Origin of the sequence: Pseudomonas sp. KK4 (genome assembly GCF_001984065.1) — a bacterium.
Taxonomy (GTDB): domain Bacteria; phylum Pseudomonadota; class Gammaproteobacteria; order Pseudomonadales; family Pseudomonadaceae; genus Aquipseudomonas.
This window is the reverse complement of the sequence record NZ_LYVP01000041.1, coordinates 1-45,766: the sequence shown is the minus strand read 5'-3', so window position 1 is coordinate 45,766 and position 45,766 is coordinate 1. Positions and strand designations below refer to the sequence as shown.

At 61.9% G+C, this 45,766-nt stretch carries 42 protein-coding genes; 18 read left to right on the top strand and 24 right to left on the bottom strand.

All coding sequences use genetic code 11. The annotated features are described in order from the left end of the window. The 7 genes from B0W55_RS15670 to B0W55_RS15640 all read right to left on the bottom strand — a co-directional run. Positions 1-350: DUF2946 domain-containing protein (locus B0W55_RS15670; protein WP_077046847.1), on the bottom strand; the 350-nt coding region annotated here is incomplete at its 3' end. Between the two features lie 20 nt (positions 351-370). Continuing rightward, entirely contained in the window at positions 371-850 is a 480-nt protein-coding gene (locus B0W55_RS15665; RefSeq protein WP_077046845.1) for a copper chaperone PCu(A)C, read from the bottom strand. 48 nt (positions 851-898) lie between these two features. Beyond that, positions 899-1,297, bottom strand: a complete 399-nt coding sequence (locus tag B0W55_RS15660) for a DUF2946 domain-containing protein (protein WP_077046844.1) — start codon at positions 1,295-1,297, stop codon at positions 899-901. Between the two features lie 167 nt (positions 1,298-1,464). Then, the gene (locus B0W55_RS15655; protein WP_077046846.1) at positions 1,465-1,776 is read right to left on the bottom strand and encodes a hypothetical protein; all 312 of its coding nucleotides are present in this window, start codon (positions 1,774-1,776) and stop codon (positions 1,465-1,467) included. Between the two features lie 168 nt (positions 1,777-1,944). After that, complete coding sequence (locus tag B0W55_RS15650) at positions 1,945-2,673, bottom strand: cobalt-precorrin-6A reductase (protein ID WP_077046843.1); 729 nt, start codon at positions 2,671-2,673, stop codon at positions 1,945-1,947. Positions 2,674-2,697: 24 nt separating this feature from the next. Then, a complete protein-coding gene (gene cbiE / locus B0W55_RS15645) occupies positions 2,698-3,909 on the bottom strand; it encodes a precorrin-6y C5,15-methyltransferase (decarboxylating) subunit CbiE (protein ID WP_077046842.1) in 1,212 nt (403 codons plus the stop codon). Between the two features lie 81 nt (positions 3,910-3,990). Further along, complete coding sequence (locus tag B0W55_RS15640; protein ID WP_371807272.1) at positions 3,991-4,803, bottom strand: hypothetical protein; 813 nt, start codon at positions 4,801-4,803, stop codon at positions 3,991-3,993. A 32-nt stretch (positions 4,804-4,835) separates the two neighbouring features. On the opposite strand from B0W55_RS15640, the gene cobG reads away from it, so the two are divergent. The 5 genes from cobG to B0W55_RS15615 all read left to right on the top strand — a co-directional run bounded on the left by cobG (position 4,836) and on the right by B0W55_RS15615 (position 10,208). Next, the gene (cobG, locus tag B0W55_RS15635; RefSeq protein WP_077046840.1) at positions 4,836-6,158 is read left to right on the top strand and encodes a precorrin-3B synthase; all 1,323 of its coding nucleotides are present in this window, start codon (positions 4,836-4,838) and stop codon (positions 6,156-6,158) included. Next, positions 6,151-6,777 carry a precorrin-8X methylmutase gene (locus B0W55_RS15630; protein ID WP_007937188.1) on the top strand — a complete coding sequence of 209 codons (627 nt, stop codon included), beginning with the start codon at positions 6,151-6,153 and terminating at the stop codon, positions 6,775-6,777. Before cobG ends, B0W55_RS15630 begins: the two co-directional genes overlap by 8 nt. Then, positions 6,777-7,508, top strand: coding sequence for a precorrin-2 C(20)-methyltransferase (locus B0W55_RS15625; RefSeq protein ID WP_077046839.1), 732 nt, complete (start codon positions 6,777-6,779; stop codon positions 7,506-7,508). Before B0W55_RS15630 ends, B0W55_RS15625 begins: the two co-directional genes overlap by 1 nt. Beyond that, positions 7,508-9,217 carry a precorrin-3B C(17)-methyltransferase gene (gene cobJ, locus B0W55_RS15620; protein ID WP_077046838.1) on the top strand — a complete coding sequence of 570 codons (1,710 nt, stop codon included), beginning with the start codon at positions 7,508-7,510 and terminating at the stop codon, positions 9,215-9,217. The genes B0W55_RS15625 and cobJ overlap by 1 nt, the downstream gene beginning before the upstream one ends. A 175-nt stretch (positions 9,218-9,392) precedes the next feature. Further along, positions 9,393-10,208, top strand: coding sequence for a hypothetical protein (locus B0W55_RS15615; protein WP_077046837.1), 816 nt, complete (start codon positions 9,393-9,395; stop codon positions 10,206-10,208). A 6-nt stretch (positions 10,209-10,214) separates the two neighbouring features. On the opposite strand, the gene B0W55_RS15610 is transcribed toward B0W55_RS15615, so the two are convergent. The 13 genes from B0W55_RS15610 to B0W55_RS15550 form a co-directional block, all read right to left on the bottom strand. After that, positions 10,215-10,811 (bottom strand): MarC family protein, encoded by a 597-nt coding sequence (locus B0W55_RS15610; RefSeq protein ID WP_077046836.1) that lies wholly within the window; start codon positions 10,809-10,811, stop codon positions 10,215-10,217. A gap of 64 nt (positions 10,812-10,875) precedes the next feature. After that, complete coding sequence (locus B0W55_RS15605; RefSeq protein WP_077046835.1) at positions 10,876-13,653, bottom strand: hybrid sensor histidine kinase/response regulator; 2,778 nt, start codon at positions 13,651-13,653, stop codon at positions 10,876-10,878. Positions 13,654-13,752: 99 nt separating this feature from the next. After that, complete coding sequence (gene purD / locus B0W55_RS15600; RefSeq protein ID WP_077046834.1) at positions 13,753-15,048, bottom strand: phosphoribosylamine--glycine ligase; 1,296 nt, start codon at positions 15,046-15,048, stop codon at positions 13,753-13,755. A gap of 156 nt (positions 15,049-15,204) precedes the next feature. Then, the gene (gene purH, locus B0W55_RS15595) at positions 15,205-16,812 is read right to left on the bottom strand and encodes a bifunctional phosphoribosylaminoimidazolecarboxamide formyltransferase/IMP cyclohydrolase (protein WP_077046833.1); all 1,608 of its coding nucleotides are present in this window, start codon (positions 16,810-16,812) and stop codon (positions 15,205-15,207) included. A gap of 82 nt (positions 16,813-16,894) precedes the next feature. Next, positions 16,895-17,215 (bottom strand): DNA-binding transcriptional regulator Fis, encoded by a 321-nt coding sequence (gene fis / locus B0W55_RS15590; protein WP_077046832.1) that lies wholly within the window; start codon positions 17,213-17,215, stop codon positions 16,895-16,897. After that, entirely contained in the window at positions 17,212-18,222 is a 1,011-nt protein-coding gene (gene dusB, locus B0W55_RS15585) for a tRNA dihydrouridine synthase DusB (protein ID WP_077046831.1), read from the bottom strand. Before dusB ends, fis begins: the two co-directional genes overlap by 4 nt. A gap of 185 nt (positions 18,223-18,407) precedes the next feature. Continuing rightward, the gene (locus B0W55_RS15580; protein ID WP_077046830.1) at positions 18,408-19,685 is read right to left on the bottom strand and encodes a DUF3426 domain-containing protein; all 1,278 of its coding nucleotides are present in this window, start codon (positions 19,683-19,685) and stop codon (positions 18,408-18,410) included. 30 nt (positions 19,686-19,715) lie between these two features. After that, positions 19,716-20,594 carry a 50S ribosomal protein L11 methyltransferase gene (prmA, locus tag B0W55_RS15575; RefSeq protein ID WP_077046829.1) on the bottom strand — a complete coding sequence of 293 codons (879 nt, stop codon included), beginning with the start codon at positions 20,592-20,594 and terminating at the stop codon, positions 19,716-19,718. A gap of 245 nt (positions 20,595-20,839) precedes the next feature. Then, a complete protein-coding gene (gene accC / locus B0W55_RS15570) occupies positions 20,840-22,198 on the bottom strand; it encodes an acetyl-CoA carboxylase biotin carboxylase subunit (RefSeq protein WP_056852463.1) in 1,359 nt (452 codons plus the stop codon). A gap of 17 nt (positions 22,199-22,215) precedes the next feature. Continuing rightward, positions 22,216-22,680, bottom strand: a complete 465-nt coding sequence (gene accB, locus B0W55_RS15565) for an acetyl-CoA carboxylase biotin carboxyl carrier protein (protein ID WP_077046828.1) — start codon at positions 22,678-22,680, stop codon at positions 22,216-22,218. A 48-nt stretch (positions 22,681-22,728) separates the two neighbouring features. After that, a complete protein-coding gene (gene aroQ / locus B0W55_RS15560) occupies positions 22,729-23,181 on the bottom strand; it encodes a type II 3-dehydroquinate dehydratase (RefSeq protein ID WP_077046827.1) in 453 nt (150 codons plus the stop codon). Between the two features lie 299 nt (positions 23,182-23,480). After that, on the bottom strand, positions 23,481-24,524 hold the full coding sequence (locus tag B0W55_RS31590; RefSeq protein ID WP_371807273.1) for a methyl-accepting chemotaxis protein: 1,044 nt from the start codon (positions 24,522-24,524) through the stop codon (positions 23,481-23,483). 955 nt (positions 24,525-25,479) lie between these two features. Then, positions 25,480-27,150, bottom strand: a complete 1,671-nt coding sequence (locus B0W55_RS15550) for a PleD family two-component system response regulator (protein WP_077046825.1) — start codon at positions 27,148-27,150, stop codon at positions 25,480-25,482. Between the two features lie 436 nt (positions 27,151-27,586). Between B0W55_RS15550 and B0W55_RS15545 the strand changes: the two genes are divergently transcribed. The 6 genes from B0W55_RS15545 (at position 27,587) to B0W55_RS15520 (ending at position 34,392) form a co-directional block, all read left to right on the top strand. Next, entirely contained in the window at positions 27,587-28,654 is a 1,068-nt protein-coding gene (locus B0W55_RS15545; protein WP_077046824.1) for a DUF2333 family protein, read from the top strand. Between the two features lie 3 nt (positions 28,655-28,657). After that, positions 28,658-29,215, top strand: coding sequence for an NUDIX hydrolase (locus B0W55_RS15540; RefSeq protein WP_077046823.1), 558 nt, complete (start codon positions 28,658-28,660; stop codon positions 29,213-29,215). 327 nt (positions 29,216-29,542) lie between these two features. Beyond that, positions 29,543-29,914, top strand: coding sequence for a translation initiation factor Sui1 (locus tag B0W55_RS15535; RefSeq protein ID WP_077046822.1), 372 nt, complete (start codon positions 29,543-29,545; stop codon positions 29,912-29,914). A 218-nt stretch (positions 29,915-30,132) separates the two neighbouring features. After that, entirely contained in the window at positions 30,133-32,046 is a 1,914-nt protein-coding gene (gene speA / locus B0W55_RS15530; protein ID WP_077046821.1) for an arginine decarboxylase, read from the top strand. 232 nt (positions 32,047-32,278) lie between these two features. Then, positions 32,279-33,601 (top strand): type VI secretion system Vgr family protein, encoded by a 1,323-nt coding sequence (locus B0W55_RS15525; RefSeq protein WP_077046820.1) that lies wholly within the window; start codon positions 32,279-32,281, stop codon positions 33,599-33,601. Next, complete coding sequence (locus tag B0W55_RS15520; protein ID WP_077046819.1) at positions 33,598-34,392, top strand: DUF4123 domain-containing protein; 795 nt, start codon at positions 33,598-33,600, stop codon at positions 34,390-34,392. Before B0W55_RS15525 ends, B0W55_RS15520 begins: the two co-directional genes overlap by 4 nt. 11 nt (positions 34,393-34,403) lie before the next feature. Here the strand turns inward: B0W55_RS15520 and B0W55_RS15515 are convergent, their stop codons facing one another. Further along, the gene (locus B0W55_RS15515; protein WP_077046818.1) at positions 34,404-35,750 is read right to left on the bottom strand and encodes an MATE family efflux transporter; all 1,347 of its coding nucleotides are present in this window, start codon (positions 35,748-35,750) and stop codon (positions 34,404-34,406) included. 161 nt (positions 35,751-35,911) lie between these two features. Continuing rightward, positions 35,912-36,205: a hypothetical protein gene (locus B0W55_RS15510; RefSeq protein ID WP_077046817.1), complete on the bottom strand. Its 294-nt coding sequence runs from the start codon at positions 36,203-36,205 to the stop codon at positions 35,912-35,914. Between the two features lie 278 nt (positions 36,206-36,483). On the opposite strand from B0W55_RS15510, the gene B0W55_RS15505 reads away from it, so the two are divergent. The 5 genes from B0W55_RS15505 to B0W55_RS15485 all read left to right on the top strand — a co-directional run bounded on the left by B0W55_RS15505 (position 36,484) and on the right by B0W55_RS15485 (position 41,021). Beyond that, positions 36,484-36,786 (top strand): MazG-like family protein, encoded by a 303-nt coding sequence (locus B0W55_RS15505; RefSeq protein ID WP_077046816.1) that lies wholly within the window; start codon positions 36,484-36,486, stop codon positions 36,784-36,786. Continuing rightward, positions 36,786-37,535 (top strand): methyltransferase domain-containing protein, encoded by a 750-nt coding sequence (locus tag B0W55_RS15500; RefSeq protein WP_077046815.1) that lies wholly within the window; start codon positions 36,786-36,788, stop codon positions 37,533-37,535. Before B0W55_RS15505 ends, B0W55_RS15500 begins: the two co-directional genes overlap by 1 nt. Before the next feature lie 12 nt (positions 37,536-37,547). Beyond that, positions 37,548-38,165 (top strand): DUF4136 domain-containing protein, encoded by a 618-nt coding sequence (locus tag B0W55_RS15495; protein WP_077046814.1) that lies wholly within the window; start codon positions 37,548-37,550, stop codon positions 38,163-38,165. Between the two features lie 54 nt (positions 38,166-38,219). Continuing rightward, the gene (locus B0W55_RS15490) at positions 38,220-38,777 is read left to right on the top strand and encodes a DUF4136 domain-containing protein (protein ID WP_077046813.1); all 558 of its coding nucleotides are present in this window, start codon (positions 38,220-38,222) and stop codon (positions 38,775-38,777) included. Positions 38,778-39,029: 252 nt separating this feature from the next. Then, the gene (locus B0W55_RS15485) at positions 39,030-41,021 is read left to right on the top strand and encodes a pilus assembly protein TadG-related protein (protein ID WP_077046812.1); all 1,992 of its coding nucleotides are present in this window, start codon (positions 39,030-39,032) and stop codon (positions 41,019-41,021) included. Here B0W55_RS15485 and B0W55_RS15480 read toward each other — a convergent pair. Beyond that, positions 41,018-43,756, bottom strand: coding sequence for a PAS domain-containing protein (locus B0W55_RS15480; RefSeq protein ID WP_077046811.1), 2,739 nt, complete (start codon positions 43,754-43,756; stop codon positions 41,018-41,020). The two genes, B0W55_RS15485 and B0W55_RS15480, sit on opposite strands and share 4 nt — an antisense overlap. Then, positions 43,753-44,193 carry a TadE/TadG family type IV pilus assembly protein gene (locus B0W55_RS15475; RefSeq protein WP_077046810.1) on the bottom strand — a complete coding sequence of 147 codons (441 nt, stop codon included), beginning with the start codon at positions 44,191-44,193 and terminating at the stop codon, positions 43,753-43,755. The genes B0W55_RS15480 and B0W55_RS15475 overlap by 4 nt, the downstream gene beginning before the upstream one ends. Positions 44,194-44,267: 74 nt before the next feature. On the opposite strand from B0W55_RS15475, the gene B0W55_RS15470 reads away from it, so the two are divergent. Further along, positions 44,268-44,738, top strand: a complete 471-nt coding sequence (locus B0W55_RS15470; RefSeq protein ID WP_077046809.1) for a prepilin peptidase — start codon at positions 44,268-44,270, stop codon at positions 44,736-44,738. Positions 44,739-44,841: 103 nt separating this feature from the next. Beyond that, a complete protein-coding gene (locus B0W55_RS15465; protein ID WP_077046808.1) occupies positions 44,842-45,633 on the top strand; it encodes a response regulator transcription factor in 792 nt (263 codons plus the stop codon). Positions 45,634-45,766 lie beyond the last annotated feature (133 nt).

The following is a 45,766-nucleotide window of genomic DNA, read 5'->3' as shown; positions in this document are numbered from 1 at the left end:
GTGTCGAAGGCGGTGAAGGACGTGCCGCCGGTGAGGGCCGGGCAATTGAACAGCAGGCTGCAGTAGCCGCATTTTTCCCACAGCGCGTGATGCTCCGCTGGCGGCGGGCAGTGTTCGGCGGTCGCTTGGGCATCGTGCTCGGCGTGGTCCATGGTCGGCATGTCCATGTCCATCGACATGCTCATGCTCATGTCCATCGACATGGCTGCGCGCGAATTCATCGGCATCGACTGGGACACCAGTGGGCCGATGAAGATCATCAACATGGCGAACAGGCTGATCCAGCTGCCGCGTGTCAGGCTCGATGGCCGACGGCGGGGGCTGGATGACCTGGCGCTAAGCGGGCGCATGGGCGTTTCGGCTCAGTCGGTTACTGGGCGTGGACGTGCTTTTGCCCGTCTTGCGGCGCCTGCTTCTGCACCGCCACTTCGACCGTCACGTCACCGGCCTTTTCGAAGTGCAAGGTCATGGGGAAGCGCTTGCCGTCGCTGAGCAGGCTGCGATCCTTCAGGTTCAACAGCATCACGTGGTAAGCCATAGGGGCAAAGGTGACTTCGCCACCGGCGGGGATCTCCACGCTCGGTACGTGCTGCATTTTCATCACGTCATTGGTCATCACATGCTCATGCAGTTGCGCCTCGCCGGAAATCGGCGAGTCGACGCTGAGCAGGCGATCGGCGGTTTTGCCTTCGTTATGAATCACGAAATAGGCCGCCACGTTCGGCGCGTTGGGCGGCAGTTCCTGCGACCATGGGTGAGCGATTTCCAGCTCGCCGAGCTTGTACTCGTGGGCATTGGCAAAGCAGGCAGGCAGCAGCAACGCGGCCACGACGATGAGTTTGTTCAACATGACGGTTCTCCAGAACGATTCAATACGCAGATCAATTGCGAGAGGGAATCACACCAGAGGGGACGCGCGGGGGTTCAGGCTCGGCCATTGCTGGCGCGGTGTCGGGGTATTGAGCGAGGCGGGCGGCAGGCTTCGATTGCTTTCGAACTGCGCGAAATACAACTGCGGAACATGACTCGGCAATGCCACCAGTGGCGCTGAACCGGAACAGCACCAGCAATGCTGCATGTTGGAATGATCGTCGCCTTTCGGTGCTTTCTGCTCCAGGTCGCCGATGGAAATCGCCACCATTTTGGTGCCGCTGGACGTACAGAAACTGCCCCACAACAACTGCTCGGCCGGCGATTTCGCCGACTGCGCCATCGCACCACCCATTGGCATGGCGAGCAGGTTGAATAGCACTGCGAAGCAGGCTATCCAGGCTATTGCGAGCCGTTGACGGGACATGGGGCAGTTCCGGTTGAGTGGGTGATCAAGCGCGGCTATTTAGCCTGATCAATGCCGATAAGTAAAAAAGCGGCGTGCGGTGTGGTGTCGCAGCGCGGGGCTTTCATGGGTTTGATGATAGACGGGAATTGCACAGTGCCAGTAGCGTGTGAGCTTTGTTCAGAATTTCAGTGCCTGTAATTAAAAATGCCACGTGCAGCTTGGTGTCGCAGTGCAAGCGTTAAAAGGCGCAGCATCCTGTCGGCCACTTCTGTTTCGCCGTTGTGAAAAAGTGCGGCTATTTCGATTCGCAATGCCATAGCAAATTCCGGATCACTTTGAATACGTTCACATATGGTGTGTTTGACGTCTTTCAGCGCGAGAGGCAAGCAGTGTCCGTCCCCCGAATACTTCCCCTTGCAGGCCTCGAGAGGGTGCTTCATACCGGAAGGCATGTTTAGAAACTCAGCAATATCAAAACGAGTGAATTTGTCAGACATTTGGGCCCCGAGCGCAAATTTGATGTTGCTCGGAACGTAAGGGCGAAGATGAGCGCCCACTAGTCAGCCGTTTTGGAAGAAGTCGTGTGTGAGATCCTACAGTGACGTAGGAGGTTGCGCTTTTTTGTAGCGGCCCGAATCGAACCACGCTTCGCCAGCTGCTACAGGTTATCTGTCGGTATGGGCTGCCAGCGCTGCCAGTAGATCGTTCATCGACTCAAACTCCCGCTCAACCGCCGGCAACGCCGGCCGCTTCAACACCAGCACCGGTACTCCGCGTTCGCGGGCGACTTCCAGTTTTGGCTCGGTAGCGGTGCTGCCGCTGTTCTTGCTGATCAGCACGTCGATTTGCCGACGCTCGAACAATGCGCGTTCGTCGTCGATCAGGAAGGGCCCGCGTGCGCCGATCACTTCGCAGCGTTCGTTGCCCGGGTATACGTCCAGGGCGCGCAGGGTCCAGAACTGGTCGGCGGGGATTTCGTCCAGGTGCTGCAAGGGCTCGCGGCCCAGGGTGAACAGCGGTCGGTGAAAGGGTTTGAGGGCCTGGATCAGCTCGGACCAGTCGCTGACCTCGCGCCAATCGTCGCCGGGCTGTGGCTGCCATGCGGGGCGTCGCAGGGCCCAGCAGGTGATGCCGCTCAGCTGTGCGGCACGTGCGGCGTTGTGGCTGATGGCGGCGGCGTAGGGGTGGGTGGCATCGAGCAGCAGGTCGATGCGTTGGTCCTGGACGAATTGCGCCAGGCCTTCGGCGCCGCCGTAGCCGCCGACCCGCACCTGGCAGGTCAGGTCGGTGGGCACCCGGCCGATGCCGGCCAGGCTGTAGATGTGTTCGGGGCCGAGGGTGCGGGCGATGGCCAGGGCTTCGGTCACACCGCCCAACAACAGAATGCGTTTCATTGAAGAGCTCCGTACGGTCGGCCGTTACGCATCGAGTGGCTTGGTCAAATCCAGCACGGTGATCGGCAGGGCCTGGCGCCAGGTGTCGAAGTCACCCAGCGGTTGCGCCTGGGCGATATGAATACGCGTCAGTTCGCCGCCGTGCTGTTCGCGCCAGACCATCAGGGCCATTTCGCTTTGCAGCGTGACCGCGTTGGCGATCAGCCGGCCACCCGGTTTCAGGGCGGCCCAGCAGGTGTCCAGCACGCCTTCGCGGGTGACGCCGCCGCCGATGAAAATGGCGTCCGGAGGTTCGAGCCCGTCCAGGGCTAGCGGTGCTCGGCCGCGAATCAATTGCAGGCCGGGTACGCCGAGGGCATCGCGGTTGTGTTCGATCAGTTGTTGGCGCCCTTCATCAGACTCGATGGCCAGCGCCCGGCAACTGGGGTGGGCGCGCATCCATTCGATGCCGATCGAGCCGCTGCCGGCACCGACGTCCCACAGCAGTTCGCCGGGCGTCGGGGCCAGGCGGGCGAGGGTGATGGCGCGGACATCGCGCTTGGTCAGTTGACCGTCATGCTTGAAGGCGGTGTCCGGCAGCCCGGCCAGACGCGACAGGCGAGGTGCATTCGGTTCGGCGATGCACTCGATGGCGATCAGGTTCAGGTCGGCAATCGCCCCTTCGGCCCATTCGCTGGCGATGCCGTCGATCCGCCGCTCGGCTGCACCGCCCAGGTGTTCGAGTACGGTGAGGCGGCTGGGGCCGAAGCCTCGTTCGCGCAACAGGGCTGCGATGGCGGCGGGGCTGCGGCCGTCATTGCTCAACACCAGCAAACGCTGGCCGCTGGACAACTGGGCATTGAGCGCGGCGACGGGGCGGGCCACCACCGACAGGGTGACCACGTCCTGCAACGGCCACCCCATGCGGGCGGCGGCCAGTGAGCAGGAGGACGGCGCCGGCAGGATCAGCATGTCATCGCTGGACAGCTGCCGGGCCAGGCTGGCGCCCACCCCGAAAAACATCGGGTCGCCGCTGGCCAGTACGCACACGGATTGACCACGACTGGCCAGCACCGGATCAAGGGAAAAAGGGCTGGGCCACAACTGCCGCTCACCGCGGATGCAGACTGGCAAAAGGTCAAGCTGGCGTTGCGCGCCAATGATCCGCGAGGCCTTGAGCAGCGCGTGTCGCGCATTTCTGCCGAGGCCCTTGAAGCCATCTTCGCCAATGCCTACCACTGTCAGCCAGGGGGTCATGCTGTTCCTCTTCTCTCAATCCAGGCCCGATCATCACCGCGCCGGCGTTTGCCCGGCGGGTGGGTGCGCATCATAGCCTGTTCATCGGGGCCGGACTTTCCTCAAGTCGAATCGCTTCATCACCAGGTCATGGCACTTGTTCTCGAGGAGCGCTCTTTTGCGTTCGAGTATGCGTTTGTCCAGTTTGAGGTAGACGCGCTGCTGAATGATCTTCGCGGACTGGTCCTGCCAACTCCAGAAGAGAAAACTGTTTTTCCGGGCCTGCACCGCCAGTTCAAGGTTGAACACCGCTATTTCGAGAAAACCTTTCGAATCGTACCGTGCCGGTATGACCTGAAAGCGTTCGCCCATCAGGCTCTCTTCATCCAGTGAGCACAGCGCCGGTTGGTCGGGTTTCAGTGCGTCGAGGGTGTCGATCATGGCGTTGGCCTGGCGGCTGTCCTGCATGCCATGGGCACTCTTGATCAGGAACTGCGCGACGCTGCTCGACAGGTCATGGCGAGTGCGGGTCAGGATGGCGTCCTGAAAGACCACCCAACCGAAAAAACTCAGCGTCGAGACGTATTCGTTCAACCATTTTGCGGAGTCGGCGAAACGGCTGGCGAGCATATCGGCGGATGTTGTGGCGATTTGTGTGCAGTGAATGAAGTCGTTGTAATCCTGTGGCGAGAGTTCGCCTATGCAGGAAACAAGATTGGGTCCGGTCAAGAGTCCATTGGGTGTGTGGCTGTCCATGCGTTGCTTCCGAATCAGTGAGTGGGTTTGCCGGCAAAAAACTACAGGCTGCGATTCGGCGTTTAAATGCGAATGGCCAGGCGAATTGATTCCGGCTGTGAGTGGTCTTTTCGTCGCCCCGCGCCCCGGGCTTTTCATCCCGCCGGGCAAAGCAGGCATAATGCTGCCCTTCATTACGTAGCGGTCGACCTGTGAGCTCTCGCCAGACATCCAACCCTTTGCGTCCTACGGGCTGTCCCGGGCTGCTGCGTATCGTCCGGGCGCTGGACGGGGGTATTTGCCGGGTCAAGCTCAGCGGAGGTGCGATCAGCGCCCCCCAGGCCATCGCGGTAGCCGATGCCGCCGAGCGCTACGCCGGTGGTGTGATCGAGGCGACCAACCGCGCCAACTTGCAGATTCGCGGCATTGGCGACCAGCAGACAGCCTTGATCGACAGCCTGCTGGCCGCCGGCCTGGGGCCACGCCATGCGGCCGGTGACGACGTGCGCAATCTGATGCTCAGCCCCGCCGCCGGCATCGACCGGCACAGGCTGCTGGATACCCGACCACTGGCAGAACGGATTCTCGCCACGCTGCAAGGCGACGAACGCTTTCACGACCTCAGCGCCAAGTTCGCCGTGCAGCTTGACGGTGGCGAGGCCCTGGCCATGCTCGAACATCCCCATGACCTGTGGCTCTCGGCCTTTGAGCGAGAGGGCCAGCAGCGGCTGGCATTCGGTCTGGCCGGTTGCCCGACCGACAGTCCCGCAGGGTCTGTGGCGCTCGATGACGGTCATGGCCTGGTGGTGGCGGTGCTCGATCTGTTCCTGGAACTGGCGCGCCCCGAGCAAACGCGGATGCGTCATTTGCTGGCCGAGCACACACTCGAAACGGTGCTCGCGCAATTGGCCGGGCGTGTCGCCATGGAGCACGTCAGCGAATGGCAGCGCACGCCGGACCACAATGCTTTGCACATCGGCGCTCACCCCCAGGCCGAGGCGCGCATGGCCTACGTCGGCGCGGTGCCGTCGTTGGGACGTCTGGACTCGGCAACCCTGCGGGGCGCTGCCCGACTGGCGCTGGATTTCGGTGACGGCAGCTTGCGCTTCACACCGTGGCAGAGCCTGCTGCTGCCCAATGTCCGTGACGAACACTGCGCCGAAGTCATCCGGCGTCTGGAGCAACTGGGCTTGCTGTGCCACGCCGATCAGGCCCTGGCAAGGATGATCGCCTGCAGCGGTTCCAGCGGCTGTGGCAAAAGCCTGGCCGACACCAAAGGCGACGCCGTGCAATTGGCCGCGTTGCTGCAGCGTCACGGGCATGCATTGAGCGTCCACTTGAGCGGCTGTCCGCGTTCCTGTGCCGCCGCGCACGTCGCACCGGCGACCCTGCTGGCCGTCGCCCCCGGTCACTACGATCTATATTTTCGCGATGCAGCCCAGGCCGGTTTCGGCACGCTGCACGCACGCAACCTTACTATTGAAGCGGTCGCGGCCTTGCTCGACGCCCGCTCACGGAGCCCCTTTGATGCTTGATTACATCCGCGACGGTCAGGAGATCTATCGCAACTCCTTCGCGATCATCCGCGCCGAGGCCAACCTGGCGCGAATCCCGGCCGATCTGGAAAAACTCGCGGTGCGGGTGATCCACGCCTGCGGCATGGTCGAGGCCATTGACGGCTTGCAGTTTTCCGAAGGCGCGGGCAAGGCCGGGCGCGATGCACTGGCGGCCGGTGCGCCGATTCTTTGCGACGCGCGGATGGTCTCCGAGGGCGTGACCCGCGCGCGCTTGCCGGCGAACAACCCGGTGATCTGCACCCTGCGCGATGACAGCGTCCCCGAGCTTGCCCGCGAGCTGGGCAACACACGCTCCGCCGCTGCGCTGGAACTGTGGCGTCCGCATCTTGAAGGCAGTGTGGTGGTGATCGGCAATGCGCCGACCGCACTGTTTTATCTGCTGGAAATGCTCGATGCCGGCGCCCCGAAACCGGCGCTGATCCTTGGCTTCCCGGTGGGTTTCGTCGGCGCTGCCGAATCCAAGGCGATGCTCGCCGCGGACAGCCGTGGCGTGCCTTTCGTCATCATGCAGGGTCGCCTGGGCGGTAGCGCCATGGCCGCCGCCGCCGTCAATGCCCTCGCCACGGAGATCGAATGATGCAGCAACCTGGACGTTTGATCGGCCTTGGCGTGGGCCCTGGTGATCCGGAGCTGATTACGGTCAAAGCCTTGCGCCTGTTGCGCGAATCGCCGGTGGTGGCGTACTTCGTCGCCAAGGGTAAAAAAGGCAATGCCTTCGGCATCATCGAGGCGCATCTGCAGAAAGCCCAGAACCTGCTGCCGCTGGTGTACCCGGTGACCACCGAAGCCTTGCCGGCACCGCTTTCGTACGAGCAGGTGATCAGTGATTTTTACGATGGCGCTGCCGAGGATCTGGCGGCGCATCTCGATGCCGGCCGCGACGTCGCGGTGATCTGCGAGGGTGATCCGTTCTTCTACGGCTCCTACATGTACCTGCACGACCGCCTCGCCGAGCGCTATCATGCCGAAGTGGTGCCGGGCGTGTGCTCGATGCTCGGTGGCGCGTCGGTGCTCGGAGCACCGCTGGTGTATCGCAACCAGAGCCTGTCGGTATTGTCCGGCGTGCTGCCCCATGACGAACTCAAGCGTCGCTTGGCCGATGCCGACGCCGCGGTGATCATGAAACTGGGCCGCAACTTTCCCAAGGTTCGCCAGGTGCTGGAAGAGCTCGGCTTGGCTGAGCGTGCGCTGTACGTCGAGCGCGCGACCATGGCCAACCAGAAAATCGTGCCACTGGATCAGGTCGAGCCGATGTCTTCGCCGTATTTCTCGTTGATCATCGTTCCCGGTGAAAGGTGGCAAGGCTGATGACCCGTCCCGTTCCGGCGATTGTCATTCTCGGCAATGGCAGCCTCGCCACCGCACGCAAGATCGCGCAGCTCTACCCCGGCGCCCTGGTCCATGGCCTGGCCGGACGGGTGGAGGGCGCGGACCGTGTCTACCACGAGTTCGGCGCGACCCTGCGTGAGTTTTATCAGCAGGGCACGCCCATCATTGCCCTGTGCGCGGCGGGGATCGTCATCCGCACCCTGGCGCCATTGCTGCTGGAAAAAGGCGCCGAGCCGCCGGTGCTTGCCGTGGCCGAAGACGGCAGTGCGGTGGTGCCGTTGCTCGGTGGTCTGGGCGGCGTGAACCTGATGGCCCGGGAAATCGCCGCTGGCCTGAACGTGGCCCCCGCCATTACCACCAGCGGCGAATTGCGTTTCGGCACTTGCCTGCTCAATCCACCCAGCGGCTATGCCCTGGGTGATCTGGAGCTGGGCAAGCGTTTTGTCTCCGATCTGCTGGCGGGTGAAACGGTGCGCATCGAAGGTTCGGCCCCCTGGCTGGCGCAGGCGCAGTTGCCCGAAGATACCCAGGCACGCCTGGCGGTGCATGTCGGCCCGGGCGAGCGTGTGCCGTCGGCTCATGAACTGCTGATCTATCCGCGCAGCGTGTTGGTGGCGGTCAGTGGCGCGATTGCGGATCTGCCCCGGGCGATTCGCCAGGCGCTGCGCGACGCGGGCATCGCTGTGCAATCGCTGGCCTGTCTGCTGGCGGCCGATACCGAGATGGCCAGTCCATCTTTACGCGAAGCTGCGCTCGAGTTGGGCGTGCCATTGCGCTTCGCCAAGGCTGGAGCGTCTGCGCAGGAGTTGGCCCGCGACGCCATCGCGCAACCCGTTTGCGTTCGTGGCGACAGCAGCATTGCTGTGGCAGTCGCCGAGCAGCCGCTGGACCTGTCGCAGATCGGCCGTTCTCGCGGGCGCTTGGCGGTGGTGGGGTTGGGCCCGGGCGCTGCCGAGCTCATGGTGCCGGCGGTGAAGGCCGAACTGGCGCGTGCCAACGATGTGCTGGGCTATGAAACCTACGTGCGCATGGCCGGCCCTTTCCGTGACGATCAGGTGCTCCATTGCACCGATAACCGTGAAGAAATGCAGCGGGCACGCCATGCTTTCGAACTGGCGGCTCAAGGGCGCTCGGTGGTGGTGGTGTCCTCCGGGGATCCGGGGGTGTTTGCCATGGCGGCCGCCGTGCTGGAAGCGCTGCATGAGTCCAGCGATGCCGCGTGGCACAGCGTCGATCTGCAGATGCTGCCCGGTGTTTCTGCCTCGCTGGCGACGGCTGCACAGGCCGGCGCACCCTTGGGGCATGACTTCTGCGTGCTGTCGCTGTCGGACAACCTCAAGCCGTGGTCGATCATCGAGCAGCGCCTGGACCTGGCCGCTCAAGCGGATCTTGCGCTGGCGTTCTACAACCCGATTTCCCGTTCGCGTCCGTGGCAGCTTGGGCAGGCGCTGGAGATCGTGGCCCGTCACCGTGAACCCGGGACGCCTGTGGTGCTGGGCCGCGACATCGGGCGTCCGGGGCAGACCCTGCGCGTGACCACGTTGGGTGAGTTGAGCGTCGACCAGGTGGACATGCGCACCATGGTGCTCATCGGTTCGTCGACGACGCGGGTGATCCCTCGTGCCGAGGGCAGTCCGTGGGTTTATACGCCGCGAAGTTATGGCGACAAGCTCACGCCTATCCCGTAATCAATATATAAAGCTCAAAATAAAACCAGATCTCCCAACTATTGGGTGATCTGGTTTTTTTATTGCGCGTGTACATATGTTGTATTCGCTTGCCGTTGTTGGCGCTGAACAAGTTGGGTTAGGTTTGTGGTGTTCCAGGAAGGAGCGTTGGTTAATTGATATAAGGATATTAAGTATGAAAGTTTTTGAAAGTTCGATCAGTGTTTCGAAAAGCCTTGAAGTTGTCCGCTCGCGGGTGCAGAAACGCAAGGCGACAGTATCTTCGAGCCCACGAGTGAGATCATTGGTGTCAACGGTGGCGACCAGCCTTACCAAGGAGCTGGACGCGCTGGTGCTGGGCAACACCCTGATTGGCTACGGTGACAGGATCAGCCTGGAGAACATGGCGATCATCGAGAATCTGATCACCATGTCGAAGATGGAGGCCAACTATGAAGTGCCCGGCCATTGCGATCCGAAGGCCTGGTATCACGAATTTACCAAATGCATGGAAGATCTCGGTTGTTTTGTGGCCGATAAAGGGTATTCCAAGTACAGCGCGACTGCACTTGAAGTCAAAATGGATAATGTCATGGTTGATATTGTTCAAGCCGCCGTCGAAGCGGCAAAGACTGCCATTCCCGGTGCGGCGGTATTAAGCGCGGTCACCCACTCGACATTGGATGCGCTGAAAAAAGAACCTGAAGCAATCAACGTGTTGAATCTTGAATCAAAGAGCGCGGAGGGTGTGCGTTTGTCGACGGTTCCCTGTGAGCAGTTGCCCAACGGCATTATCCTGATTGCTATCGCAGCCATCGACCATCAAGGTGGGAGCAATGACGGTGGCGTTCTGTTCGTGGACTGGAAGACCTCCTCGCTGGAGGTTTTTCACGGCAAGTCGTTCATCACCTTCAATCCTGCCCGATACCGGGAAATCAAGCAGGATGTCGAAGAGTACCTGGGCGTGCATCGCAAGGAGGTGCTGGTCAAGCGCTTCAGTCGGCGCAAATGATGGCCGCTAGGGAACCAGGTAACCCCTGACTCCGGTAAAAATGATCTGCGCCGCCAGCGCACACACGAACAACCCCATCAGCCGGCTGACAATCTGCAAGCCCTGGTCGCCCAGAATGCGCTCGATGCGGTTGGACAGGTACAGCACCACGCCGACCGTGAAGCTGGCCAGGGCGATACTGACAATGGCCATGAGCTTGTCGTCCCAATGGGGTTGGCTCACGCCCATGACCAGCAAGGCACCGATGGTGCCGGGGCCGACCGTCAACGGGATGGTGAGCGGGACAATGGTCACGTCTTGCTGCACGTTGTCGGTCTGCACCGCCGACTTGCCCTGGGCCATGCCCAGCGCCGAGATGAACAGCACGCTGCCGGCGCCGATACGGAAGGCGTCCACGGTGATGCCGAAGACGCTGAAGATCACCCGGCCAAACAGATACAACAGGACACTGGAGACCAGTGTGGCGATTGCCACTTTCCAGGCCAGGCGACGTTGTTCCTTGCGCGAGTAGCCGCGGGTCAGGCTGATGAAGCAGGACAACACGAAGAACGGGCTGTAGAGCACCAGCATCTTCAGGTAAACACTGAACAACACGTGCAGCATGGTGCAGGCTCACTGGCGAGGGAAGTCGTGGGGGAGTCTATCAGGCGTCGCGGGGTCTGTCGGCTCAGGACGTGGACGTAGCCGCGCGGGCTTGCAGATCGCGCTGGGCAACCCAGTGTTCGATCAATTCGCGCAATTGCGAAAGCTCGACCGGTTTGGCCATGTGCCCGTCCATGCCGGCCTGACGCGCCCGTTCCTTATGCTCGGCGAGGATGTGCGCGGTCAATGCGACCACCGGGGTCCGGGTCCGCTGGTTGCCCACTTCCCAGGCACGCAATTGCTGTGTCGCCGAGAAGCCGTCGAGGATCGGCATTTCGCAATCCATGAGCACCAGGTCATACCGTTGGGCCTTCATGGCCTGCAGGGCTTCTTCGCCATTGCTGGCGGTGTCGGGCTGCAGGTTGAGCTTGCCCAGCATGCCGCGGATCACCTTGGTGGAGATGCTGTTGTCTTCAGCCACCAGAATGCGGAAATCGCTGGGTACCTTGACCGGCGGCATCGGGCCGGCCGGCGCTTGTTGCATCACGGCGTGGCCTTTGTTGCGCTGGTTCAACTCATCGGCCAGGGTGGTCTTGAGGGTGTAGCCGGCCACCGGTTTGGCAAGGATGCGTTTGATGCCCGAGTTGCGCGCGATGATCTTGCTCGGCGCATTGCTGATACCGGTGAGCATGATCAGCAGGATGTCGTGGTTCAGGCTCGGGTCTTCCTTGATCTTGGCAGCCAGTTGCATGCCGGTCATGCCTGGCATGTTCTGATCCAGCAGCACCGCATCGAAATAATCGCGCAGGTGCGCCTTGGTGCGCAGCAGTGCCAACGCTTCCTTGCCGGAGGCCACGGCGCTGACGTTCAGGCCCCAGGCGCTGCATTGCTGCACCAGCACTTTGCGGCAGGTGTCGTTGTCATCCACCACCAATACCCGTGCACCTTGCAGCGGTCCGTCGAGGTCGGAAGTCGGGTGTTCCAGGCGATCGGGGTCCAGCGGCAGGGTCAGCCACAAGGTGGTGCCCTGGCTGGCGCCGCTCTTGATGCCGAACTCACCGTGCATCAGGCGAATCAGTTGTCGGGCGATGACCAGCCCCAGGTTGCCACCCACACGATTGGCCGAGAGGAAGTGCTTGCTGTGCAACTCGGCATGCATCAGGGCGTCGCGCTCTTCGGCCTCCATGGGCTCGCCGCTGTCCTGCACGGCAATGCGCAGGCGCGGTTTGGGGCTGCGCTCGTCGAGCGCGACGACGATCAGGATTTCGCCTTCGTCGGTCTTCTTCAGCGCATTCTCCACCAGGCTCAACAGGGTCTGGCGCAAGCGTGTCGGGTCACCGCTGATGACCCGCGGCACTTGTGGCTGGATGAAGCTGATCAGTTCGACGTTTTGCTGTTCGGCCTTGGCGCGGAAGATGCTCAGGCAGTCCTCGATCAGCGCGTTGAGATCGAACTGCACATCGTCGAGTTCGATCTGGCCGGATTCGAGTTTGGAAATGTCGAGGATTTCGTTGATCAGGGTGAGCAGTTCATTGCCCGCGCTGTGGATGGTCTGGACGTAATCGCGCTGCTTGACCGAGAGCGGCGTGCCCAGCAACAACTCGGTCATGCCCAGTACGCCATTCATGGGGGTGCGGATTTCGTGACTGATCTTGGCCAGGAATTCCGCCTTGGCGTTGATCTCGGCATTGCTGGCCGCCAGGTCTCGGCTGATGCTGAAGCGATCTTCGGTGATGCGGCGCTGGCGCTCGCTCAGGGCGATGCTCATCAACAGGCCGCTGATGCAGATGAACGCCAGCAGGGTGGTGATCAGACCATGGGGTTCGGTCAGGGTCAGGCCGAGCAGGGCGGGCAGGATGATCAGCGTGCCGAGGTTGAATACCACCATGGCCGCCACGAACAGCCGCGCCGGTCGGTAGCCTTTTTGCCAGTGAAAGGCGCTGACGAACAGCATGGTCAGGCCGGCCAGGGCGACCAGGCCATAGGTGAGCAGGTTAAGCGGCAGGGTGTTGACGAAAAGCAGCAGCAGGCCGCAGATCATGATCAATAGAATCTCGCCCAGCAGCAGTTTGTTCAGCGGGTGCGTGCCCAGTGGTGTGTAGAAGCGATAGGCGAACATCAGGCCGCAAGGGGCCGTGAGCAGCAGGGCGAGATAAGCGCCCGGTGTTTGCAGGGCTTGCCAGTCAGGCAGCCAGGCCCCCGCCAGATTCAGCAACAGCACCACACTGAGCATCAGCAAGGCTTCGCAGCCGGCCAGCCAAAGACTGCTGCGTGAGCGGGTATACGCGTAACGGATGAGGTTGTGCAGGATCAGCATGCCGATGCAGCCCAGCAGTAGACCATAGATCAGTGACTGACCCTGGTTGGCCGCGGCCATGATTGCAGGTTGCAGGCTGATATAGGGCCTCAACTGATGCTCGGAGACCAGTCGCAGGTAAACATCGAGGGGTTTGTCGGCTTGGGGCAACGGCAGCATGAAGTCGTTGCTGGACAGCGGCCGGGCAGCCTGGGGCTGTTTGTTGCCGGTGCTTGATTGCTCGATCAGCTTGTCGCCGTCCAGCACGTACATGTTGAGTTGCAGCAGGTCCGGGGCGAATACCCTCAGCAATTGTTCATGCTTGCCGGGCGCAAGGCGAAAGCGAAGCCAGAGCGCACCGCCAGGTTCGGCGGCGGTGATCCGTTCGAGATCGATGGGACTGAATTGGTTGGTATAGCGGGCGGAGCGGATATCGCTCAGTTGCAGGTCACCCTGTTCGTCGAGCAATACCGCCAGGCCACTGCCTTGCCCGGCCTGGGCCGGTAGCATGCAGAGCAGGGTCAGCAGGGTGGCGGTGAAGCCTATGGCAATCCTGAGCCAGCGCACGGCGAAATCCCTTCGTAGGTTAATGCCAGAATATAACTATGCGCGGCGCCGGAATAGTCAGGCAAGGGCCCTGGGCCCTTGCCCGGCTGAATGGAAGCTTTATTCCTGATTTTCGCCACGCTCGCGGGCAATGGCGCGGTAGCCAATGTCCTTGCGATAGAAACAACCTTCCCAATCGATGCTGGCGGCCAGTTTGTATGCCTGCTGTTGAGCGGCATCGACGCTGGCACCCATGGCGGTGGCGCAAAGTACCCGACCACCGGCCGTGACCACTTGACCGTCCTTCAGTGCAGTACCGGCATGGAAGACTTTGCCTTCCAGTGCCGCCGCTGCGTCCAGGCCCTTGATGGCTGCGCCCTTGGCGTAGTCACCCGGGTACCCGCCTGCGGCCAGTACGATGCCCACGCTCGGGCGTGGATCCCATTGTGCCTCGACCTTGTCCAGCGCCTGTGCCAGCGCCGCTTCGACCAGCAACACCAGGCTCGACTGCAAACGCAGCATGACCGGTTGGGTCTCAGGGTCGCCGAAACGGCAGTTGAATTCGATGACTTTTGGGTTACCGGCCTTGTCGATCATCAGGCCCGCGTACAGGAAACCAGTGTAGACGTTACCTTCCTCGGCCATGCCGCGAACTGTCGGCCAGATCACCAGGTCCATGACGCGCTGGTGCACGTCGCTGGTGACCACCGGAGCAGGGGAGTAGGCACCCATGCCGCCGGTGTTCGGGCCGGTGTCGCCGTCGCCGACGCGCTTGTGGTCCTGGCTGGTGGCCATCGGCAGGACGTTCTTGCCGTCGACCATGACGATGAAGCTGGCTTCTTCGCCGTCCAGGAACTCTTCGATCACCACCCGCGAACCGGCGTCACCGAAGGCGTTGCCGGCCAGCATGTCACGCACGGCGTCTTCGGCTTCGGCCAGGGTCATGGCGACGATCACACCTTTACCGGCGGCCAGGCCGTCGGCCTTGATCACGATCGGTGCGCCTTTTTCACGCAGGTAAGCCAAGGCCGGCTCGATCTCGGTGAAGTTCTGGTAGTCGGCGGTCGGGATCTTGTGGCGTGCCAGGAAGTCCTTGGTGAAGGCTTTCGAGCCTTCCAGCTGGGCAGCGCCAGCGGTCGGACCAAAGCAATCCAGGCCACGGGAACGGAACAGGTCGACGACGCCGGCCACCAGCGGCACTTCCGGGCCGACGATGGTCAGGGAAACGTTCTTCTCGGCAAAGTCAGCCAGTTGCTCAAGGGCCAACACGTCGATGGCGACATTTTCGCACTTGGCTTCAATGGCGGTGCCGGCGTTGCCCGGTGCGACGAAAACCTTCTGCACGCGCGGATCCTGAGCCACTTTCCAGGCCAGGGCGTGTTCACGGCCACCGCTGCCAATGATCAAAACATTCATTTCAAAAACCTCGGATGACGCTCATTCTGGAGGCAGCACTGAAGCTGCTTTTCTGTGGGAGCGGGCTTGCTCGCGAAGGCGGTGTGCCGGTCAGCTTCAATGCCACTGACAGATCGCATTCGCGAGCGAGCCCGCTCCCACATTTGAATCGGTGTATCAGTGACGGAAGTGGCGCATGCCGGTGAAGACCATGGCGATGCCAGCCTCATCAGCTGCAGCGATCACTTCGTTGTCACGCATCGAGCCGCCTGGCTGGATCACCGCGGTGATGCCGGCCTTGGCCGCGTTGTCGATGCCGTCGCGGAACGGAAAGAAAGCGTCGGATGCCATCACGGCGCCCTGGACTTGCAGGCCGGCGTGTTCAGCCTTGATCGCGGCGATGCGCGCCGAGTTCACGCGGCTCATCTGGCCGGCGCCGACACCGATGGTCTGGCGGTTCTTGGCGTAGACGATGGCGTTGGACTTGACGTATTTGGCGACTTTCCAGGCGAAGATCAGGTCGTGGATTTCCTGCTCGGTCGGTGCGCGTTTGGTCACGACTTTCAGGTCATCGGCGCCGATCATGCCGATGTCGCGGCTCTGCACCAGCAGGCCACCGTTGACGCGTTTGTAATCCCAGGCAGCAGCGCGGTCAGTCGACCATTCGCCGCAGGCCAGCAGGCGCACGTTGGCTTTGGCGGCGACGATGGCGCGGGCTTCTTCGCTGACGCTCGGGGCGATGATCACTTCGACGAACTGACGCTCGACGATGGCCTTGGCGGTTTCTGCATCCAACTCACGGTTGAAGGCGATGATGCCGCCGAATGCCGATTCGGTGTCGGTGGCGTAGGCCAGGTCGTAGGCTTTGCGGATCCCGCCTTCGGCATCCGGGCTGACGGCTACGCCGCAGGGGTTGGCGTGCTTGACGATCACGCAGGCAGGCTTGACGAAGCTCTTGACGCATTCCAGCGCGGCGTCGGTGTCGGCCACGTTGTTGTACGACAGTTCCTTGCCCTGCAGTTGGGTCGCGGTGGCGATGCCGACTTCGGCAGGCTTGGCTTCCACGTAGAACGCCGCGCTCTGGTGCGGGTTCTCGCCGTAGCGCATTTCCTGGGCCTTGATGAACTGGCTGTTGAAGGTACGCGGGAATTCGCTGCGACCTTCGGTGCTGAGGGTGTCAGCCGCCTGGTTCACGGTGCCCATGTAGTTGGCGATCATGCCGTCGTAGGCCGCGGTGTGTTCGAAGGCCTTGAGCATCAGGTCGAAACGCTGTGCGTAGGTCAGGCCGCCGGCCTTGAGGTTTTCCAGGACGTTGGCGTAGTCGCTGGCGTTAACCACGATGGCCACGTCTTTATGGTTCTTGGCTGCGGAACGGACCATGGTCGGGCCGCCGATGTCGATGTTCTCGATGGCGGTCGGCAGGTCGCAGCCTGGCTTGTTGATGGTGGCTTCGAACGGGTAGAGGTTGACCGCGACCAGATCGATCGGCTTGATGCCGTGCTCGTTCATGATGGCGTCATCGATACCGCGACGACCGAGGATCCCGCCGTGAATTTTCGGATGCAGGGTTTTCACCCGGCCGTCCATCATTTCGGCAAAACCTGTGTAATCTGCGACTTCCACTGCAGCGACGCCATTGTCGCGCAGCAGCTTGAACGTTCCGCCGGTGGAGAGGATCTCGACGCCCAGAGCTTCGAGCTCCTTGGCGAATTCGAGGATCCCGGTCTTGTCGGAAACGCTGATCAAGGCGCGGCGGATCGGCAGGCGGGTAGTCTGGTCGGTCATCTCAATTTCCATCAAAAGCAAAGGAAGTCAGCAAAAAAGGCGACCGGTTTTACGCGGGCGCCTTTCTGGTTTGATTGAATGCTTACAGCAAATCGTACTGCTTGAGTTTCTTGCGCAGCGTGCCGCGGTTGAGTCCGAGCATCTCGCTGGCCTTGGTCTGGTTGCCCTTGACGTAGTTCATCACGCACTCGAGCAGGGGAGCCTCGACTTCGGAGAGCACCAGGTTGTACACATCCGTGACGGTAGCGCCCTCAAGGTGGGCGAAATAATTGTGCAGCGCTTTCTCGACACTCCCGCGAAGGGTCTGGCCTTCTTCGCTCGGGGTATTGAGGTGCTGTTTCAAATTCACGTTGTCGCTCACGGGTGTTGTTCCACTCACTAAAGTCTCGGTCATCATCGTCATGCGGCCACCCCCTCTCCGTCCCCTGTCAGGCTCTTGTAACGTTCGGCGAAGAAGCCCTGAACGTTGGCGCATTGTGCTTCCGTATCTTCCAAACGATTGAAGTGGGCGCGAAACTCCCTGGCGCCCGGCAGGGTTGCGAGATACCAGCCCACATGCTTTCGAGCAATGCGCACGCCCATCACGTCTCCATAGAAGACGTGCAGTGCAGCCAGATGCTCTAGCAGGATGCGTTCCACCTCGACCAACTCCAGCGCCGGGAGCTTCTCGCCGGTACGCAGGAAATGATCGATCTCGCGAAAAATCCACGGCCGCCCCTGGGCGGCCCGGCCAATCAGCAGGCCATCGGCACCGGTCGCGTCGAGCACGTACCGGGCTTTTTCCGGCGAATCGATATCGCCATTGGCAAAGACCGGCATCGACACCGCCTGCTTGATGGCGGCGATGGTGTCGTATTCGGCTTCACCGGTGTACAGGTCGGCACGGGTGCGGCCATGGACCGCCAACGCCGTAATGCCTGCCTGCTCGGCGATCTTCGCCACCGTCAGGCCATTCTTGTTGTCCCGGTCCCAGCCGGTACGGATCTTCAGGGTAACCGGCACATCGACCGCCGCCACGACGGCCTGCAGGATCTCGGTGACCAGTGCTTCATCCTTCAACAGTGCGGAGCCGGCGGCCTTGTTGCAGACCTTCTTCGCCGGGCAACCCATGTTGATATCGATAATCTGTGCGCCCAGCTCGACATTGGCCCGGGCCGCATCCGCCAGCATCTGCGCGTCGCCACCGGCGATCTGTACCGAGCGGGGCTCGGGATCACCTTCGTGGATCATGCGCATCCGCGACTTGCGGGTGTTCCACAGACTCATGTCGCTGGTGACCATTTCAGAGACTACTAGCCCGGCGCCCAATCGCTTGCACAGCTGACGAAAGGGCTGGTCGGTGACACCCGCCATCGGGGCGAGAATCAAGCCGTTGTGTAATGTGTATGGACCGATGCGTACCGCCGACATAGGACTTCCCTGTTGTGGGGCCGGATCATGAGAGTTCGAAAAAGGGTGGGCATGATACCCGCTCTCGATGACTGGATAAAGGCTGAATTGAACAAAATCTGAACAGTTATTCTGTTATCGCCAGCAGTTTGGTCCGGGCGGGGTAAGTCGCAAAGCCGTCGCCGATGGGGAGTCGCACAATCGTTTCACTCGGGAGAATGAAAGCTCAGGCTGTAGTTCACCGCTTTGGAGCCTGGGTCGAGAATATCCAGTGCGATGTGGATCGGCGTTTGCGGAGGCATTTCCACCATGCCTTCGAGATCGCCGTTGAGATACTCGCCGGGCTTGAAGCGACGGCTGGCGATCAGGTGCCCGTTGAGGTCGGCAAAGCGCAATTCCAGCAGCGGGAACGGTTGGGAAAAGGGCGCTCGGTTATAGATGATGGCATCCACTACCAGGGCGCCGCTGAATTCCGGGTGGCTGCGTACCACCAGGTTGCTGCTCTTGATTTTGGCGATGTCGACCTTGGAGGGCACGGTGCAGCCGATCTGCGGGCATAGTTGCTGGAACCAGGGGCGGTATTGGTCCTGACGCGCCAGTTCGTCGAAGTGATAGGCGACGTATTGACCGACCAGGGCGCCGGCGCCCAGCAGGATCAACAGCAGCCAGAAGAATCGACGACCCCAGGGCGAGCGACGCTTTTGCCAGTCCAGTTGCAGCGGGTCATCGGTCAGGTCCTGGAGCACCTCGGCGCGAACCCCGGGCTCACTGCGTTCGCGTCGCTTGCGCAGCGGCTCGATGGAAGGCAGGTCATCGGGTTCATCGATGGTCGCCGCCGACAGGCGTTCATGGTGAGGCGGGGCTTCCAGCGGATCATGCAGGCGCAGTTGCGGCGGCTGTGGTTCGTCGTCCAGGTCCACGGGTTCCAGCGATAGCGACGGTTCGGTGCGCGAGTGAATGCCGGGGGCGATATCCGCTTGCACCGGGTCCGACGTATCAAGGGTGTTGAGGGTGTCGAGACGATCAAGGTCGTCAAGATCACTGGCCGATTGCGCGCGGTCGGCCGCCGATTCGCTGAACAGGCTGCCGGACGTCCAAGGCTCCTCGTCGTTTTCAGCGCTGTCGCGACGAGCGCTGAGGCTGTCCTCGCGGTGCCGGCCAAATTCGGTGGTCGGCTGGATTTCCCGCTGTTCGAGGCGGGCCAGTTCTTCGTCGAGGTCCAGGCTGTCCAGATCCAGCTCGGTCGCGGTCCACTGTTTTTGGCTGATGGCTCGCGGCTCTGCAGGCGGCGGCGGTTCGACGACCGTTGGGGCGACAGCGGCGACAGGCTCCTTGCCGGCCTGTTCAAGCAGTTGCTTGGCAGCGTTGAACACCTGCAGGCATGAGCCACAGCGAACGACCCCGCGAGCCACGCTCAATTGAGCATGGCTGACGCGGAAGCTGGTTTGGCAATGCGGGCACTGGGTGACGAAGCTGTCGGTCATGCGGCGATCCGGTTTATGCAGACGTTCATTCTAGCGCCGACGGCCAGTAATGCGCACCCAGCCATCACGATTGGCGATCGGGTCCAGATCGAAGTCCTTGGCGTAGGCCGCGGCGACCTCCTCACCTTGCTCGGCGAGGATGCCCGACAGCGCCAGGCGGCCACCGGCCTTGACCAGGCCGGACAGTTGCGGCGCAAGGGAAACCAGCGGGCCGGCGAGGATGTTGGCCACCAGCACATCAGCCTGGACCTGTGGCAGGTCCTCGGGCAGGTACAGCGGGAACAGTTCTTCAGCAATATTGTTGCGACCGGCGTTGTCGCGAGAGGCTTCCAGTGCCTGCACGTCGATGTCGGTGCCTACGGCCTGTTTGGCGCCGAGCAGAAGGGCGGCAATCGCGAGAATGCCCGAACCGCAACCGAAGTCCAGTACGTTGCAGCCCTTGAGGTCCTGGCCGTCGAGCCACTCCAGGCACAGCGCGGTCGTGGGGTGGGTGCCGGTACCGAACGCCAGGCCTGGATCGAGCAGCAGGTTCACCGCGTCAGGCTCGGGCGCGGCGTGCCAGCTCGGCACGATCCACAGGCGCTGGCCAAAACGCATCGGCTGGAAATTGTCCATCCAGCTGCGTTCCCAGTCCTGGTCTTCGATCACTTCGCTGTGATGCTCAGGCAGCGGGCTGCCAGTCAGCAGTTCCAGGTGGGCCAGTACCGGTGCGGCTTCGGTGCCGCCTTCGAACAGGGCCAGCAGGTGGGTGTGCGACCACAGCGGCGTGGTGTTGAGTTCCGGCTCGAAGATCGGCTGATCTTCGGCGTCCATGAAGGTCACCGACACGGCGCCCACTTCAAGGAAAGCGTCTTCGTAGGTTTCGGCTTGTTCTGGGCTGATGGCGAGACGGACTTGCAGCCAAGGCATGGCGGGCACCTTTGAAAAATATTGATTGCAGCCTGGCGGCGGCGAGAAGCGAGCAAGTTTACGCGAGCGCGGGCCTTTTGTGGGAGCGGGCTTGCTCGCGAAGGGGGTGGAACATCCAACGTTGATGTGACTGACAGAATGCTTTCGCGAGCAAGCCCGCTCCCACAGGGGGCTTTGTGTTGCTGGATGAAGCTCCCGGAAACAACAAAGCCGCCCGGAGGCGGCTTTGTTGATCGGGGCGAAGCTTAGTGCTTCTCGCCGGCCAGCTTGTGCTCGAGGTAGTGAATGTTCACGCCCCCTTTGCAGAAGCCTTCATCGCGAGTGAGGTCGCGGTGCAGCGGGATGTTGGTCTTGATCCCGTCGACCACGATCTCGTCCAGCGCATTGCGCATGCGCGCCATGGCTTCGTCACGGGTTGCGCCGTAGGTGATCAGCTTGCCGATCAACGAATCGTAGTTCGGCGGTACGGCATAACCACTGTACAGGTGCGAGTCGACGCGAACGCCGTTGCCGCCTGGGGCGTGGAAGTGCTTGACCGTGCCTGGGCTCGGCATGAAGGTCTTCGGGTCTTCGGCGTTGATCCGGCATTCCAGCGCGTGACCGCGGATGACCACGTCATCCTGGGTGAACGACAGCTTGTTGCCGGCGGCGATGCTGAGCATCTCCTTGACGATGTCGATGCCGGTGACCATTTCCGAAACCGGGTGCTCTACCTGGACACGAGTGTTCATCTCGATGAAGTAGAAGCGACCGTTCTCGTACAGGAACTCGAAAGTGCCTGCGCCACGGTAACCGATGTCGATGCACGCCTTGACGCAGCGGGCGAAGACTTCCTGGCGAGCCTTCTCGTCGATGCCCGGTGCCGGCGCTTCTTCGAGAACTTTCTGGTGACGACGCTGCAGCGAGCAGTCGCGGTCGCCCAGGTGGATGGCGTTGCCCTGGCCGTCAGACAGGACCTGGACTTCCACGTGACGCGGGTTGGTCAGGAATTTTTCCAGATAGACCATCGGGTTGCCGAACGCCGCGCCCGCTTCGGAGCGGGTCAGTTTCGCCGAGGAAATCAGGTCTTCTTCCTTGTGCACCACGCGCATGCCGCGACCACCGCCGCCGCCAGCGGCCTTGATGATCACCGGGTAACCGACTTCGCGACCGATGCGCAGAGCGGTTTCTTCGTCTTCCGGCAGCGGGCCGTCGGAACCTGGAACGGTCGGTACGCCAGCGGCGATCATCGCGTGCTTGGCCGAAACCTTGTCGCCCATCAGGCGGATGGTTTCAGCTTTCGGGCCGATGAAGGCGAAGCCGGAGTTCTCGACCTGTTCGGCGAAGTCGGCGTTTTCCGCGAGGAAACCGTAGCCTGGGTGAATGGCGGTGGCGCCGGTCACTTCGGCCGCGGCGATGATTGCCGGGATGTGCAGGTAGGAGTGGGCGGCCGATGCCGGACCGATGCAGACCGATTCGTCTGCCAGGCCCAGGTGCATCAGTTCCTTGTCAGCCTTGGAATAAACGGCGACGGTCTTGATGCCCATCTCTTTGCAGGCGCGCAGAATCCGCAGTGCGATCTCACCGCGGTTGGCGATCAGAACTTTTTCCAACTTCGCAGTCATCAAAGGCTCTCCGCGGTTCAAACGATGGTGAACAGCGGTTGGTCGTACTCAACCGGCTGGCCGTCTTCGACGAGGATGGATTCGATCACACCGCTGGTTTCAGCTTCGATGTGGTTCATCATCTTCATGGCTTCAACGATGCACAGGGTGTCGCCTTTCTTCACGGTCTGGCCCACTTCGACGAAGGACGGCGAGGTTGGCGAAGACTTGCGATAGAAGGTGCCGACCATCGGCGAACGGGCAACGGTGCCGTTCAGCGCTGGCGCGGCCGCAGCGGCAGCCGGTGCGGCGGCAGCAGCAGGCGCCGCGGCGGCAGGTGCGGCAGCCGGAGCTGGCATTGGCGCCGGTGCGTAGTACTGCTGAGCCGGGGTCTTGCTGTGGCGGCTGATGCGTACGGACTCTTCGCCTTCCTTGATCTCGAGCTCGTCGATGCCGGACTCTTCCAGCAATTCGATCAGTTTCTTAACTTTACGGATATCCATGAATCATCAACTCCCAAGGGTCGGTCAGGGGCGTTTAACGCTTGTAGTTCAAGCTGTTGCCTGTTTTTCAAGCTGCTCTAGGGCGGCCTCCAGGGCCAGTCGATAACCGCTGGCGCCAAGGCCGCAGATCACTCCCACCGCTACGTCGGAGAAGTAAGAGTGATGGCGGAAAGGTTCGCGTTTGTGCACGTTGGACAAATGCACTTCGATGAATGGGATGCTCACCGCCAGCAACGCGTCACGTAATGCGACACTTGTATGTGTAAAAGCTGCTGGGTTGATCAGAATGAAGTCCACGCCTTCGCTGCGGGCAGCGTGGATGCGGTCGATCAATTCGTACTCGGCGTTGCTTTGCAGGTACAGCAGATGATGGCCGGCTTCACGGGCGCGGCGTTCCAGATCCTGGTTGATCTGCGCCAGTGTCGTGGCGCCGTAGGTGCCCGGTTCACGGGTGCCAAGCATGTTCAGGTTGGGTCCGTGCAGAACCAGTAGCGTCGCCATCGGCTGTTCCCTTGTTATCGAAGTGCAATTGTCAGAACCCGGCGACTATGCCGCAAAGCCTTTGTGACTGTCCAGTTCTCTGCAATAGCCAGCACGATGTCCGATGTTTGCGCGAAATATATGACCGCTTGCATAGATCCGGTCATTTGCTTCAGTGGCGCGGTCGGCGAAGTCTCTAGCTTGAGATTTAAGGTGAGTAGTCGGACGTCTTCGCGAGCAAGCCCGCTCCCACATTTGATCGCGTTCGCCAGTACGACTCGGTCAACTGTGGGAGCGGGCTTGCTCGCGAAGGCGATCGATCAGACGCGGAAAGCCTGCACGGCGGTATGCAGGCGCCCACCGAGCACCAGCAAATTCTCTCCTTGCTCGCGACCTTCGCCGATGCGCAGCAGGTTATCCCCACCCAGTTGGTGAATCCGCTCACTGTGATCACGGATCTCGCTGACAGCGCCGCTCTGCTGGGCCGTGACATCGGCGATGCGCACCGCGGTGTCGGAAATGGTCTGGATCGCCCCGACGATTTTATCCAGCGCGCCGTCGGCTGCCTGGGCCTGGTTGGCGGTGGCTTCGGCGTGTTCGACCTGGGCGCGCATGCCTTCGACCGACTGTCGCGCCGCGGTTTGCAGGCCGGCGATCAAATTCTGGATCTCGGCGGTGGCACCGGCGGTGCGTTGTGCCAGGGAGCGGACTTCCTCGGCGACCACGGCAAACCCGCGACCCATTTCCCCGGCGCGCGCCGCTTCAATGGCCGCGTTCAACGCCAACAGGTTGGTCTGGTCAGCGATCGAGCGGATCACCGTCAGCACGCCGCCGATGGTCGCGGACTCTTCGGCCAGATGTTCGATCATTTGCGCATTGCCCTGGACTTCATTGACCAGCGCATGCAGGCCCGTGAGGCTCTGGCCGATGACTTTCTGCCCATGCTCTACCGCCAGCCCGGCATGACGGCTGGCGTCGGCGGCCTGACTGGCATCGCCGGCCACTTGCTGAATGGTCGCTTCCAGTTCACCCAGCGAATCGCGGATCAGCGCGGTGTCACCGGCCTGATGTTCAGCGCCGCTGTGCAGGTCATTGCTCAGCTCCGCCAGGGTGCGGCTGCTGCCCGCGACCTGTTCGGCATTGAGGCGAATGGTGCCCACCAGGTCCACCAGATAGGCACGCAGGCGATTGAGTGAGGCCTCGATGTCATGCAACTCGCGGTTGGTCTTGCCCAACTGAATGTCCCGGCTGAAGTCGCCCTCGGCCCAGGTCGAGAGGGCCGGTGCGAGGTTGGTCAGGGTTCGGGCGAGTTTGCGTTGCAGGGTGTCGATGAGCAGGGCGATCAGCAGAATCAGGCCGATCATCACCCCTTGCATCATTCGCACTTCGCTCTGGATCTGCCCGTGCTGGGCGCGCACTACCGGCTCAAGACCGGCGATGGCCTGTTGCACATCGGCGATTTTCACGTGGGTTGCAGCGCTGAGATCGGCGCGCTTCTGGATCTGGTCGCGGGTGCGGGCCAGTTCCGCCGGGTAGCGGCTGAGCAGGCTGTTGAGTTCACGCTTGAAACCGACCCCGGCATCTTCAGCGGCGGTTTTCTCGGTATTCTCCAGGCCCATCATGGCGGCGAAATCGTCGGTGTTCGATTCACTGCTGGCGGCCACACCCAGCAGTGGCAAAGCGTCCAGTTGTGCGGCCTGAGCGCGGATGTTGCCGACTTCACGCTCGACATCGGCGGCCAGTTCACTGCGGCCGCTGCTGACCAGTTTGTCCCGGGCCAGGGACAGTTTGCCCAGGTGTTGAGCGGCGGCGAGCAGCGGCGCCAGGTAGGCCGCGTTGCCGCTGGCGTACTGGCTGAGTCGATCGAGACTGGCGCCCAGTTCGCGTTCGGCCTGAAGCAGCAGGGCCTGAGGGTCGCCCGCCAGCTTGCCGGCGGCCAGCAAGTCGGTTTTGCTGAATTCGCTCAGGTTCGACAGGCTGGGGCGCAAGGATTCGGCCAGGGCCGGAGGCAAGTCACCAAGGTCTTTTTGCAAGTCTTCGATGGCCTGGCTGGCACCGCTCAGTCGCAGGGCATCACCGCTGCCGAGGTAATCCTCGACGTTGCGCGCCACCTCGTTCTGAAACCGCTGGGACAGGCCCAGGTAGCGCTCCATTAATAGATAGGGGCGCTCGAGGGCCTTTTGCGACCACCACAGCGTAGCGCCAAGGGCGACGCACACGGCGACTAAAAGGAGGGTGTTGAAATTGGTCAGCAGCTTCAGGCGCATCGCGGGACTACCAACGGCAGAATGGTAAGTACCTGAAGTTATTGCGTTTCTGTTACAGCGTTATGACGGAAGGGGGCGTTTCAGGTGAAAAGGTGGCACTTTGCTGTGATTCCAGCACGGCCTGGACACGGTTGCGCCCGGCGCCTTTGGCCCGGTACAGCGCCTCATCCGCCTGACTGGCCATCAACAGGCTGTCGGAGTTATCGCACAACTGGACCACCCCGGCGCTGAAGGTGCACCACAGATCCTGCGGCTGAGCCGGGTAGTGGATTTCGGCAAAACGCTGGCGAATTTCATCCAGAACGTTCCACGCCGCTTGGAGATCGGTGTCGGGCATGACGATGGCAAATTCTTCGCCACCGTAGCGGCCGATGAAGTCGGTCTTGCGCAACCGCTGCTTGAGGAACAGCGCCAGGCTCTTGATCACCCGGTCGCCCATGGGGTGACCGTGGCTGTCGTTGACCCGCTTGAAGTGGTCGATGTCGAGCATGGCAAAACTCAGCGGCTTGTTCTCGCGGCGGGCGCGGAACGAGCAGTCTTCGAGCAGTTGCAGGATGTGGGTGTGGTTGTACAGGCCGGTGAGGCTGTCGCGCACCATCCGCGCCTTCAGGTTGCGCGCTCGCGCCGCCCGGTTGCGTACGGTGGTGATCAGGTGCCGCGGCTTGATCGGCTTGGTCAGGAAGTCATCGCCGCCCTCGCTCATGGCATCGAGCTGCTTGTCGAGGTCGTCTTCGGCCGACAGGTAAATGATCGGCACGCTGACATAACGGTCGTTGTGGCGGATCACTTTGGCCAGTTCAGTTCCGGTACAGGCGGGCATGTACATGTCGAGAATGATCAGGTCCGGTTGAAAATCCGCCAGCTCGGCCATGGCCTGGATCGGCTCGATCAGGGTGCGGGTCACGATCCCCGCGCTGTTGAGCAGGCGCTCGGTGTGCAGGGCCTGGGCGCGGGAGTCGTCGATGATCAGCACTTTATAAGGTTCGTACTGGGCGACGCAGGTCAGGACTTCGATTTTCTCCAGCAGGCTCGAGGCCTCGAGGGTGCCGGTCAGGAACTCCTGACCCCCGGCGCGCACGGCGGCCAGGCGGGTCGGGGTGTCGGTTTCGTGCAGGCTGAAAAACAGCAGTGGCAAGCGATGATCGAGGCCTTCCTGGGCCTCGGCGGCCAGTTTCAGGCCGATGCCCGGGCCGCTGAAGTCAACGTCCATGACAATCGCCGCCGGCACGCGCTCGACCATCGAGGAACGGAAGGCCGCGACGCTTTCCAGGGACTGGGCGCTGAGGCCGAAGAACTCCAGCTGCTTGGCCAGGCGCTCGCCGCGGTCGTGATCCTGCAGCATCACGTAGATCGGCTTGCGCAACGGCGGCAGGAAGGTTTGATCGAGCTGGTCGCCGTGGCGCAACCCGGTGCGCGACAGGCGCTGCATCAAGCGGTTGAGGTCGGTGATCAAGCCGCTGCTCAGGCGTCCGCGGTTGGCGTCGACAGCCTCCAGCGACTGGCCGATGTGGTGCGCCAGCTGCACGTGCTCGGGCTGCTCGAAGCGCTCGGCAAAGCGCAGCAGGCGCAGGTTGGCCTCGCTCAGTTCCGACAGATCGTTGCTGGACCACTCGCTGCGTTGCAGGCGCTGCCATATCTCAAGTATCTGACGTGCCTGATGAATGACCCGCTGGGCAAAGTGATGCTTGAGGCGCTCGCGGCTGGGATCTTCTGGCTCGGTCATATCCTGACTACTAGTTAGGGGGCACGCTGAGGTCGACTGGTGGCTCTATGCTAGCACCTCTTTTCGGTTGCATGAGAGTCGTACGTCAATAATCTGCAAAGCGGGCCCATTCAGTTTCTGACTGCCCGGTCTGGAGTTGAATGATAGTTCTAGGCAATGGCCCATGAATCGGGGTTTTCCTCCTGCAAACCCTAGCGATACTCAGCGGGATGATGAGGGGCATTGGTGGATTGTCCACCGGTTTGGATGGACGAGGGATCTTCAGGTCGGGCCTAGGGGAATCCCTTAGTTGGCTGCCGATACAGGGCGCGTGTCTGATTGCTGCCATCGGATGGCTTATTTCCGACATCAACCCATCGGCGGGTGCCGGGCCAAGGCACGTTGTTGTATGGTTGTGGTCGAACCGTTGAACCCAAGAGCTTGAAAGGAAATCGCCATGCTGGACTGGAAGAACCGCGCCGGTAGCGCGCCTGAACGTGCCGCTGAACCGAAATCGGCTACCCGCAGTTACCTGGGCGGCCTGCTGTTCAGTCGGGCGCTGGCCACGCTGATCGGTATCTACCTGCTGGTGGCGATTGCCCTGGGCTGGTACTGGAGCCAGGAGCCCGCGCTGTTCCCGGTGCAGCAGACGGCGCAAGCGGCGGCCGAGAAAGAAGGCAAGCAAATGGTGGTCGGCTACACCACTGTGGAAACCCTCAAGACCGTCGCCGGCACCTTGCTGAACAAGCAGGGTGGCTACATTTCCAACGACCGTTTCCCGCCGGGCCTGTGGATGGACAACATGCCGAGCTGGGAATATGGCGTGCTGGTCCAGGTGCGTGACCTGAGCCGTGCGCTGCGCAAAGACTTCGCCCGTTCGCAATCGCAGTCCGCCGAAGACGCTGACCTGGCCAAGGCCGAACCGCGTTTCAACTTCGACAACAAGAGCTGGGTGCTGCCGTCCAGTGAGTCCGAATATCAGGAAGGCATCAACTCGCTGAGCCGTTATCAGGCGCGTCTGTCCGATCCGAATCAGAAGAGCGCGCTGTTCTACGCCCGTGCCGACAACCTGAACAACTGGCTGGGTGACGTCGGGACGCGCCTGGGCTCGCTGTCGCAGCGGCTGTCGGCCAGTGTTGGCCGGGTCAAGCTCAACACCGCATTGAAGACCGAAGTCGTCGCCCCGGGTGTGGCGCCGCAGGTCGACGAAGAAATCGTCGAGACGCCATGGATGCAGATCGATAACGTGTTTTACGAAGCTCGCGGCCAGGCCTGGGCCTTGTCCCATCTGCTGCGTGCCATCGAAGTCGACTTCGCCGATGTGCTGGCCAAGAAGAACGCCACGGTGAGCGTGCGTCAGATCATTCGTGAACTGGAAGCGTCGCAGGAGCCGGTGTGGAGCCCGATGATCCTCAACGGCAGCGGCTTCGGCGTGCTGGCCAACCACTCGCTGGTCATGGCCAACTACATTTCACGGGCCAACGCCGCAGTGATCGATTTGCGTCAACTGCTCAACCAGGGCTGAGTCATGGTCGATAACGCAAGGGAAGCCGCGCACCGTGCGGCTTCCGATGCCGAGCAGATCGCCTGGGTCGACGAGCAGGACAACCTGCTCGGCGCCCTGGTGCGCTCCGATTTGCGCGAGCGCGGGCTGATCGGGCGCGGCACCTACATTATGTTGTTCAATTCCGCGGGCGAGTTGTGCGTGCACCGCCGGACCCTCAGCAAGGCGATCTATCCCGGTTATTGGGATGTGGCGGCAGGCGGCATGGTGCTTGCCACCGAAACCTACGCCGAGTCGGCGGCCCGGGAGTTGGAGGAAGAGTTGGGGGTGAGCGGCGTCGAGTTGACTGCCCATGACCATTTCTTCTTTGAAGACACCGGCAATCGTCTCTGGTGCTCGGCGTTCTCGGCAGTGTGGGACGGCCCCTTGGTCCTGCAGCCCGAAGAGGTGTTGGAAGCGCGCTTTTTACCCGTCGAGCAAGTGTTGCGGGAAATCGAGCAAAAGCCTTACTGCCCGGACTCCCTGGCCGCATTGAAACGCTATCTGCGGTCTCGCGGCGAAGACGTCGCAAAAGAGCTATAAATTGGCGCCGATTGGCTCTTAGCAATCGGCGTTTTTGCCGTTACACTGCGCGACCTTTTCAAGCTGTAACGGTATCGCGGTAACCGTAGGAGCGAGCTCGCTCGCGATGAACGTCAACGATAACGCGGGCATCCAGAATGAACGCGTCGTACTTGAGTCCATCGCGAGCTCGCTCCTACGGAGAAGACGTTTTTTGTCCGATGGACGTAAGCGTGTTTCGAAAAGCTCTGCCGTTTCAGTAGCGCTGCCCCTGCCTGAGTGGGGCTTCGCGGTCGATAGCCTTGCCCAAGGCTGCGATCAGTCTTTGTCCTCCCAAGAGGATTGCCGGTGGCCAAAAAAGCCGCATCCTTCGCCGCCCTGGGCGGCCTGGTATTTTCCACCGACGCAGGTCGTCATTGCCCGGAATGCAGTAAACCGGTGGACGCCTGCATCTGCAGACAGACCGTTATCCCGGCCGGCGACGGCATTGCTCGCGTGCGTCGCGAAAGCAAGGGCCGTGGCGGCAAGACGGTGACCACCATCACCGGCGTGCCGCTGGCCGAAGACGCGCTCAAGGAGCTGGCGACTACGTTGAAGAAACGTTGTGGCACCGGCGGGGCGTTGAAGGACGGGGTCATCGAGATCCAGGGCGATCATGTCGAGCTACTCTTGGCTGAACTGATCAAGCTCGGTTTCAAAGCCAAGAAGTCCGGCGGCTAGCAGCCTCTGTGAAAACCACCTGCGGCTTGATCCAGCCCTGAACACCTTCAGGCCTGGCGTCGTCACCATGGTTTTCACAGAGCCTGTTCATGACCGGTTTCTAAACTCGTTGCGGTCGACGGGGTCTACCCCTCGTTGACGAACCGTCATTTTCATTCTTTAGACTGCGCCGGCCTGAATCCAGGCGACGCACCATGACTTCTTTATAGGGGACTTCGATGTCCGTACGACGCACACGCAAAGACGATGGCAGCCAATGGACAGTTGCGGACAGCCGCAGTGTTTACGGGATTCGCCATTGGGGGGCCGGGTATTTCGCGATCAATGACGCCGGTCGCGTCGAAGTTCGTCCGAACGGCCCGAGCAGCGCGCCCATCGACCTGTTCGAGCAAGTCGACCAGTTGCGCAAAAGCGGCCTGTCGTTGCCGTTGCTGGTGCGCTTCCCCGATATTCTGCAGGACCGCGTGCGTCAGTTGACCGGTGCCTTCGATGCCAACATCGAACGCCTGGAATACCAGAGCAAATACACCGCGCTGTACCCGATCAAGGTCAACCAGCAGGAAGCGGTGATCGAAAACATCATCGCCACCCAGAACGTCTCCATCGGCCTGGAAGCCGGCTCCAAGCCTGAACTGCTGGCGGTGCTGGCCCTGGCGCCGAAGGGCGGCACCATCGTCTGCAACGGTTACAAGGACCGCGAGTTCATCCGCCTGGCGCTGATGGGCCAGAAACTCGGCCACAATGTATTCATCGTGATCGAGAAAGAGTCCGAAGTCGGCCTGGTGATCGAAGAAGCCAACTCGCTGAAGGTCAAGCCACAGGTCGGCCTGCGCGTGCGCCTGTCGTCCCTGGCGTCGTCGAAGTGGGCGGACACCGGTGGCGAAAAATCCAAGTTCGGTCTGTCGGCGGCGCAATTGCTGTCGGTGGTCGAGCGTTTCCGCGCGGCCGGCCTGGACCAAGGCATTCGCCTGCTGCACTTCCACATGGGTTCGCAGATCGCCAACCTGGCGGACTACCAGCACGGCTTCAAGGAAGCGATCCGTTACTACGGCGAACTGCGCAACCTCGGTCTGCCGGTGGACCACATCGATGTGGGCGGCGGCCTGGGCGTGGACTACGACGGTACCCATTCGCGCAACGCCAGTTCGATCAACTACGACATGGACGACTACGCCGGTGTGGTGGTCGGGATGCTCAAGGAATTCTGCGACGCGCAGAGCCTGCCGCACCCGAACATCTTCTCCGAAAGCGGTCGCTCCCTGACGGCGCACCACGCCATGCTGGTGATCCAGGTCACCGACGTCGAGAAGCACAACGACGACGTGCCGCAGATCGACAACAAGGAAGCGCTGCCGGAAACCGTGCAATGGCTGGTGGACCTGCTGGGTCCGACCGATATCGAGATGGTCACCGAAACCTACTGGCGCGCCACGCACTACATGAGCGATGTGGCCGCCCAGTACGCCGACGGCAAGCTGACCCTGGCCGAGAAAGCCCTGGCCGAGCAATGCTACTTCGCCGTGTGCCGTCGCCTGCACAACTCGCTCAAGGCGCGCCAGCGTTCTCACCGTCAGGTGCTGGACGAACTCAACGACAAGCTGGCCGACAAGTACATCTGCAACTTCTCGGTGTTCCAGAGCCTGCCGGACACCTGGGCCATCGATCAGGTACTGCCGATCATCCCGCTGCATCGCCTCGACGAAGAGCCGCTGCGCCGTGCGGTGCTGCAGGACCTGACCTGCGACTCCGACGGCAAGATCAACCAGTACGTCGACGAGCAGAGCATCGAAACCAGCCTGCCGGTTCATTCGCTGAACGAGGGCGAGGACTACCTGCTGGGTGTGTTCCTGGTCGGCGCCTACCAGGAAATCCTCGGTGACATGCACAACCTGTTCGGTGACACCGACTCGGTGAACATCTACCAGAACGCTGACGGCAGCGTGTACCACGCCGGCATCGAAACCCACGACACCATCGAAGACATGCTGCGTTACGTGCACCTGTCGCCGGAAGAACTGATGACCCACTACCGCGACAAGTGCGCCAGTGCCCGCATCAGTGCCAGCGAGCGCACACAGTTCCTCGATGCCTTGCGTCTGGGCCTGACCCGCTCCTCTTACCTCTCTTCTTGAGGTAAGCCCTGCTCCCACCAGGTTGTCTGAAAATGTACCGAAAGCCTCGGAATTTTCAGATCGCCTGGTGAGACAGCTCCCTTTTCTTCGCGCGAAAAAACCTACGTCCTCGGCTATTTCAGTTATTCGTCCTCTTTTCTCGTAGGTCATTTCCCAAGTTGTATTTCCCCTCTCTACTCGGCCAAGTCTCTCGGCGAGAATCCACGGCCGCCCCTCCTGTAGAGAATTGCCCATGTTCGATCCAGTCAACGAACTTCCCTTTCGTCTGGACGTAGCAGGTCTGTCCGACGCTTTCGAGGTCCTGGCCTTTACCGGTAGAGAAGTGATCAGCGAGCCGTTCGCGTTCGAAATGGATTTGCTGATAGACGACCCGACGCTTGACCTCGCCAGCCTGCTGTACCGATCGGCCAGCCTGCGCTTCGGGCCGGCGGGAAACGCCGTCCACGGGCAATTGCAGGAACTTGCCCAGCGCGAATACGGTTCGACGGTCAGGCTCTGCCATGTGCGACTGGGGCCGAAGCTTGCGTGTCTGGGCCAGCGTTTCAGCCAGCGCATCTTCAGCGGCCGTTCTGTGCCGCAAATCCTCGACCAGGTGCTGAACGAGCACGGCATCGTCGGCCAGGACCGGCGCTTCGAACTCGGCGGCGATTACCCCCGGCAGGATTTCTGCACGCAGTACCGTGAATCGGATCTGCAATTTCTACAGCGCCTGTGTGCCCAGGCGCGGATCCACTACCATTTCGATTTTCGGGCAGGGCGGCACTGCGTGGTGTTCGTCGATCGCCAGGGACCGTTCCGAGTAGGCGAAACGACGGTGTTCAGGCCTGAAGGCGAAGCACCGGCAGTGCGTCGTTTCGACGTTCAGCGATATACCGACAGCGAACCATTGCATGCCCAATGCCACACGGATCTGGCGACACTGCGCTGTGGTCAGTTGATGCCGTTGGCCGGGCATCCGGTGGCCGAGTGGAACCAGTTCTGGCTGGTGACCCATGTCGAGCATCACGGCGGCAAGGATCCTCAGCGACCTTACCGCAGTGAGGTGCGGGCAATACGCGGTGCAGTGCCGGCCGCTGCGCATCGTGAGGCGGTCAAGCCTGCCATGCACGGTTTGCAGCGGGCGTGGGTGGTGAGTGTTGATGAACCTCAGCCGGATCCGTCGCGACCGGTCGCCGTGCAGTTCGACTGGCTATACCAGGGCGAAGGGGCGACGCCGAGCCATTGCTGGCTGCCCTTGGCGCCGCAGTTGCAAACCGCTGGCCGAGCGCTGTTGAGCGAAGGTGCGCAAGTGGTGGTGAGTTTTATCGAGGGCGATCCGGACCGGCCCGTGATCAGCGGGATTCTGCACCAGCCAGCGCCGGTTGAAGAGGCTCAGGAGTCGGTGCCGGCACCGACCGATCAATGCCCGCCAGAAGCGCTCCAGGCGTGGCTGCGAACGGGGGAGCCATTGTTGATGTTGTGCCTGCTGCCCGGTGGCGGGCCTTTCAATCATTGTGAACAGGCCCTGTGCGCCTGCCGGGCGGCCATGCAGCTTGGCCAGAGCGGTGCAGCATGATTGCCGTGCAGGGCGCCGAGGCGGCGCCGCACTGGCTACTGCTGGATGTTCCAGGCTCACCGCAAGCCGCCGCGACGTTGATGCAACGGTTTGCCCAGGCAACCTGGTACCGGTTGTTCGAAGGCACCGAATGGCATGCCTTGCGTGATCAGGGGCCGTTACTGATCAACTTGCGAACCTGCCCGCCGCTGGCTGTGGCTTGCCAGCGTGAGGCGCAACACTGGCGAGGCCTGTTGCTGATCAGCGAGGCGTCATCGTCGCAGTTGCTGGCCCACCTGCGGCGCATGCTCACGGTCAGCTTCGACCTCAATCATCGGGCGTTGCTCAGTTACTTCAACCCCCACACCGCCAGTTACTTTTTCGACGCCTGCGATGCCCGTGAACTGAGCCGCTGGCTGGGCCCGATCAGCCAGATTCGCTGGTTTGGCGGCACGTGGGCTGACCGCGCACTGGGCTTTCAGGGCTGGCAACGGTTGCTCAACCCGGGGCTTGCCGTCAGGCCGCTGGCCATCGAAGAAAACCTCAGCCCACGGCAGCGCGAAAGGCTGCAAACCTGCCTGCTGGAGCAGCACGCCTGGCACTGGTGTCGATCCACGGCGACGGATTACTCCAAGCTATGGGCGCATCTGCAGCAAGGCCTGGCCCTGGGTTTCAGCGAGCGCCCGGTACTGGACGGCTGGTTGTGGTTGCGCCTGCAGCATCCCGATGCCGTGCCCGGGCGCTTGCAGGGGCGCACCCAACAGGAGCGGCTCGACAGCTTGCGCAACCGCTGGCAGAACCATCGGCCGTGAGGGTTGGCGGCTCAGTGGGCGCCAGCGAACCAGCCGTCATTGCGGCGCAGGCGCCAGGCAATCACCCCAAGGGTCAGGCTGCGCAACACCATGAACAGCAGGAAGGTTATCCACAGGCCATGGTTGCCAAACCCTTGCAGCGCCCACACGAACGGCAGCAGCAGCACCACCGTCAACAGCATGCCATTGCGCATTTCCCGGGCGCGGGTGGCGCCGATGAACAACCCGTCGAGCAGGTAGCTCCACACCGCAATCAGCGGCAACGCGGCCAGGTAGGGCAGGTAGATGAACGCGGTGTCGCGCACGCTGGCGATGTCGGTCTGCATCTCGATGAACAGGTGACCGGCAAGCAGAAACAGCACGGCAAACCCCACGCTCGCCAGCAACGACCAGCCGCAGGCCACCACCAGGGAGCGGCGCAGGGCATTGCGGTCGCGGGCACCGATGGCATGCCCGCACAGGGCTTCCACGGCGTGGGCCAGGCCATCGAGGGCGTGGGCCGTCAGTAACAGGCCATTGAGCAACAGCGCGTTGGCGGCCACGGTGGCATCGCCCAGTCGCGCGCCTTGCACGGTGATCAGGAAAAACACCGATTGCAGCGCCAGGCTGCGCAGGAAGATATCGCGGTTGACCGCCAGCAGCGGGCGCCAGCTGTGCCACAGCGCCAGGGCTGCCCAAACGATCTGGCCCGGATAGGCACGCAGGGCTTGGCGAGTCATCAACAGGCCGATCAGGGCGCCGGTCCACTCGGCAATCACCGAAGCCCGGGCTGCGCCGACCACACCCCATTCCAGGCCGAGGACGAACCACAGGTTCAGCGCGATGTTGACCAGGTTGGTGCTCAGCAGAATCACCAGCGGCGCACGGGCGTTTTGCGTACCGAGGAACCAGCCGACCAGGGCGTAGCTGGCCAGTGCCGCGGGCAGGCCGAACAGCCGTGTGTGGAAAAATTCGCGGGTCATCTGGTCCAGTTCCGCCGACGGCTGCATGAAATGCAACGCCACCCCGCTCAGCGGCACGCCCACCGTACCCAGCACAATCGCCAGCCCCACGGCCAACAGCAGGCCTTGCAACAGAATCTGCCGCAACGCCGCGCCATCCCCGCGCCCGGCAGCCTGGGCGGCAAACCCTGTGGTGCCCATGCGCAGGAAGCCGACGGCCCAGGCCAGAAAGGTGTACAGACTGGCCCCGACCGCGACGGCGCCGAGTTGATGGGCGTGGGGCAGGTGCCCGATGACGGTGCTGTCGACCAGCGCCACCAGCGGTACGGAAATATTGGAAAGAATCATCGGCGCCGCCAGCGCCCAGACCCGACGATGGGTAGGGCGGTCGCGCCAGTCGGCAATCAGGTTGGACATGCGGGCTCCTTGGGGAGCGGGCATTGTAGCGACACATTTTGCAATCTGCCGCGATACAGTGTGGGAGCGGGCTTGCTCGCGAAGGCGGCGTGTCAGTCGACATCAAGGTTGGCTGTCATGCCGTCTTCGCGAGCAAGCCCGCTCCCACAGGTCTTGTGGTGTCAGTGCATGATCCAGCTGAGCAACCACAACCCCAGCATCAGCCAGATGATGCCCATGATGATCGACGCATTCATGAACGCCCGGATCGCCGACCACAGCAGCACCAGGCCGATGATCAGGATGGCGATGCTGATGATCGAGGTGTCCATGCCCAGGGCGCGGGACAGGCCTTCGACGAAGTTGCTGCTGGCACGGCTCACCAGTTGGAACAGGCCACTGAGGGCGTCAACGATAAACCGGATGACGGAGCCGAGGGCCTGGCCGAGCCATTCGAAAAAACCTTCTACCTGCATGGAATGAGTGTCCTGATGAAATGAAGGCGTGGTCGCCGGAGTTGAGCCTTGGGCTGTCGAACACCGCACCGAGTTCCCCACAAGCATAGAGTGTTGCGCTGTACCTGTGGGAGCGGGCTTGCTCGCGATGACGGTGTGTCTGGCAACGATGATGTCGGCTGACACACCGCCTTCGCGAGCAAGCCCGCTCCCGCCTGAGAACACTGCGTGCCACTCGATCTTTGTCACTTGCCTTCACCCGCCATCCCCCCGAAGCTATACGCCTTCAGGAGAGCCCGATGAACCTTGTTGAACTGACCGAACGCCTGCACGCCATTCGTGACCGCAATGACTGGCGGCAATTTCACAGCCCGAAAAACCTGGCCATGGCCGCCAGCGTGGAAATGGCCGAGCTGGTGGAGATTTTCCAGTGGCTGACCGAAGACCAGTCGAAGCAGCTGCCGGCGGACAAACTGGCCCATGCCGGGCAGGAAATCGGCGATATCGTGTTGTACCTGTTGCTGCTGTGCAGCGAGTTGGGCCTGGACATGAATGACGTGGTGCGCAGCAAACTGGCCGACAGCGAACGGAGGTTCAGCTGATGAGCGACCGTCATTTCGATCAACTGGCGACCCGTTTCGCGGAAAAAATCTACGGCGGTGCCAAAGGCGCTATTCGCCTGGCTGTGCTGCAGGCCGACCTGGCTGAAACCCTGCCGGATCGACCGTTGCGGGTGCTGGACATCGGCGCGGGTCTGGGCCACATGTCGTTGTGGCTGGCCGAGCGCGGGCATCAGGTGACCCTGGCCGAGCCGGCCGAACCGATGCTCGAAGGCGCCCGCCAGCGTTTCGCCGAGGCCGGACACACGGCCACCTTCATTCAGGCGCCCTGGCAGGAACTGCTCGGTCAGCTTACCGAACCCTACGACCTGGTGCTGTGCCATGCCGTGCTCGAGTGGCTCGCCGAGCCCCATGCGATCCTGCCGGTGCTGCATCAACTGACCAAGGCCGATGGCTGGCTGTCCCTGGCCTTCTACAACCGCGATGCGCTGATCTACCGCAACCTGCTCAAGGGCCATTTCCGCAAGATGCGCAAGAACGACATGGCCGGCGAGAAGCAGAGCCTGACCCCGCAACAACCCCTCGATCCCCGGGAGTTGGCGGCGCAACTTGAAGGCCTGTGGCAGGTCGAAACCCAGAGTGGCGTGCGGGTTTTTCACGACTACATGCCCGTGGAGTTCCAGGCCCGCGCCGAACTGGTGGATTTGCTCGAAATGGAACTGGCCCACCGTCGTCACCCAAGCTTTGCCGGGCTTGGGCGTTACTTGCACTGGATCTGCCGGCCGATCTGATCGGAGCGAGACATGAAAAATCATTCAGGGTTGTTACTGATATGTCTGGGGTTGGTGGCCTGCCAGGGCAGCAACCCCTATGTGGCGTCTTCCAACCCGATCCCGCCCGCGCCACCGCAGGCCGCCACCACCTTCGACCGCAGCGCTTACCCGGCGCCGCCGCGAGATTACGGGCGCTATCGCAGTTGGGCCTGGCTCAATGGTCACCTTCCGCCAGGCACGTCATGGGCAGACTCGGCCCAGGTCGCCGAAGCGGTCAGCAATGCCCTCGATCAGCGGGGTTTGCGCCCGCTGCATGACAATCGCCCGGCGGATCTGTTCGTCAGCGCGGCCTTGCGTCTGGAAACCCGCGTGCGTCAGGTGCAGGACGACTACGGTGCCTACGGCGGTTACGGTGGCTACAACCGTTACGGGTATGGCCCCGGCTATGGCCTGTACGGCAGTGCGCCGATCGTGCGCACTTATGAAGAGCAAGTGGTCGTGGTGCAGGTGAACCTGTTCGACGCTCAAAGCGGTCAACCGGTCTGGAGCTCAAGCGCTGAAACCAGTCGTCGCGGCAGCCAGAGCCAGCAGACGGACGCGATTCGCAAGGCTGTGGAAAAGGCGATGTCGGCGTATCCTCCCAGTTAGCTTCTGTAGATAAGAAGCATTTCGCAGGTTCATGTCTTCCACCGGAGAATCATCATGTTCCGCCGTCTAGTTCTACTGGCAGTGGTGGCCCTGCTCAGTGCCTGCGCCGCCAACCAGGTCAACCATGACTACGATGCCAGCCGCGATTTCGCCGCCTATCGCAGCTGGAGCTGGAAAGAACCCGCCCTGCAATACCGTCCCGACGACCCTAGGATCAAGAGCGACCTGACCGAGCAACGCATTCGCCAGTCGGTGGCCGATCAACTGGACCAGCGTGGTCTGCGCCCGGCCGCAGCGGGCGCCAAGGGTGACTTGAGCGTGCAGGCCTACCTGATCGTCGAAGAGCGCCAGCAACAGGTCACCACCAACTACGGCGGTGGCTGGGGCAATCCTTGGTATGGCTACTGGGGCGCGCCGATGTACAACGAAACGCGCCTGGTGTCCTACAAGGTGGCCACCATCCAGATCGACCTGCTCGACGGCAAGGATGGCAAACTGGTGTGGCGCGGCAGTGACGAACAAATGCTCAGCCGCACCACCAATCCCACCGATCGCAGCAATGCGATCCGCGAAACGGTGACTCGGATACTGGCCAACTATCCGCCCAAATAAACAGGTCCCTCACAGACAGTGCGATCCCCTGTGGGAGCGGGCTTGCTCGCGAAAGCGGTTTATCAGTCACTGTTTCAGGTGCCTGGCACAACGCCTTCGCGAGCAAGCCCGCTCCCACAGTTGGATGCGTGTACACAGGGACTTTTTTGCTCTGCGGGCTGGCGAGTTGCCAGCAGGCTCGCCCACCCTTGTCTACACTGCTTTACACCAATGGAGGTCTTGCTCGGCAGTGAGCCGGCAAAGGAGTGCACCATGTCGCCCCGCAGGCAGTTTCGCGGTCCGTTTCGGCAACGGGGAGCGATCGGGTTGATGGCGGCTGGAACCCTGGCGCTGGCACTGGGGTTCACGCTGCTGGTGATCGATTCCGGCAGGCTCTACCTGGAGCAGCGCAAGTTGCAGCGGGTTGCCGATGTGGCGGCACTGGAGGCGGTCAGCCGCAATGGCGATTGTGTGTCCCCGGCGCTCAGCGCGGCGGGCTATGCCCTGGAAAGCGCCACGCGAAACGGCTACAAGGCCGCCGATGGCATGACGCTCAATACCACCTGCGGTTCGTTGAAGACGGGTGCGGATTACATTCGAGCCTTTGTACCAGACGCCAGTAAAAAAGACGCGGTGCGGGTGATCGTGACCCATACGGTGTCGACCAGCATTGCCGCCGGCATCTATGCGCTATTGAGCCCGGGCCCCACCCAACTGACCACGCAACTCACGGCCACCGCCGTCAGTGCGCCGGCGGTATTGCCGCCAATGGCCATGCTCACCATCGGCAGTACGGCGCTGGTGGTCGACTCGAGTAAATCGGCGGCCTTGAACCTGTTGCTTGGACAAATGCTCGGCGGCAGCCTGAATTTGAGCGTCGCAGGCTGGCAAGGGTTGGTCGATACCCAGATCAACTTGCTGGGCTACCTCAATCAATTGGGCCTCGACGTACACGTGACGGCCGGCAACTACACCGAGTTGCTGAGCAAGAACATCGCGCTGAGTCAGTTGCTGGACACCGCCATCACTGTGCTCCAGGCGAGTGGCCCCACCGCCAGCGTGGCGATCAACGGCCTGACCGGCCTCAAGGCTGCGGCGGGCAGCACCCAACTGACCCTGGGCCAGTTGCTGCAATTGCAGACGGGCATGCCTTCCTCCGGGCTCAACACCAATTTGCAAGTCTTTCAGTTGGTCGAGGCCTTCGTGCAACTGGCCAACAGCAAGAACGCCGCCGTGGCCAATATCCCGCTCAATATTCCGGGGCTGGTCAATGGGGTGGTCAAGGTCAAGGTCATTGAGCCGCCCCAGTTGTCGGCCATAGGTAATCCGGCACTGATCACGGGGCAGCTCAATGATCCAAATCGGATTTATGTGCGGACCGCTCAGGTACGTACGATCATTTCACTGAACCTGCCAGTGCTGGCCGGCGTCACGGGCCTTCCCGCAGCGATCGTCAACACCAGCCTGGTGAGCGGGTTGACCGACACATTGAACAATGTGCTGCACCTCAACATCGCCGGCGCACTGAATTCCATCTTTTGTGCCCTCGGCGGCACATGCCAAAGAACAAACCTGCAAATCCTTGCAACTCCGACCATTGATGTGGCGCTGGACGTTGCCAGTGCGGACAGTCTTGTCACAGCGTATAGCTGTGCCAGTGACGCGACGAAAACATTGACCACCAAAACCAACACGTCATTGGTCAAACTCAAAGTCGGCAAGATCGACACGGCCAACGCATTTTCATCGTCGGCCGATGTTGTTGTGCAGCCTTTGCCGTTGATCGATATCGGTGTTATCACCTGCACCATACCGCTCCTTGGGCTGGGTTCTCCCAGTTGCGATCCTGCTTCGCGCAAGCCGTTTTATGGCGGTGGGCTGGGGATCAAAATCGATACATCGGTTGCCAGCACTCAAAGTACTCACCTCTACAACCAGCCACCGGAAATCAAGAAACCACCCCTGTACTACAGCCTGGGAACGCAAGGGATCGTCAACAGCCTGAAGGGCACTTTGAGTGGCGTTCAGATTCAGGCATACAAGCCCACGGGGTCGAGCCTGCTGGGAGGATTGCTGGTGACTGCGGCGGATACGCTGGACGCGGTGAACGACTCGTTGGGTGTGGTGATCCAGGGATTGGTCGCTCCCATTGTCGACCCCATCCTCGACGGCCTGCTGGCCAACCTTGGCATCACCCTGAACAAGGTCGATGTCGGCGCCAACCTCAGTTGCAAGCCACCAGGGCGCCCATTGCTGACGATCTAGGCCTGAACAATCGGCAACTCAATACAGAACCGCGCACCCTCGGTCCAATTGCGCACGCTCAACTTGCCGCCCATGTTCTCTACAATCCCGTAACTCACCGACAGCCCCAAGCCCGTACCCACACCCACCGGTTTGGTGGTGAAAAAGGGCTCGAAGATGCGCTCCAGCAAACGCGGGTCGATGCCGCCGCCGTTGTCTTCGACCCACAGCCGCACCGACTGCGCATCCCGTTCGGCGTACAGCGAAATCCACGGTTGGAACTGCGGATCCTTTTCCCGCTTGCCCAGCAGCGCGTCCCGGGCGTTGACCATGAGGTTGATCAGCACCTGTTCCAACTGATCGAGATGGCCGCGCACCTGGACGTCGAAATCCGGCTCGCTGATGCGCAACTCGACGCCCTTGCCGCGCATGCCGTCGGACAACAGTGAGAGGGTGCCTTCGATGGCCTGGGCCGGGTTGAACGGCTGCTGTTCGATTTCCGAGCGGCGGCCGAACACCCGCATGTGATCGACCACCCGCGCCGCGCGCTGTACCTGGGCATCGATGCGCTTGAGCTTGTCGGTCAGGTAATCGATCTGCGCGTCACCTTTCTCCAGACGCTTGAGCACATTGATGATCGCCATGCGCATCACGTTCAACGGCTGGTTGATCTCATGGGCCAGCCCCGTGGCCATTTCGCCCAGCGTGGCCATCTTCGCGCTTTGCATCAGTTGCTGCTGCGAGCGCCGCACCTCGGTGTTGTCGCGGCCCACGGCCTGAACCTCAAGCAACCGGCCCTGCTGATCGAACACCCCACGGTCCGACCACACCCACCACGCGTGCTCGCGGCCGGGCAGTTGCAGATTGATTTCGGCGGTGCTCACCGGGAACTCCGGGCTCAGCAGACCGATGCGGCGGGTGAATTCATCGCGCTGTTCCTGGGACATCCAGCTGCCCAGGTTGATCCCCGGCAATTGCTCCGGCGGGCACTCCAGATAGCTCGCCAGCGGTTGGTTGCCGAAGGTCAGGGTCAGGTCGGGGCGATAACGGCAGATCATCGCCGGCGAATCCTCCACCAGAATGCGGTAGCGCTCCTCGCTCTGTTTGACCCGTTCGGTGGCCAGGGTCGCTTCGGTGACGTCCAGCCACAAACCCACGGCCTCGACCGGCAGGCCCAGGTCGTCGCGCAGCAGTTTGGCCTCATCGAGCAGCCAGTGGTAATCGCCGCGGCTGTCGCGCAGTCGATAGCGGGCGCTCACTGAACCCTCGCGCAGCAACTGGCGGGTGCGCTCGAAATAACGGTCGCGATCTTCGGGGTGAAGGCGCTCGATCAAGGCTGCGCCGGCACAGTCGTCCAGCGTCCAGCCCAGCAGCGGCGCCAGGCTGGCGCTGTAGAAGGTCGGTTGCAACGCACCTTCGAGGTAGCGCTGCACGTAGATCACGGCCGGGGAACTGGCGATCAGGTTGTCCAGCCGGGCATGGGCCGCCGCCGCTTGCTGCTGTTGATTCTTGATGTCGCTGATGTCGAGCATGAAGCCGACAAGGCGCCGGTTTCTACCGACCCCCAGGGCTTGCCCTTGCAGTTGATACCAGTGCGCCGGGGCGCCGGTGTCGGGGTGATAGATCCGTACCGTCAGCAGCAGCGGCGTACCATCGTCCTGCAGCGTTTGCAGGCGACTGCGCAACTCTTCGCGGTCGGCGGGGTGTATCCGTTCGAGCCATGTGGTCAACGTCAGGCGGTCGCTGGCAAGGGCTAAGGCCGTGGCCAGCGACGGCGCCAGTTGCACTTGGGCATCGTCGCTGAACACTTCCCACCATCCTGTGCCCAGCAGGACCTGGAGCGAATCGAGCCGCTCCAGTTGCAGGTGATGCCGGTGTTCACGCAGGCGCTCCAGCAACGGGCTTGCGAGCGCGGCGGCGAACTGCAGCCAGTCGCGTTCGCTGGTGTCAGGTGCCCGTTGCTGGGCGTTGAAGCAACCGCAGAGCAGCCAGGCCACCACGCCCTGGGCGTCGTGATAAGGCACGGCGAAGGCCTCGGCATTGCCGAAAGTGCCTTGCAGGCGCGGATGTTCAAGGGGATTGAGGCACTGCGGCGCCGAGCCGTTCAGGCTGTCCAGGCCTGTGCCCAGGCGTTGCCCGTTTCGCCACAGTTGCGGCGCGTCGACAGCGGCGTAGTGCTGATGAATCTGCCAACCCTGTTCCTGCTCATCGAGCAACGCCAGGGCAATGCATGGGATGTGGAAACGCTGGGCCAGGCATTGCAACTGCTCACCCAGCATCTCGGGTAAGCGCGACAGGCTGCACAGCCGCAGTTGTTCGCCGATCTGCACCGCCAGCCTCTGGCACTGCTCGCGCAGGCGTGACTGTCGGCGTTCGAGCAACAGGTCGCCGATGTCCAGCAACTGTAACAGCCAGGCGTCGGCCTGGGGTTGGACCCAGCCGCGCAAGTGCAAGGCCTGGCCGCTGAGGCTGTAGAAGTCCAGATCCAGCAGTTGTCCCTGCCAGTCCGCGGGCGAACCCTCGATGACCAGGCTGCTGTGGGGCAAAAGGAAATCGAGCAGGTGCGGCGCTTGTGCGCCGGGCGTCTGTTGCGCCAACTGATGACGCAATGGGCCGGACAGGTGCAGCACCCGACCTTGTCCATCCAGTTGCATCTGCAGGCCGACACTCAGCCCGCTCGGCGGCTCCAGAGGGTGCGCGGGCGGTGCAGGGTGGCGATTGAGCAGGCGCCCGAACAGTTTGTCCCCGGCGCTCAAAATTGCAGGCTCGAACTGGTGACGAGCGTGTCCGGCAGATTGGGAACCTTGCCGATCACCGGCAGGCTGAGGAACGGGATCACCGCATTGAGTTTATTGGTGGGGTAGTGGATTTCGACCTTCAACACGCCGCTGGCAAGGGTGGTGGTCACATCCGAATCGAAATCGAACTTGAACCCGTCGGGGATCCAGGTCAGCTGTCGTTTCAACTCGTCCTTGACCACGGTTTTCAGCGCGGCCTCATAGCCCGGGGTGCTCGGGTCCAGGGCGACGCTGCGGCGCACGGCTTCGGCGGTGGACTGGTTGAAGGACTGCATCAGCAACAGCGGCAGGCTGTAGCTCACGATGCCGTAGAACACACCGAAAAACACCACGAACACCAGGGCGAATTCAATGGCGGCGGCACCTTTTTGCTTGCGGGGGAGGTTGATCTTCATGAGTGCGTCTACCCTGACCATCACTGCGTAATATCAGCATAGAATCATTCGGCCAAAAGGGACGTTTTTTACCGATGCAGAGCGTTGTTTTGTTGATCTGGCTGACGCTGTGTGCGGCCCAGGATGCCCGGGAGCGGCACATCGCCAACGTCCTGACCCTGGGCGTCGGCGCGCTGGCCCTGGCGTGGCTGTTAGGGAGCGGCAGCACCTGGCTGGGCGCGCCGGCGCAACAGGGGGGTTGGGCCGCGTTGCTGGCCCTGGCCTTCACCTTGCCGGGATACGCGTTGCGTCGGCTGGGCGCTGGTGATGTGAAACTTTTGACAGCCTTGGGGCTCGCGACCGACGGTCGGTATGTGCTGGGTGTATTTATCGGTGCCGGATTTACCAGTGTGCTGTGGATGGTGATGGCGCCAAAAGTCTGGCTTCATATCGGTCAAGGGCTTAGGGAGCGTCTGTGCTGTCTGCAGCCTGGAATGTCAAATAAACAACCCTTCGCACCCTTCGTATTGGCGGGTTGGCTGATGACATTGGCCTGGCTTGCATAGTTGTACAGAGTCGAAAAGGCGTACTACTTTTCATACGGTAGTTGTATGACTTTTGGGTACGCGTACGGGAACGGTCAGTGTCTGGCCATGCAGGGAGTTGCATGTGAACAAGTTTACTTCGGCAGTAAAAGTCCTGGTGGTCGACGATCAGCCCCTGGTCGTTGAGGAGCTGTGCGAATTCCTTGAGAGCAACGGTTACCGGTGCGTTCCCTGCGAGTCCGGTCATCAGGCTGTCGAGCGTTTCAACGACGACACGGATATCGGCCTGGTGCTGTGCGATTTGCACATGCCGGGGCTCGATGGCATTCAGCTGGTTCAAGAGCTGCAGCGCCTGTCGGGCAAACACCGCGCATTCGAAGCGATCATGCTCACCGGGCGCGCGGACAAGCAGGACGTGATCAAGGCATTGCGCGCCGGGATTGCCGACTACTACCAGAAACCGATCGACCTGGGCGAACTCCTCGAAGGCCTGCGGCGCCAGGAAGTGGCGTTGCACGAGCGCAACAAAACCCTGCAACTGGGGCATCTCAATCAGAAGCTGCAATACCTCTCCGAATCGATCGATGACCTGTACCAGGATTTGGACAAGGTTCGTCGAGCGCCCTATTTGCCGGCGTCCTCCGATGTGAGTGGCAGTGAGGTCAGTGAAGTGGACCGGGTCGAGATCCCGGCAATTTTCAATCAGCTGTCGCCACGGCAACTGGATGTGGCGCGACTGGTGGGCAAAGGGCAGACCAACTATCAGATTGCCTGTGAGTTGGGCATTACCGAAAACACCGTGAAGCTGTACGTCTCCCAAGTGTTGCGCCTGACCCATATGCACAACCGCACGCAACTGGCCCTGGCGCTGTCGCCCAATGGCCCCGGGTTGCGCCAGAGAGTCACTGCGCACTGATCGGACCTCGCCTCACACGGCCCTGCAGGAGCAAGGCTTGCCCGCGATGGCGTCCTGGAATCCCCTGGATTTTTTGGATGTCCCCCGTTCGTGGCGAGGGAGCTTGCTCCCGTCAGGCTGCGCAGCAGCCTCA

Excerpts from the sequence above, each read along its gene's own strand:
- B0W55_RS15515 (WP_077046818.1), bottom strand. The coding sequence starts at position 35,750 with ATGTCCAACCTGATTGCCGACTGGCGCGACCGCCCTACCCATCGTCGG.
- B0W55_RS31590 (WP_371807273.1), bottom strand. The coding sequence starts at position 24,524 with ATGATCGGCCTGATTCTGCTGATCGCCCTGCTCATCGACACCCTGCAA.
- accC (WP_056852463.1), bottom strand. The coding sequence starts at position 22,198 with ATGACTGCGAAGTTGGAAAAAGTTCTGATCGCCAACCGCGGTGAGATC.
- B0W55_RS15630 (WP_007937188.1), top strand. The coding sequence starts at position 6,151 with ATGCTTGATTACATCCGCGACGGTCAGGAGATCTATCGCAACTCCTTC.
- prmA (WP_077046829.1), bottom strand. The coding sequence starts at position 20,594 with ATGCCTTGGCTGCAAGTCCGTCTCGCCATCAGCCCAGAACAAGCCGAA.
- B0W55_RS15640 (WP_371807272.1), bottom strand. The coding sequence starts at position 4,803 with ATGCCTGCTTTGCCCGGCGGGATGAAAAGCCCGGGGCGCGGGGCGACG.
- B0W55_RS15660 (WP_077046844.1), bottom strand. The coding sequence starts at position 1,297 with ATGTCCCGTCAACGGCTCGCAATAGCCTGGATAGCCTGCTTCGCAGTG.
- accB (WP_077046828.1), bottom strand. The coding sequence starts at position 22,680 with ATGGATATCCGTAAAGTTAAGAAACTGATCGAATTGCTGGAAGAGTCC.
- B0W55_RS15490 (WP_077046813.1), top strand. The coding sequence starts at position 38,220 with ATGTTCCGCCGTCTAGTTCTACTGGCAGTGGTGGCCCTGCTCAGTGCC.
- B0W55_RS15525 (WP_077046820.1), top strand. The coding sequence starts at position 32,279 with ATGTTCGATCCAGTCAACGAACTTCCCTTTCGTCTGGACGTAGCAGGT.
- B0W55_RS15510 (WP_077046817.1), bottom strand. The coding sequence starts at position 36,205 with ATGCAGGTAGAAGGTTTTTTCGAATGGCTCGGCCAGGCCCTCGGCTCC.
- B0W55_RS15580 (WP_077046830.1), bottom strand. The coding sequence starts at position 19,685 with ATGACCGACAGCTTCGTCACCCAGTGCCCGCATTGCCAAACCAGCTTC.
- B0W55_RS15545 (WP_077046824.1), top strand. The coding sequence starts at position 27,587 with ATGCTGGACTGGAAGAACCGCGCCGGTAGCGCGCCTGAACGTGCCGCT.
- dusB (WP_077046831.1), bottom strand. The coding sequence starts at position 18,222 with ATGTCGGCGGTACGCATCGGTCCATACACATTACACAACGGCTTGATT.
- speA (WP_077046821.1), top strand. The coding sequence starts at position 30,133 with ATGTCCGTACGACGCACACGCAAAGACGATGGCAGCCAATGGACAGTT.
- B0W55_RS15495 (WP_077046814.1), top strand. The coding sequence starts at position 37,548 with ATGAAAAATCATTCAGGGTTGTTACTGATATGTCTGGGGTTGGTGGCC.
- B0W55_RS15610 (WP_077046836.1), bottom strand. The coding sequence starts at position 10,811 with ATGCTGCACGTGTTGTTCAGTGTTTACCTGAAGATGCTGGTGCTCTAC.
- B0W55_RS15615 (WP_077046837.1), top strand. The coding sequence starts at position 9,393 with ATGAAAGTTTTTGAAAGTTCGATCAGTGTTTCGAAAAGCCTTGAAGTT.
- purH (WP_077046833.1), bottom strand. The coding sequence starts at position 16,812 with ATGACCGACCAGACTACCCGCCTGCCGATCCGCCGCGCCTTGATCAGC.
- B0W55_RS15505 (WP_077046816.1), top strand. The coding sequence starts at position 36,484 with ATGAACCTTGTTGAACTGACCGAACGCCTGCACGCCATTCGTGACCGC.
- B0W55_RS15625 (WP_077046839.1), top strand. The coding sequence starts at position 6,777 with ATGCAGCAACCTGGACGTTTGATCGGCCTTGGCGTGGGCCCTGGTGAT.
- B0W55_RS15655 (WP_077046846.1), bottom strand. The coding sequence starts at position 1,776 with ATGTCTGACAAATTCACTCGTTTTGATATTGCTGAGTTTCTAAACATG.
- B0W55_RS15485 (WP_077046812.1), top strand. The coding sequence starts at position 39,030 with ATGTCGCCCCGCAGGCAGTTTCGCGGTCCGTTTCGGCAACGGGGAGCG.
- fis (WP_077046832.1), bottom strand. The coding sequence starts at position 17,215 with ATGACGATGATGACCGAGACTTTAGTGAGTGGAACAACACCCGTGAGC.
- B0W55_RS15475 (WP_077046810.1), bottom strand. The coding sequence starts at position 44,193 with ATGAAGATCAACCTCCCCCGCAAGCAAAAAGGTGCCGCCGCCATTGAA.
- aroQ (WP_077046827.1), bottom strand. The coding sequence starts at position 23,181 with ATGGCGACGCTACTGGTTCTGCACGGACCCAACCTGAACATGCTTGGC.
- B0W55_RS15500 (WP_077046815.1), top strand. The coding sequence starts at position 36,786 with ATGAGCGACCGTCATTTCGATCAACTGGCGACCCGTTTCGCGGAAAAA.
- B0W55_RS15550 (WP_077046825.1), bottom strand. The coding sequence starts at position 27,150 with ATGACCGAGCCAGAAGATCCCAGCCGCGAGCGCCTCAAGCATCACTTT.
- cobJ (WP_077046838.1), top strand. The coding sequence starts at position 7,508 with ATGACCCGTCCCGTTCCGGCGATTGTCATTCTCGGCAATGGCAGCCTC.
- cbiE (WP_077046842.1), bottom strand. The coding sequence starts at position 3,909 with ATGACCCCCTGGCTGACAGTGGTAGGCATTGGCGAAGATGGCTTCAAG.
- B0W55_RS15650 (WP_077046843.1), bottom strand. The coding sequence starts at position 2,673 with ATGAAACGCATTCTGTTGTTGGGCGGTGTGACCGAAGCCCTGGCCATC.
- purD (WP_077046834.1), bottom strand. The coding sequence starts at position 15,048 with ATGAATGTTTTGATCATTGGCAGCGGTGGCCGTGAACACGCCCTGGCC.
- B0W55_RS15665 (WP_077046845.1), bottom strand. The coding sequence starts at position 850 with ATGTTGAACAAACTCATCGTCGTGGCCGCGTTGCTGCTGCCTGCCTGC.
- B0W55_RS15540 (WP_077046823.1), top strand. The coding sequence starts at position 28,658 with ATGGTCGATAACGCAAGGGAAGCCGCGCACCGTGCGGCTTCCGATGCC.
- B0W55_RS15520 (WP_077046819.1), top strand. The coding sequence starts at position 33,598 with ATGATTGCCGTGCAGGGCGCCGAGGCGGCGCCGCACTGGCTACTGCTG.
- B0W55_RS15470 (WP_077046809.1), top strand. The coding sequence starts at position 44,268 with ATGCAGAGCGTTGTTTTGTTGATCTGGCTGACGCTGTGTGCGGCCCAG.